This window comes from Rhizobium sp. SG_E_25_P2 (genome assembly GCF_029892285.1).
Lineage (GTDB): Bacteria > Pseudomonadota > Alphaproteobacteria > Rhizobiales > Rhizobiaceae > Rhizobium_E.
On sequence record NZ_JARXVM010000017.1, the window covers coordinates 1 to 56,583 of the forward strand.

Here is a 56,583-nt window from a genome sequence, read left to right on the forward strand (position 1 = left end):
ATCCTGCTCGCCCGTCAGGTCGGCGTTCCCGCCATCGTCGTGTTCCTCAACAAGGTCGACCAGGTCGATGACGCCGAGCTTCTCGAACTCGTCGAACTCGAAGTGCGCGAACTGCTGTCGTCCTACGACTTCCCGGGCGACGATATCCCGATCATCAAGGGTTCGGCTCTGGCCGCTCTTGAAGATTCCGACAAGAAGATCGGCGAAGACGCGATCCGCGAACTGATGGCCGCCGTCGACGCCTATATCCCGACCCCGGAACGTCCGATCGACCAGCCCTTCCTGCTGCCGATCGAAGACGTGTTCTCGATCTCTGGCCGCGGCACCGTGGTGACCGGTCGCGTTGAGCGCGGCATCGTCAAGGTTGGCGAAGAAGTCGAAATCGTCGGCATCCGCCCGACCATCAAGTCGACCTGCACCGGCGTCGAAATGTTCCGCAAGCTGCTCGACCAGGGCCAGGCCGGCGACAACATCGGCGCGCTGCTTCGCGGCGTCACCCGTGACGGCGTCGAGCGCGGCCAGATCCTGTGCAAGCCCGGCTCTGTCAAGCCGCACAAGAAGTTCATGGCTGAAGCCTACATCCTGACCAAGGAAGAAGGCGGCCGTCATACGCCGTTCTTCACCAACTACCGTCCGCAGTTCTACTTCCGCACCACGGACGTGACGGGCATCGTATCGCTGCCGGAAGGCACGGAAATGGTTATGCCTGGCGACAACATCACCGTTGCCGTCGAGCTGATCGTTCCGATCGCGATGGAAGAAAAGCTGCGCTTCGCAATCCGCGAAGGCGGCCGCACCGTCGGCGCCGGCATCGTCGCCTCGATCATCGAGTAATCTCTCGACGAGACTGATTGGGAAGCCCCGCTGGAAACAGCGGGGCTTTTCGTTTTGCGCTTCCCTCCTGCATTGCATTGGTCCCCGCCGTCATGAAACAGATCCTGTCCATCCAGTCCCATGTCGCCTATGGTTATGTCGGCAATCGCGCTGCCGTCTTTCCGCTGCAGCGCCTCGGCCATGAAGTCACCGCGATCAACACGGTGCAGTTCTCCAACCATACCGGCTATGGCGAATGGACCGGCGATGTGTTTTCGGCCGCCCATATCGAAGCGGTCGTCGAAGGGCTGGACAAGCGCGGGGCGCTCGCCAGCGCAGATGCGCTGCTGACCGGTTATCTCGGCGACCCCGCCATCGGCGAGATCATCATTTCCCTGCTCGACCGGCTGCCAAAAGATGCGCTGTGGCTCTGCGATCCGGTGATGGGCGATGTCGGTCGCGGCTTTTTCGTCCGGCCCGGCATTCCCGAATTCTTCCGTGATCGGGCGCTGCCGCGCGCCGGCATCATCACGCCCAACCAGTTCGAACTCGAATTTTTGACCGGGCGGACGATCACGACACTCGACGAGGCGCGGGCCGCCTGCCGTTCGGCGCATGACATGGGGCCTGAAATCGTGCTGTTGACGTCGCTGATCCACGACCGGACCGGCGACGACGAAATCCAGATGCTGGCTTCGCATCGCTCGGGCGAACAGGCGCTGGTGTCGACGCGGCGACTGGCGATCAATCCGGCGCCGAACGGGGCAGGCGACTGCACCTCGGCGCTGTTCCTGGCGCATCGCCTGTCGGGCGCGTCGCTCGCCGATTGCCTGGGACGCACAGCCTCCAGCATTTTCGCGTTGTTCGACAAGACGTTGAAAGCTGGACGGCGCGAACTGCACCTGATCGCCGCGCAGGATGATTTCGCCAATCCCGCCGCGCTCGACGTCACATTGCTCTGAGACGAAAACGCCAAGGGCGAAAGTTGCCGCTTTCGCCCTTTGGACTTGAACGATTTCGGTTTTCGCGCGTATCACTCCTGCCTGATATCACGTCCGCCTGTTGGAGGCGGATCACGGGAGGACTGTTTGTTGAAAAAGCGTATTCTATTCACCGGCGGCGCGGGAAAAGCCGGCCGTCATGTTGTTCCCTGGCTCATCAATGCCGGCTATGAGGTGCATAACCTCGATCTCACGCCGCTCGACAGCCCAGGCGTCACCAATCTTATTGTCGACATCACCGATTCCGGCCAGGTCTATAATGCGCTGACGATGCACCGCGATTTTGCGGATCTCGATCATGGCCGGGGCGTGGAGCCCTATGACGCCGTGGTGCATTTCGCCGCCATTCCCCGCATCCTCATCAAGCCCGACAACGAGACGTTCCGCGTCAACACGATGGGCACTTACAATGTCGTCGAAGCTGCGGTGAAGCTCGGGGTGCGCAAGATCATCGTGGCGTCGTCGGAAACAACCTATGGCGTCTGCTTCGCCGAGGGACATCGCGACTTCCACCAGTTTCCGCTGGACGAAGACTATGACGTCAATCCGATGGACTCCTACGGTCTGTCAAAGGTGCTCAATGAAAAGACCGCGCGCGCCTTCGCCGAACGTTCCGGCGCCGACATCTATGCGCTCCGGATCGGCAATGTGATCGAGCCGCATGAATATGCCGATTTCCCGCGTTATTTCGCCGATCCGGAGATCCGCAAGCGCATCGCCTGGTCCTATATCGATGCGCGCGATCTCGGCCAGATTGTCCATCTCTGCATTGGCAAGGACGGATTGGGCTATCAGGTGTTCAACGCCGCCAATGACACGGTGTCGGCCAACACGCCGAGCCGCGAGCTTGCGGCGCGCTACTATCCGAATGTGCCGTTCACCCGCGAGATCGGCGAATTCGAAGGGCTGCTCTCCAACCGCAAGATCCGCGAAGTGCTCGGTTTCAAGGAAGAGCATGACTGGCGGAACTATGTGACGGTCTGAACATGCGAAAGGGCTCCGCGAGGAGCCCTTTTCAGCATATCAAGCTTGGCGGATCAGGCGTCCTTGCCAACCACCAGTCCATAGACATAGGCAACCGCCATCAGGCCGACGAGGCCGATCATGGCGAAGATCTGCGCGAAAAATCCACGCTTCGGCAAAAGAGCGGCTTCGCCCGCACCAGACGCGCGCACCGTATTGGCCTTGATAATCTCGACCAGCCTCGCATTGACGGCGTCGTTGCTGTTGGCGGCGTCGCCGTCCGCTGCGTCGCTTGCGCTGTTTGCCCGTTCATGCTGCATGACTTCACCCCATGGTTAATGAGTGTGTAATGCTTTTCAGGAATTGAGGCAAGACGCCGCCGCGTCGCGCGGCGCCCTCAGAGTTCCGGGATATTCTCACGAAACACCACCTGCAGGCGCGGCGCGTGATAGTCGAAACGCTTTCCGAGCACCGCATGGCTGAGCATGGCGATGGCCTCGCGCGCCTCGACGCGCGGATTTTGATCGATGACCGCGTCCATCGCTCCCGACAGCAGAAGAAGCTTGGAGGATTCGGTCAGTTCATGGCCGATGAAGATGATGGATTTTGCGCGCCCCGCCTCGGCGATCGCCTGGCCGATGCCGGCATTGCCTGCGCCGATATTGTAGATTCCGACCAGATCCGGATGGCGCGCCAGAAGGGCGACGGCTTCTTCATAGGCGCGTTGCCTGTCGTCGCGGACTTCCCTGAGTTCGACAATATCGAGATGCGAAAACTCTTCCGATAGGATGTGCCGGAAACCCATTTCGCGCTCCTCATGGCCGCGATAGGAGAGGGAGCCTGCGAACAGAGCCACTTTTCGATTCTCGCCTGGCGGCAGGAAACGACCCAATAGATAGCCGGCTAAACGACCGGCGGCGCGATTGTCGATGCCGACATAGCCGGTGCGCGGCACATGCAGGATATCGGACACCAGCGTGACCACGGCAACGCCTGCATCCGCCAGCATGCGCATGGCCTCGCGCACGGCGGGGTGATCGAGCGCGATGAGACCGACGCCCTGGCTTGCGCCGCGCAAACCCATCAGCGTTTCAGCCAGCGTGATGGGGTTGAAACCTTCCACCTCATGGATGCGGCAATCGATGATTTCCTGGGCGGCGCATTGCCGTTCGATCTGCGCTTTCAGCGTTTTGATGAAGGAATTGGTGCCCTGGGGCAGAACAAAATCCAGTTGGATCCGCTCCGACGATGCTTCATTGGCGCCGAAATAGCCGAGCCGCCTGGCCGTCTCCATCACGATCGAGCGGGTACGCTCGCTCACGCCGGAGCGATTGTTGAGCACGCGATCGACAGTGGCGGTGGAGACGCCGGATTCGCGCGCAATATCAAACAGTGTCGACCGCAAGCCCATGATTCCCGTCAGCGTTCATGATGTAAAATGATGTAATCTCTTCTTGCATCCGCGCAAGCGATTTTGCGGCGCATCGAACTTTCTTCGGTTATTCATCACCTCATATTTCTTCATTTATTCAACGCTTTGGGTTGCTGTTGACGCGATTCCGCTGTCTGGCTGATGACAAATGATCCTTCCTGAAAGCTACATGATGTTATTTGATGTTGACATCAAGTCATCATCAAATCAATATCCATCACGCGGTGGATGGGAGGTCCGCTGCAAAGGGAGGAAAATATGTCCACTTCGTTTCGCGTGTCGCGACGCGGTTTCTTGAGCGCGTCCTCACGACTGGCCGGCGTCACCGCCGCCATCGGCATCGCCCCGCAATTCATTCGACCCGGCCGCGCATTTGCGGCCGATGCGCTGGCCCCCGGCATGATCGGCGGCCCGACCGGCTTCGATGGCGCCGAGCGCTATCAATATGGTCCCGATACGCCCGAGGGCAGGGCGATCGAAGCGGCCAAAGCGCTGAAAGGCGCGGGCAAGGCGCCGGCCAAGATCGTTCTCGGCCTGTCCGACGGCTCGATCGGCCAGTTGACGCAGCCGTTCCCCAAGGGCGCGCCGTCGATCAAGGAGCTCTGGGAAAAAGAAACCGGCATCACGCTGGAAATCGTTGGCGTTCCCAATGGCCAGGAATTCACCAAGACGATGCAGGACATCTCCACCAAGGGCGGAGCCTTCGACATCTATGCGGTGGAATGGAACCGTCTGGGCGATCTCGCCGAAACCGGCGGCATCATCGCGCTCGACGACTATGTCGCGGCCCACAAGCCGGAATGGGACGATCCGGAGCGCGGCTATGTCGGCGGCCAAGCCGGCGTTTCGCTGCTCAACCAGTATCGCGGCCAGACCTATGGCGTGTCACTGGATGGCGACTTCCAGACCTGGAACTACCGCACCGACCTGTTCAACGATGAGGCGGAAAAGAAGGCTTTCTCCGACAAGCACGGCTATGTGCTCGCGCCGCCCAAGACCTGGAAGCAACATTCCGACATCGCCGCCTTCTTCCATCGTCCTGATAAGGGCCTGTTCGGCTCGACCGACCTGCGCAATCAGGGCTGGGGCTATACCAACTGGTATCAGCGCTATGTGTCGATGGGCAATCCCAACCAGTATCTGTTCGATGACAGCGGCGCGCCGCTGATCAATTCGGACGCCGGCGTCGCCGCCACGCTCGAATATGTGGAGTCGCTGTCGCATCATTCGCCGGATGCGATTTCCTGGGGCTGGCCGGAGCAGTATGGCAATTTCGCCAATGCCGGCGCGGCCATGACCTGCGCCTTCTCCAACCTGCCGAAATTCCTCGACAATGCCGGCAATACCGGCTCGAAGGTCACCGGCAAGATCGGCTCGATGCTGCCGCCGGGCCGCGAAGTGGACGGCAAACTGATCCAGCGCACCGTGCTCTGGCTCAATCTTTCGGCTTCGGTGTCCTCGCAGAGCAAGAATCCGGAAGCCTGCTATCTGCTGCTGCAATGGCTCGGCTCCAGCCGCATCTATTCCTGGATGACAGCCAATCCGGGCGGCTATTTCGATCCGTTCCAGCTCGCCAACTTCTCCGATCCGCTCGTGCGCGAGACCTATCACGATTACCATATGGACATCGTGAGGGAGAGCGTGGCGCGGACCGTGCCGACCATCAACTATCCCGGCGCCACCGCCTTCCACAATGCGCTGGACGAGAATCTGATGGCGGCGCTGACCAAGGCGAAGAGCCCGGAACAGGCGATGGCCGACACCGAGACGCAGTGGAAACGCATTGCCCGCCGCACCGGCGAGGACAAGCTGATCGAGGCGATCAAGGCCAACAAGGCGGCCTGGCCGACCATCACCGACGCCGCCTGAGCCATCAAACGAGCCGGGGAGAGGCGCTTGACGCGCCTCTCTTCACCGCGCCCGCATTTTTTGTGATAGATCCATGTCCCGTTCCCCCGTTTTCGAGCTGTTCCGCTATGGCGCCATTGTTCTGGCGGTGGCGATCACGCTTGTGCCCATTCTCTGGATGGCCTCGATGGCCTTCAAGCCGATCGCCGAATGGTCGGCCGCCGGCGCCGATCTCACCTGGTGGCCGAAAGAGCCGACGCTCGACAATTTCCGCTTCATCTTCGGCACGTCATCCAGCGACCTGATTGTGGCGCTCGACCGCACGGCTATGAAGCCCATCCTGTCCTCGCTGCTCTCGGCCGTGTTCGGCACGCTGATCGCCATGATCGCCGGCACATCCGCAGCTTACGGCCTGTCGCGCTTCGGCTCGGGGCAGAACCTGCCCTTAGCGCTGATCCAGCTCCGGCTGTTTCCGCCGATGGCGGTGATGATCCCGGTGATGATCATGTGGGCTTTTCTCGGCCTGGTCGACACATGGTGGGGCCTGGCGCTGATCTATGGCATCGTCACGCTGCCCTTCGCCTTCTGGCTGATGAAGACGTTTTTCGACGACATGCCGCGCGAAATCGAAGACGCCGCCCGCGTCGAGGGCTGCTCGCGCTTCCGCGTCTTCACCCGCATCACCCTGCCGATGATGCGCGCGCCGCTCGCGAGCTCCGCTTTGTTCGTCTTCATTCTCAACTGGTCGGACTATCTGATCGGCCTGCTCCTGACCACGCGCGAATGGGTGACGATCCCGGTCTATATGGCGTCGCTGTCGTCGTCGATGACCGGCCAGCTCTATGGCGCGAAAGCAGCCCTCGGCCTGATCGCCGCTGTGCCGCCCGTTATCATGGGCATCGCCATCCAGAAACATCTGGTGCGCGGCCTGACCTTCGGAGCGCTGAAGCAATGACCGACGCGCTCGCTTCCTCGACGGACATCATCGCCATGCAGACCACCGACACCACCCGGAAGGACGTCGAAAGCGGCCGGCTCGGCTTTCGGCTGACGCTGCCCGCGCAGATCCTCGTCCTGTTCATTTCCGTCTTTCCGCTGCTGATGCAGCTCTATATCAGTCTGACCGACTGGTCGCCGCTCGATGGCGTGCCCTGGTGGATGGCGTGGGAAAGCTGGAATACTTTCGCCAATTACACCGATCTCGCCGTCGACACCCGCTTCTGGGATACGATGGGGCGCACGCTTCTGGTCATGGCCGTGTGCGTGCCGGCCGAATTCCTGCTCGGTTTCATCCTGGCTTTGCTGTTCATGGACGACTTCAGGGGCAAGCGGCTGTTCTACTCCATCCTCTTGATGCCGATGATGGTGGTGCCTGCGGTCGCCGGCTACATGTTCTTCATGCTGTTCCAGTCGGGCGGGCCGGTGAACGACATCATCTCCAGCCTGATCGGTCAGCCTTTTTCGCTCGCCTGGCTGTCGAGCCCGCAATGGGCGCTGATCGCGGTGATGATCGCCGATATCTGGCAATGGACGCCGCTGATGTTTTTGATCCTGCTCGCGGGCCTCGCCGGCGTGCCGGATGATCAGTTGAAGGCCGCGACGCTGCTCGGCGCCTCCTGGCCGCAGAAATTCCGCACCATCATCCTGCCGAAGATGAAGACGATCATCATCATCGCGCTGGCGATCCGGGTGATCGAGAATTTCAAGATCTTCGACACGCTCTATATCATGACCGGCGGCGGCCCGGGCGTCGCGACCGAAACCATCTCCGTCTACATCTACAAGGTCACCCAGAACGATCTGATCTGGGGTTATGTCGCAGCCATCGCGCTCGCCATCCTGATCGTCCTGTCGGTGCTGGCCAATTTCGCCATCGCCCGCATGAACCGGGCGCGCAACGCGGGGAGCGCGGCATGACCTCCATTCACCTCAAGCAATTGACCAAGAGTTTCGGCGCATTCCAGGCGCTGAAGACCATGGACCTGAAAATCGAGGATGGCGAGTTCGTGGCGCTCTTGGGTCCCTCAGGCTGCGGCAAGTCGACGACAATGAACATGATCGCCGGCATGGAAGACCCGACCAGCGGCTCCATCCTGTTTGACGATCGCGACATGAATGGCGTGGCGATGGGCCGGCGCGGCGTGGGCTTCGTGTTCCAGAACTATGCCATCTTCACCCATATGAGCGTCTACGACAATCTCGCCTACGGCTTGCGCATGCGCAAGCTGCCGGCGGCGGAGATCGACCGTCGTGTGAAGCAGATGGCGGAGTTCCTGCAACTCGGCCCGCTGCTGCGCCAGCCCTCGGCAAAACTGTCGGTCAACATCCTGCAGCGGCTGGCGATCGGCCGTTCGGCGATAGTCGAGCCGGCGATCTTCCTGCTCGACGAACCCCTGTCGAATGTCGACGCCGCGTTCCGCGCGGTGATGCGCACCGAACTCAAGCATCTCCAACGCCAGTTCAAGCAGACCATGGTCTATGTCACCCATGACCAGCTGGAGGCCATGACCATGGCCGACCGGATCGCGGTGATGGATCACGGCGTGCTGCTGCAGAGTGGGTCGCCCGTCGATGTCTACAACAATCCGAGCAGCACTTTCGTCGCCGGCTTTCTGGGATCGCCGGGTATGAACCTCATCCGCGGCGAACTCGTCGACCGCGCCGATGCGCTGCATGTCGATCTCGGCGTGTTCGGCCTGTCGGAGGCGCTGGAGCCTTCATTGGCTAGAGCGGCGAAAACGGGCAGGACCCGCAGCGTTTATTACGGCTTCCGGCCGGAACAGGCGCAGCTTGAGCCCTCATCCTCTGGGCTGCCGATCTTTTTCGTCGAGCGGATCGGCTCGCGCACCATCGTCCATTTAGGAACCGAGGGCGCAGTCATCAAGCTCGTGCTCGGCAATGACGCGGCTTTCGACGCCGGCCAGATGGCGCGGCTCACGGTCAATCCCGGTTCGGTGCGCCTGTTCGACGGCGAGACCGGCCTTGCGATCAGGGAGGCGTGATCATGGCCAGCATCGCATTTCGCAATGTCACCAAGCGTTTCGGCAGCACACTCGCAGTCGACAATGTCTCCTTCGAGATTGCCGACAATGAGTTCTTCTGCTTCTTCGGACCGCCTCTGTCGGGCAAGTCGACCATCCTGAAACTCATTCTCGGGCTGGAGGCGCCTGACGCTGGTGAAATCCTGATCGGCGGCAAGATCGCCAATGCGCTGTCGCCGGCCGAGCGCAATGTCGCCATGGTGTTCCAGAACCTCGCGCTGTTTCCGCATATGTCGGCGGAAGAGAATGTGCGCTTTCCGCTGGTCGAGCGGCGCGTGCCGGAAGACAAGATCAAGGCGCGCGTGGCGGCAGTGGCGGCCAAGCTGCATATCGGTCATCTGCTGCACAAGCCGCCGGCGCAACTCTCCGGCGGCGAGCGTCAGCGCGTCGCCATCGCCCGAGCTCTGGTGCGCGATCCCGCCGCCTATCTGATGGACGACCCGATTTCGGCGCTCGACGCGCGGCTGCGCGAGGAAACCCGCGTCGAGCTCAAGCGCATCCAGCGCGAGCTCGGCCACACGCTTGTCTATGTCACCCATGACCAGGAAGAGGCGATGTCGATCGCCGATCGCATGGCGATCATGGAGCATGGCGCAATCCGCCAGATGGGCGCGCCCTCGGAGATCTATGACCGGCCGGCCAGCGATTATGTCGCGCGCCTGCTCGGCTCGCCGGCCATGAATATCCTGCCGATCGAGGCGGGCGCTGCGGCCTCCGGCGTGATCGATCTGGGAGGGCTCGCGCCGCCCGCGGCGTCCAGCGTCGGCATCAGGCCCGAAGATCTCAGGCCTGAACCCTGGAGCGCGGATCGGACGGGACGACCGGCCCGCGTGTTCGAGGTCGAGCCGCTCGGCGGCTACACGGTGGTGACCTATGCCGTCGGGGAGGGCCGCTTGCGGGCGCTGTTGCGCGGGCAGCCGCGCATCGAGATCGACAGCGCCGTCGCGCTCAGCTGCGACCCGCGCCGCATTCACTTTTTTGGTCCGGACGGGCGCGCGCTTGCCCCCGCCGGCGCATGATGGGAGGAAAACATGGCTGACGCCAAGGGTTTCAAGCCGGATGTGGAGGTCCGGGTCAACGACTACAGGATCGGCGCGATCGGCGCCGGGATGATCATGGCCGAATGCCATCTGGCCGCCTATAAGGAGGCCGGATTCACGGTCGCGGCCATCGCGTCGCGCACCAAATCCCGCGCCGAGAGCGTCGCCAGCCGTTGGGGCATTCCCAGGGTACACGACACGCCGGAAGCGCTGATCAAGGATACGGATGTCGAGATCCTCGATATCGCCTATCCGCCCGACCAGCAGCCGGCGCTGATCCGCGCGGCGCTGAAAGAACCGCATATCAAGGCGATCCTGGCCCAGAAGCCCTTAGCGCTGTCGCTCGACGAGGCGCGCAAGCTGCGCGACGAGGCCAATGCCGCCGGCAAGATCCTCTCGGTCAACCAGAACATGCGCTACGACCAGTCGATGCGGGTGCTCAAGCAGATCCTCGACAAGGGCGAACTCGGCAAGGTAGTCATCGCGACGATCGACATGCGCGCCATTCCGCATTGGCAGAGTTTTCTCGAAGGGTTGGATCGGCTGACGCTCGCCAATATGAGCGTGCATCATCTCGACGTGCTGCGCTTCCTGTTCGGCGATCCCGAGGAAATCTACACCGCGACGCGATCCGACCCGCGCACGCAATTCGCCCATAAGGACGGCATCACCGTCTCCACCATCAAATTTCCGGACAATGTGCTGGCGGTGTCGATGGAGGATGTCTGGGCCGGGCCGCGCGAAGCGGGCTTCGACAGCGATTTCTACATCAAATGGCGGGTCGAGGGCACCGATGGCGTGGCGCAGGGCACGATCGGCTGGCCCGACGGTTCGGCCTCGACGCTGACCTACGCCTCGAAAACCACCACCGGCGGCCAATGGGTGACCCCGACCTGGGAGACGATGTGGTTCCCCCACGCCTTTATCGGCGTGATGGAGCAGCTGCAATACGCCGTCAAGACCGGGGAAACGCCGGCGCTGAACGTCGCCGACAATGTGAAAACCATGGCGCTGGTCGAAGCCGGCTATCGTTCCATGGATGAAGGCCGGGCCGTCAAGCTCGCCGAAATCGCCATCGATTGACCATCATAAAAGGAGGAACACCATCATGATGCAAACAGGTATTTTCACCGGCTATTTCCCGTACAGCCTCGAGGAAACCGCCAAGAAGATCCGCGACATCGGCTTCAACACCGTGCAGCTCGACATGCATTTCAAGGATATGGACCTGTCGGCAGGCCAGATCACCAAGGACAAATGCGTGACGATCCGCGAGACGTTCCGTGACAACAATCTGCCGATCTGCTGCATTTCCGGCTATACCAACATCATTCATCCCGACAAGGCCGAGCGCGAGCGGCGGGTGGGCTATCTCAAGGAGATCATCGCGCATGCGCAATATCTCGGCACGCCCTATGTGATCTCCGAAACCGGAACCTTCAACACCGACTCCGACTGGGTGCATCATCCCAAGAACAAGACGGAGGAGGGCTTTGAGGAGTGCCGCAAGGTCATCGCCGATCTATCGCAATTCGCTTACGATCACGGCGCGGTCTTCCTGCTGGAAACCTATGTGAACAATGTCGTCGGCTCGGTCGAGGAGACGGTGAAGATGTTCGCCCAGGTCGATCACCCCGGCCTCGGCCTGTTGATGGACCCGACCAACTATTTCGAGACGCACAATATCGATCGCATGGACGAAATCCTCAATCAGGTGTTCGACACGCTGCAGGACAAGATCAAGATCGGCCATGCCAAGGATGTCAAGCGCTCCGGCGACGACAAGTCGGAAAAGCATGCCGATATCGGCGATGCGGACGCGCTGGAAAGCCACACGTTCCGAGGCGTCGGAGAAATCGAACTGCCGGCTCCGGGCCTGGGCTCGCTGAACTACGATCTCTATCTCAAGCTTCTGTCGCGCAAGCACCCGAACATTCCGGTGATCATCGAGCATCTGGAAGAGTCCGACGTGCCGCGCGCCAAGAAATTCCTCGACGGCAAGCTGAGAGCGCAAGGTCTCTGAATAGTGACAAGGCCGGCCGGAGATGATCCGGCCGGTCGCCTTCGACCAGGGCGACAGACAAGAAGGAAATGCAGACATGGTTGAACTTTATGGCGGCCAGCGGTCACGTCGTGACCTCGCGGCGCATGCGGGATCGTTTGGGCAATTTGCCGGCGTGAGGCTGATGACGCTGGGCGACGGCGTCGAGCGCGGCATCCGCATGCTGGAATTTCGAAGCGGCACGGGTCTGCGCTTCACCGTGCTCATCGACCGCGCCTTCGACATCGCCGATTGCGACTATCGCGGCATGGCGGTGGGCTGGCATTCCCCGGCCGGTTTCCGCCATCCGGGTCTGCATGAATATGAAGGCGAGGGCGGGCTCGCCTGGCTACGCTCGTTTTCCGGCCTGATGGTGACCTGCGGACTCGACCATATCCTGTTCATGCATGACGAGCCGGCGGATCACTATGTCTATGGGCCGCGCAAGACGGTCAGCCATTCCATTCATGGCCGCATTGGCACGATTCCGGGTAAGCTCACGGGCTATGGAGAGCGCTGGGACGGCGACGAGATGGTGCTGTGGTGCGAAGGCTCGGTCATCCAGGGCACGGTGTTCGGCGAACATCTCGAACTCATCCGCCGCATCGAGATTACCGCCGGGACCAACGACATCAGGATTTCAGACAGGGTCATCAATCGCGGCTTCTACCGCACGCCGCATATGTATTGCTATCACATCAATGTCGGCCATCCCGTGCTTTCCGAGGGTTCGCGTTACATTGCGCCGATCAGGGACGTGGTCTGGACGGCGCATGCGGGCGACGACTACCGCAAGCAGACTGTCGGCTATCGCACGATGCCCGCGCCGCAGCTCGGTTTTCACGAACAGGTCTGGCAGCATGAACTGGGCGCCGACGCCGCAGGCGAGGTCCCGGTGGCGCTGGTCAATGACGCGCTGGGGCTCGGCTTCGAAGTGACGACGCGCAAGGACCAGTTTCCCTGCCAGTATGAATGGCAGAATCTGCAAGCCGGCCAGTACGCCCTGGGCATCGAACCCTCGACAAACCATGTGCTCGGCAAGAGCTATGCGAAGGAAAAGAGCGAATTGATCTGGCTCGACCATGGCGACGAGCGCGCCTATCAATCGACCTTCCGCATCCTCACTAGTGCCGACGAGATCGCCGGTTCCGAAGGCCGCATCCGCGCCATCGCCGCGCAACCGGATGAGGACTATCCGCAGCCGTCCGGCAAGCATCTGCCGATCGGAGGCCGCGCATGATCGACATGACGGGCAAGACCATTCTCTATACCGGCGGCGCAGGCGGGCTGGGGCTTGAGACAACGATGCATTTTCTCGACGCCGGCGCAAGCGTGGTGGTGATCGATCGCGACGTCGCCAAGATGGCGGCTCTGGAACAGGCGGCCAAGGCGCATCACGCCGAGCGGCTGATTGTGCGCGATTTCGATCTTTCCGATCTCGCAGGCCTGAAGCGGGAACTCGATTTCCTGCAGGAAAAGCATGGCGGCTTCGACGTGGTGATCAACAATGCCGCGATTTATCCCTCCAAGCCCTTCGAAGAGTACACGATCGAGGAGCATCAGCTGGTGCAGCGCGTCAATGTCGATGCGGCCATCGTCTGCGTGCAATCGGCGTTGCCGCATATGAAGGCGCGGCAATGGGGGCGGATCATCAACATCGCCTCGATCACCCTTTATGGCGGCTGGGCGCTGCTGTCGCCTTACGTCCAGTCCAAGGGCGCGCTGGTCGGGCTTGCCCGCGCCTGGGCGCGGGAATTCGGTCCATATGGCGTCACCGTCAACGCCATTTCGCCGGGCGCCTTCCCGACCGACGCGGAAAAGATCCATCCGGATCCGGAAGGCTATACCCGCCATGTGCTGGATCATCAGGCCGTGAAACGGCGCGGTTCGCCCGCCGATATCGCCAATGCGCTGATGTTCCTGGCCTCCGACGGCGCCGGCTTCATCACCGGCCAGACGCTGAATGTCGATGGCGGCTGGGTGATGCATTGATGAAGCGCTATCTTGCCCTGACCTGGGATCATCCCCGGGGTTACAATGCGCTCGCCTCCGCCGCAGACAAGTCGCGCGCCGAGGGATTGGTCGACATCGTCTGGGACAAGCAGCCGCTCGAAGGCTTCGAATCCCATCCGATCGCCGATCTCTGCGCCCGCTATGACCTCGTCGTGCTCGATCATCCGCATGTCGGCGAAGCGGTGGCGGAGATGTGCCTCAGACCGCTGGAGGAAGTTTTCAGCGCTGGCGTTCTCCAGGACATCGGCGCGGCGACCATCGGTCCGTGCCTTGAGAGTTACCATTACGAGGGGGCGACATGGGCGCTGCCGCTCGATGCTGCAACGCAGGTGATGGCGCTCAGGCCCGACCTCGTGGAGGAGCCGCCGCGGACCTGGAAAGAGGTGGTGGACCTCTCCTGGTCCGGCGGCAAGGTGGCGCTGTCGCTGGCGGGCCCACATGCGATCCTCAGTTTCCTGTCGATTGCTGCAGCCTATGGCGAAGAGGCGGGACGGCTTGGTCACCAATTGGTGACGGAAGAGACGGGGCTGATTGTCTATGATCTCATGGGCCTGCTGGCGTCCCGCAGTCCCGCATCCGTGCGCGCGCTCAATCCCATCGGCATTCTCGCCCATATGACGGCGCATGACGATGTCGCGCTCTGCCCGCTGATCTATGGCTATGTCAATTACGCCGCTCCAAGCGCGGGCAGAGCTCTCGGCTTCCATAATGCGCCAGTGACGAGCATCGGCGGACGACCGGGCTCGACGCTGGGCGGCACCGGCATCGCCGTGTCGCGCCGTTGCGACCTGACGCCGGAGCTAATCGAACATCTAACCTGGCTGATGGGTGAGGAGGCGCAGACGCGCTTCATACCCGGCCATGAAGGCCAGCCGTCGCGCCGGTCGGCCTGGAGCGACGAGGCGGTGAATGCGCGCTGGGGGCAGTTCTATCGCAACACGGCGGCGACGCTCGAAGGCGCCTATGTCCGACCGCGCTTCAACGGCTATATCCGCTTCCAGACGGAGGCCTCGGCGCTGTTGCGCGACTGTTTCGCCAACAAAACCAATGGAAAGACCGCCATCGCCGCGCTGAACGCGCTGTTTGCAAAACATGCGCTTGAGAAGGATTACGCGCCATGACCGAAGATATCAGGTTCGAGATCGAGGACGATATCGCCGTCATCACCCTCAACCGCCCGCAGAAGCTGAACGCCGTGACGCCGGAGATGGCCGACGCCATCGTCGCAGCCGTCACCGAATGCAATGACAGCGACACGATCCGCTGCGTCATCGTCACCGGCGTCGGCGAGCGCGCTTTCTGCGCGGGCTCGGATATTCGTGAGCTCGACACCTATGAGACGCCGTGGCAGTTCCGCAACCGGCCGGATTATTGCGACGCGATCCGGGCGCTGCTGAAGCCGTCGATCGCCGCCGTCAACGGCTACGCCTTCGGCGGCGGGCTGGAGACGGCGATGTCCTGCGATATCCGGCTGGCTTCGGACAACGCCCAGTTCGCGGCGCCCGAAATCAAGCTCGGCTGGATCGGCGGCGGCGGCATGGCGGTTCATCTCGCCCATGCGGTCGGTCCGTCGAACGCCGCGCTGATGATCATGACCGGCGATCCGATCAGCGCCGAGCGCGCACTCGGCTGGGGCCTCGTCAGCGAAGTCGTGAGCCAGGCGGAACTGATGACGCGGGCGAGGACGCTGGCGAAAACCATCGCTGCGCGGGCGCCGATCGCGGCGGAAACGGCCAAGCTCAATCTCAAGGCCGCCTTTTCCATGCCGGTCGAAAAGGCTATCGAATATGAGCGCGATTTGCAGACCATCTGCTTCGCCACGGCTGACGCGACCGAGGGTCGCGCCGCCTTCAAGGAAAAGCGGCCACCGGTGTTCCGGCGGCGCTGAGACGTCAGGGAGTGAGGATTGTGAATTTGACTGCGAAACAGTTTGCGAGCGGAACATTTGTCGGCCGGATCTGGCTGGAAGCAGCCGATGGCCCGGCGCTGGTGAGCTTGCGTGACGGCATGCTGCATGACGTGACCTCGAAGGCCGCGCCGACCATGCGCGATCTGCTGGAGATGGACGATCCCGTCGCCTGGCTCGCCGCCAATCCGGGAGCGCCGGTGATGGCGCTGGGGGACGCGGTCAGCCGCGGTCTGCTTCTCGCGCCGAATGATCTCCAGGCGGTCAAAGCCTGCGGCGTGACCTTTGCCCGCTCCATGGTCGAGCGCGTGATCGAGGAGAAGGCGGCGGGCAATCCGGCGCTGGCCGAAAAGATCCGCGAACGCGTCACGTCGATCATCGGCGACAGCCTGCGCAACCTGAAGGCCGGCTCGGACGAGGCGATGAAGGTCAAGGCGGCGCTGATCGAGGAAGGCGTCTGGTCGCAATATCTCGAAGTCGGCATCGGCCCCGACGCCGAAGTGTTCAGCAAGGCGCAGCCCATGGCCTCGGTCGGCTATGGCGCCGAGGTCGGCCTGCATCCGATTTCCAAATGGAACAATCCCGAGCCGGAAGTCGTGCTTGCGGTCAATTCCAAGGGCGTGGTGCAGGGCGCGACGCTTGGCAATGACGTCAATCTGCGCGATGTCGAGGGACGTTCGGCGCTGCTGCTCGGCAAGGCCAAGGACAACAACGCATCCTGCTCGATCGGCCCGTTCATCCGACTGTTCGACGCGACTTACTCGATCGATCATGTCCGCAACGCCGACCTGACGCTTCGCGTCGAAGGCGAAGATGGTTATGTGCTCGACGGCAAGAGCTCGATGAAGGAAATCAGCCGCGATCCGCTGGATCTCGTCAGCCAGACCATCGGTCGGCATCATCAATATCCCGATGGTTTCATGCTGTTCATGGGCACGCTGTTCGCGCCCGTGGAAGATCGCGACCATAAAGGTCAGGGTTTCACCCATAAGCTCGGCGACGTGGTGACCATCGCCAATCCAGAGTTGGGCAGCCTGACAAACACAGTACGGCTATCGACAGAATGCAAGCCCTGGACCTTCGGCGTCCGCGCCCTGATGGCCAATCTCGCCCGGCGTGGATTGCTCTAAATCTCAGCCGTGAACCTTCTCCACCGCCTCGACATTGCGGCGGTGGACCGCCTCATAGGGCTCGAAATAGAGGATGGCGCCGCGGGCGCAATCCTCGGCGACGAAATCGACCAGCGGCGAGGACGCCGCGATCCGGCGATCAAGCGGATCGATCAACCGTTCGAGATAGGCGCGGTTGGCGTCAACAAGGCCCTTCTTGTAGCCGCCCTCGGCAATGCGTCGGGAATCGCCATGATTGGGCAGGATGCGGCGGATCGGCCACAAGGCCATGCGCGACAGTTCTGCGATATGCGTCTCGATATGTTCGGGCTCGGACACATAGGTCACCGTATCTTCCAGCGTGTCGCCGGCCAGTAACAGGCCTTCATCCGGCAGCCACAGCACGCAGCCATCGGCGCTGTGAATGTCGAAGTGATGCAATTCGATGCGCCGACCGCCCAACTTCAGGTCCAGTTGGTTTTCGAACAGGCGTGTCGGCATCACCAGCGGCGAAATCGGCGGCGAGCCGCCTTCCAACTCCTCGCGATGCTCTTCCATGGCCTGCGCCGTCAATCCGAGCGCGATGATCTCGCAGTCTGAAAAGACCTCGTTGCCGGCGACATGGTCGGTGTGCCAGTGGCTCAGCACGAGACGGATCCTCGTGACGCCCGCCTCTTCAAGATACCGCCGCATGAAGCGGGCGTGATCGAGACTGGTGTGGCTGTCATAGACGATGGCCTCGGCCCCGTCGACCAGCGCATAGGCTGCGATACCCAGGCCATAGGCGCCGTCGTCGAGCCAGTTTTCCTCTTGGGAATGCAGTCGCTTGCCGGCGATGCGGCCGTCATAAAATGCAAAAAGCCCCGGATAGGGCTCGAACACGCGCATGGTCTCGGCAAGATCGGGCATCTGGGGCTCCGTGGTGAGGCGGCTCCCCGCGCGGAGCGGGGAGCCCTGGAATGATCAATGTGCGATCATAACATGACGGACCACGGTGTAATCCTCAAGCGCATACATCGACATGTCCTTGCCATAGCCGGATTGCTTGACGCCGCCATGCGGCATTTCGTTGGTCAGCATGAAATGGGTGTTCACCCAGGTGCAGCCATATTGCAGCTTGGCCGACGCCTTCATCGCCTTGGAGACATCCTTGGTCCAGACCGAGGAGGCGAGGCCGTAATCGCTGTCATTGGCCCAGCCGATCACATCGGTGTCGTCATTGAAGCGGGTGACGGAGACAACGGGGCCGAACACTTCGCGACGGACGATTTCGTCATCCTGCAGCGCCCCGGCCACCACGGTGGGCTGATAGTAGAAGCCCTTCTCCGAGCCGAGCTTGCCGCCGGTGACGACATCCATGTGGCCGAGTTCGGCGGCGCGCTCGACAAAGCTCGCGACGCGATCGCGCTGACGCTTGGAGATCAGCGGCCCCATTTCGTTTTCGGCGTCATCGGCCTGGTTGAAGCGGATGCTGGAGACGGCGGCGCCGAAATCGGCGACGAAGCGATCATAGATCTTCTCATGCGCATAAATGCGGCAAGCGGCGGTGCAATCCTGTCCGGCATTGTAGAAGCCGAAGATCTTCAGCGCCTCGACGGCGGCCGGAATATCGGCGTCGTCATAAATGATCACCGGGGCTTTGCCGCCCAGTTCCAGATGCGTGCGCTTGACGGTCTTGGAGGCGGCGACCAGCACCTTCTTGCCGGTGGCGACATCGCCGGTGATCGACACCATCTTGATCTTCGGATGGTTGATCAGGTGATTGCCGGTGGTCTCGCCGCGGCCGAGCACGATGTTGACAACGCCTTCGGGCAGAATGTCGGCCATGAGTTTGGCAAGCTTCAGCGCCGTCAGCGGCGTCTGTTCCGAAGGCTTGAACACCACGGTGTTGCCGCCCGCCAGCGCCGGCGCAAGCTTCCAGGCGCCCATCATCAGCGGATAGTTCCACGGCGCGATCGAACCGATGACGCCGACCGGATCGCGGCGGATCATCGAGGTGAAGCCAGGCAGATATTCGCCGGCCACGGGGCCGTGCTGGGCGCGGATCGCGCCGGCAAAGAAGCGGAAACAATCGACGATCGCGGGGATTTCGTCATTTAGCGCCGCATTGATGGGCTTGCCGCAGTTCAGAGATTCGAGCGTGGCGAAGCCGAGCGCGTCGGCCTCGATGGCGTCGGCGATCTTGAGAAGATAGCCGGCGCGCTGCGCAGGCGTGGTCTCCGACCACTGCACGAAGGCGGCTTCGGCGGCGTCGACGGCGGCGTCGATCTGGGCGGTCGAGGCCTCGGGAATGGCGACGATGGTTTCGCCGGTGCGCGGGTTGAGGATCTGCTCTTCAGTCTCGGTGCCGGCTTCGAACTTTCCGCCGATCAGCAATTCGGTATCCATGATGTTCTCCCTCTTGATTGCCGGGTTATTTGCCGGCGCCGGCGGTTTCGGCGCCGTCGCGGGTCAGGTAATAGGCGCCCAGGATGGGCAGGAATGTCACCAGCACCACGAACATGGCGACGACATTGGTGACCGGCCGCTCGCGCGGACGAATGAGTTCTTCGAGCATCCAGATCGGCAGCGTCTCCTGCTGGCCGGCGGTGAAGGTGGTGACGATCACCTCGTCGAAGGACAGCGCGAAAGCCAGCATTCCGCCCGCCATCAGCGCCGTGCCGATATTCGGCAGGATGACATAGCGGAAGGTCTGGAAGGAATTGGCGCCGAGATCGTAGGACGCCTCGATCAGCGATCCCGACAGCCGCCGGAAGCGCGCCACCGCATTGTTGTAGACCACCACGACGCAGAAGGTGGCGTGGCCCAGCACGATGGTCCAGAAGGAGAAGGGGATCTCCATGATGCCGAAGGCGGAGCGCAGCGCGATGCCGGTGACGATGCCGGGCAGGGCGATCGGCAGGATGACGAGCAGCGAGATCGCCTCCTTGCCGAAGAAATTTGCCCGCGACACGGCTGCGGCGCAGAGCGTGCCGAGCACCAGCGCGATTGCCGTTGCGATGGCGGCCACCTGCACCGACAGCGACAGCGCCGCCCAGACATCCGGCCGGTCCCAGGCCTTGCCGAGCCACTGCAGGGTGAAGCCCGGCGGCGGCCATTTGAAGCTCTTCTCTTCAGTCGTGAAGGCGTAGACGAAGATCAACAGGATCGGAAGCTGCAGGAAGAGCAGGCCGGCGCCGGCGGCTATTTTCAGCCCGGCGGGGGCCGCGTTGAGACGATCAGAGCGCATCGAAGGCTCCCTTCTTCTTGGCGACCCAGAGATAGATCCCCATGATCACGATCGGCACGACAGAGAAGGCGGCGGCGAGCGGAATGTTGCCGGCCGTGCCCTGCTGGGTGTAGACGGCCTGACCGATGAAAAGCCTGGACGAACCAATGATGCCGGGAATGATGTAGTCGCCGAGCGTCAGCGAAAAGGTGAAGATCGAGCCTGCGACAATGCCGGGCAAAGCGAGCGGCAACAGCACATGCCGGAAGGTTTTCCCCGGCGCTGCGCCGAGATCATAGGAGGCCTCGATCAAATTGCCGGGAACGCGCTCGAGCGCCGCCTGGATCGGCAGGATCATATAGGGCAGCCAGATATAGACGAAGACGAGAAACGTGCCGGTAAAGCTGATCGACAGCGACGTGCCGCCGACGATGGGCAGAGCGAGATAGGCGTCGAGCAGAAAGCTCAGACCGATCTTCTCGAACGCCCAACTGATGATGCCTTCCTTGGCGAGGATCATCTTCCAGGCGTAGATTTTGACGAGATAGGACGACCAGAGCGGCAGCATGACGCCGAGATAGAACAGCGCCTTCCATTTGCCCTTGGCGTAGCGGGCGGCAAAATAGGCAATCGGGAAGGCGATGATGGCCGAGGCGATCGTCACCAGCGCCGCCATGGTGACGGTGCGGACGATGATGTCGATATTGGACCGCCGCAACAGTTCGCCATAGGTCGACAGCGTCAGCTCGTATTTCACCTGGCCGGTGAAATCATCGAGCATGAAGAAGCTCTGCAACAACAGCGTAAGAAGCGAACCGATATAGATGACGCCGAGCCAGAGCAGCGGCGGGGCGAGCATCAGCGCGAGCAGCAGTTTCGGACGCCGCCACAGCGTCGCCGAAGCCCGGCCGATCACGCCGTCCTGAGAGGGAGAGACAGCCGCGCTGGTCATGCCGCGTCATCCAGAAGGTGAAGGGCGGATTTCGGGAAGCTGAGCGTCACCGCTTCGCCTTCGCCCGGCACGTGAGCGCCCGGGGCGAGATTGGCGTGCAGCCTGACATCGCCCGTGTCTACCGCGATGCGGGTTACCGAACCGAGGAAGGCGCGATTGGCGAGACGACCGGAAAGGACGGCATTGTCCGAGCCGCCGTCGCCGAGGCCGATCATCTCCGGCCTCAGGCTCGACCAGCGGCGCTGGCCGATCAGTTTCTCGGTGGTCGCCGGCGGCAGCAGGTTGGAAGAGCCGACGAAATCGGCGACGAATTTCACCTTGGGCCGCTGATAAATGTCTTCGGGCGTGCCAGCCTGGACGATGCCGCCATTGTTGAACACGGCGACGCGATCGGCCATCGACAGCGCTTCGCCCTGGTCGTGGGTCACGAAGATGAAGGTGATGCCGAGGCTTTTCTGCAGCGCCTTCAACTCTTCCTGCATGGCTTCACGCAGTTTGAGGTCGAGCGCGCCGAGCGGCTCGTCGAGCAGCAGCACCTTGGGTTTATTCACGAGCGCGCGAGCGAGCGCCACGCGCTGACGTTGGCCGCCAGACAGTTGGCCCGTCTTACGAGCGCCATAACCGCCGAGCTTGACGAGATCCAGCGCCTTTTCGGCTTCGCGCAGCCGCGTCGCCTTGTCGACGCCCTTGACCATCAACCCATAGGCGACATTGTCGAGGATCGTCATATGCGGGAAGAGCGCGTAGTCCTGGAAGACGGTGTTGACCTGGCGCTTCCAGGGCGGGACGCCATTGGCGCTTTCGCCGAAGATGGAGATCTCGCCGCCGGTCGGCTGTTCGAAGCCGGCCACCAGCCGGAGACATGTGGTCTTGCCTGACCCTGAGGGGCCGAGCATGGCGAAGAATTCGCCCTCGGCGATGTCGAGATCGACCCCGTCGACCGCCTTGACGCTGCCGAAATGGCGCGACACGGCGCGGAAGGATACAGCCGCTACCATAGTGAAGTCTCCGTCAAAGAAAGAATTACGGCCTCAAAGGCCATGCCCTGCGCTTGCTCCGCCCCGGCAAGGGGCGGAGGAATGGGGCGATCCGCCGCCAAGGCGGCGGGAGAGGGCGGCTTACTGACCGCCCATCACTTCGATGTAGTCCGAGGTCCAGCGGCTATAGGGCACGCAGGCGTCCTGCGACGCGCATTTGGCGGTCGGCGTCTTCCAGAAGCTGATCTTCTCGAAATTGTCGAAGCCGTTGGTGGCGCAACCTTCGTCGGTCAGTAGCGCATTGCCCTTGCAGGCGGCCGGCACAGACGGCACCGAGCCGAACCAGGCGGCGAGGTCACCCTGGACCTTGGGCGACAGCGAATGCTCCATCCACATATAGGCGCAATTCGGATGAGCCGCCTCAGAATGCAGCATGGTGGTGTCGGCCCAGCCGGTCGCGCCTTCCTCGGGGAAGACGGAGGCGACGGGCTGCTTTTCCGCCGCCAGCAGGTTGACCTGGAACGGCCACGAGCCGGAAGCGACCACGCCTTCATTCTTGAAGTCGTCGATCTGCACCATGGCGTCGTGCCAGTAGCGGCCGATCAGCGAACGCTGGCCCTTGAGAAGGGCGATAGCAGCGGCATATTGCTCTTCATTGAGCTCGTAAGGGTCCTTGATGCCGAGTTCCGGCTTGTGCGCCTTGAGATAGAGCGCGGCGTCGGCAATGTAGATCGGGCCGTCAAAGGCCTGGACGCGACCCTTGTTGGTCTTGCCGTCGGGCAGATTCTGTTCCTCGAACACCACCGACCAGCTCTTCGGCGCCTTATCGCCGAACACCTTGGTGTTGTACATCAGCACATTCGGGCCCCACTGATAGGGCGTGCCGTAATGGGCGCCGTCGACCGTGTGCCAGGGCGCGTCCTTGAGGCGGTCGTCAACGGTCGACCAGCTCTTGATCAGATCGACATTGATCGGCTGCACCTTGCCGCCAGCAATGAGGCGGAGCGAGGCGTCGCCCGAGGCGGTGACGAGGTCGAAGCCACCCTGGTTCATCAGGGTCACCATTTCGTCGGAGGTGGCGGCGGTCTTGACGGAAACCTTGCAGCCGGTTTCCTTTTCGAAAGCGGTCACCCAGTCGTAATTCTTGTCGGTTTCGCCGCGCTCGACATAGCCGGCCCAGGCGACGATCGACAATTCGCCTTCGCCGGGACCGATTTCCTTGAGCATTTCGGCGGCGATCGCCTGGCCAGAGACGGACAGGCCCAGCATGAGAGCGGTCGTGGACTTCAAGAAGGTCTTCATGGTCGTTCTCCCGTTTGTGATTATGTTCCCGGGCGCCATTCAGCCAAACTTTTGCGGCATTCGCAAATTTATTATCAAGAATATCGGTATCGGAAAAACCGAATTCACACATCAGCTGCCGCCCGAAACGAAAACGGGGACGGCCATGCGCCGTCCCCATTCTATTCTCGTCAATTCAGGCCTGCTTAGAGGTCGAAGAAATCGACCTTGAAGTTGACGGCGCTGTCGATGTGGATGGTGAAGTCCGCCTTGCCGTCGCCGTCATTGTCGCCCGCGACATAGCGCTCGCCATTGGCGGCATAGGCGCGAAGTTCACCGGCATGCTTGGAGAAAGCGTCGCTGCCGATGAAGGAGAAGGCCTGGTCGCCATTTTTGTTCTCATTGGCGTCGATGCCGCTGAGATCGATGATGTCGCTCTGCTTACCGTTGAAATCGGTGATCGTGTCGGCTTTGGCAACCGCCGAGGCGCTGTCGCCAAGGTTGAAGACGAATGTGTCTGCGCCAAGATTTCCGCTCAGCGTGTCGACGCCAGCGCCGCCGGTCAGCGTGTCAGCCCCCGCTCCGCCCGTCAGCACGTCATTGGCGGCTCCGCCGTTGAGAACGTCGTTGCCATTACCGCCATTGAGCGTGTCTGCGCCTGCGCCACCACCCAAAGTGTCAGCGCCTGCGCCGCCGGACAGGACGTCATTTCCAGCATCGCCGGCAAGCGTGTCATTGCCATCGCCGCCACGAAGCGTGTCGACGCCTGCGCCGCCGCCCAAAGTGTCATCGCCCGCGCCACCGGACAAGGTGTCGGCGCCGGCCATGCCGTAGATGGAATTCGCGACCGCATTGCCGACGATCGAGTTCGCGCTGTCATTGCCATATCCGAAGACGGCTAGATCGCCGGAAAGCACCAGTGTCTCGACATTGGCGGCAAGTTGATAATGGCTCACGGTGGTGGTGACCGTGTCGGATCCCGCGCTGGCGTCTTCCGTCACCACATCGCTAAGATCGTCCACGACATAGCTGTCATCGCCGAGACCACCGGTCATGGCGTCCGCGCCGGCGCCGCCATCGATCGTGTCGTCGCCTTCACCGCCGAGCAGCGTATCGGCTCCGTCATTGCCTTCGATCTGATCGGCATAGGCGGTGCCGGTATAGCTGTCGACGCCAGCGGAACCGATGAAATGCTGCGCCTGAGCGGCGAGCACGGAATAGATATAATCGACATTTTCCGTGGTGCTGACAGTACCGTCGCCGTTGAGATCCTGGTCGCCGGCGACATTGCCGCGCTGCAGGGCGCGATAGAGAGCGTAGAGCTTGTTGGTGGTGACGTCGGTGCTGGCGGTGTCCTGTGTCAGATCCAGACCAGAGATAACAAGGCCCGCATCGACGCCGGTCAGCGCGCCGCTTTCGTCGGTCGTCGTTTCACTCGTGTAGTTGCCGAGCGTAAAGCCGGTCAGCGAGCCATAAACACCGCGATTGTAGGAGAGATCACCTTCGAGCACCACCTGGGCGCTGGTCTCGTCAGCAGCGTAACGGAACCCGACCTGCGGCGCATTGGTATAGCCCGGATACCAGGTCGACGCGCCTGCGGTGGCTCCGACTGCGGCAAAATATTCGGTGATATATGCGGAATAGTCGAAAGACTCCAGATTGCTGGCGTCAACCGTGATCATGTCTGCCATTTTTCTCTCCTTGCACGTCCAGAACTCGCCCCGACCGCGGACGGCGCGCGGAAGCGGGGCGGCGCGCCGGCGGGGCCGGGCCGCTGAATCTTTTTCTGTGTGGGTGAAGCACGGATCTCAGCGCGTGATCGCGCTCTTGCAAGGCCGCGGGAACAGCCCCTCGGCGGCTCCGGCGGCGGTTCTAATAAACATGATATTTATAGTCAACATCTACGCGCGCGTCGCGGCGTAAAATATGACATTTTCCATCATCTAATCGAAATCAATTGGCTCCGAGGCTGAATCGCTCGAACCGGCCGTAGACTCCGGGATCGATGCGATGCTCAACGCTTTGGAGATTGCGGATCAGGCTCGAGGATTTCGCCGTGCCGATGAGCACGCTCGCCACGCATGAGTCCGCCAGCGGAAACTGAAGCGCCAGAGCGGCCAGATCGTGACCCTGCTGTTCCGCCTCAAGCTTCATGCCCCCGACCCGCGCTTGAATATCGGCAGAGGCCGGCGCGTAGTCGAAGGTCGCTCCGGGCAAGGGGCCGGTGGCGAGAATGCCGGAATTAAAGACGCCGCCGATGACCAGCGAGATTCCACGCTTGCGGCATAGCGGCAGCAGATCGCGCTCCGCCGTCCGGTCGAGCAACGTGTAGCGGCCAGCGAGCAGAATCACGTCCATGTCGAAATCGCCCATCAGATCCATGCAGACGGCGGTCTCATTGACGCCGACGCCCCAGGCGCCGATGACGCCTCGCGCCTTCAGTTCCTCAAGCGCCGCGCCGCCGCTCTGGCGCAGATCCCGGAGATGCCGGGAATTGTCCGGCTCCTTGTGGGTGTAGGGGCCGATGTCGTGGACGAAGACGATGTCGAAGCGGTCGACGCCCATGCGCTTGCTGCTTTCTTCAAGGCTGCGCATGATGCCGTCGCGGCTATAATCATAGCGCATGACGGCGGGATTGGCGTCGACGAAGCCGTAGTCGGGAGCCTCATTACGGGGTACGGGCGTGAAGAGACGGCCGACCTTGGTGGAGATCACCACATCGGAACGCGCCTTGTCTGCCAGGAACTTGCCCAGTCGCTCCTCGGACAGCCCCGCGCCATAATGCGGCGCCGTGTCGAAATAACGGATGCCGGCGTCCCAGGCGGTCTGCAGAACATCGCGCGCCTGCTCTTCGGAGCAAGGCCGATAAAGTCCCGCCAGCGGCGCGCAGCCAAAGCCGATTTCGGAGATTTCGAGCGAGGTCTTTGCGACGCGGCGGGTTTTCATGGGGTGTCCTTTCAATCCAGATGATAGACGCAGGGCAGGAACGACCACCATTCGCCTGGCGCAGACGAGTCGAACGGCGTCTGGCAGGGATCGGTGAGGGCGAGCCATCGCCTGGTGACATCGAGATCTCCCAGCCGCTGCATGTCGGCCTCGAAATCGTCTCCGTCATAAACCCAGACGCCGAACAGAAGGTTCTCCGGCTCCTTGAGAAAAATGGAGTAGTCGCGGATATGGGCCGCTTTCAGGGCCGCGTCCATGTCAGGCCAAGGAGAGGCGTGCAGCGCCTTGTAGGTTTCCACCATGCCAGGCTTCAGCCTGATGGCCATGCCCATCTTGGCCATGTCAGCGGATCCGGGCGCCGTCAGGCGTGAAAAAGCGCATGTTGGCGGGGTCGAAACGCATCTCGATGACATCGCCGACGCGGGCCGCAGTCTTGCGCTTTTCCGCCACGACCACAGCGCCGTCAGGCAGGGCGGCGTGGACATAGGCGGTGGCGCCGAGATGTTCGACAACATCCGCCCGCGCTGAGAATGCGACTCCCTCGGCTTCATCGAGATGTTCCGGCCTGAGGCCGACCAGCAAATTCGACCCGGGAGCGAGCGGCGTCGACAGTGTCGGGCAGGGCAGGGACACGCCTGCAAATTCGAGGCTTTGGCCATCGGCCGCAACAGCCGCTTGCATAAAATTCATCCGCGGCGAGCCGATGAAACCGGCGACGAAGGCGTTGTCTGGATCCTCATAGAGCGCGACCGGCGAGCCGATCTGCTCGACGCGGCCGGCGCGCAGAACGACGATCTTGTCGGCCAGCGTCATCGCCTCGGTCTGGTCATGGGTGACGTAGATGATGGTGTTTTTGAGCGTCTGATGCAGCTTGGCGATCTCGACCCGGGTCTGCACGCGCAGTTCGGCGTCAAGATTCGACAGCGGCTCGTCAAACAGGAAGACATCGGGATTGCGCACGATCGCCCGGCCGATCGCGACGCGCTGGCGCTGGCCGCCGGAGAGTGCTGCGGGCTTGCGGTCGAGCAGCGGCGTGAGCTGCAGGATGGCGGCTGCGCGCGCCACCTTCTCCTCGATCTCGGCCTTTGGCGCTTTCGCCATACGTAAGCCGAAACTCATGTTTTCGGCCACCGTCATATGGGGATAGAGCGCATAGGACTGGAAGACCATGGCGACGCCGCGCTCGGAGGGCTCGGTGTCATTCATCCTGACGCCGCCGATGAACAAATCGCCGTCGGTGATCTCCTCGAGCCCGGCGATCATGCGCAGCAGCGTGGATTTTCCACAGCCGGACGGGCCGACGAAGACAGTGAATTCACCCTGTTCGATCTGCATTGACACGCCGTGAATGACATGAGCCGCGCCATAGGACTTGGTGACTTGGACGAGTTCGATCTGATGCATGGTTCAACCCTTCACGGCGCCGGTGGCGATGCCATTGACGATGCGCCGCTGGAAAACGAGATAGATGAGAACGATGGGCGCCGCGGCAATGACGATTCCGGCCATCAACAGCGGCACATTGGTGGTGTATTCGCCCTTTAGCGCAGCGATGCCGACCATCAGCGTACGGTCTTTCTGCAGCACGAGCAGCGAGATCAGCACGTCGTTCCAGCAATAGAGCGTGTTGAGAATGCCGAGCGTGATCAGCGCGGGACGGCCGAGCGGCAGCATCACATGCCACCAGATCTGCAGGAGTTTCGCGCCGTCCATCCGCGCCGCTTCGACCAGTTCGCGCGGCAGGCCGGAATAGAAGGCGGTCATCAGGTAGACGCAGAAGGGCAGGAAGAAGGCCGTATAGGAAATGATCAGGCCGATGCGCGTGTTGACGAGGTCGAGCGCGACGATGGTGCGATAGAACGGCACCAGAACCACCTGCACCGGGATCATCAGCGAGGCCAGAACCACCATGAACAGCAGTTTCCGATAGGGAAAGCGCAGCATGGCGAAGGCGAAACCGGCCAACGACGACACGAGCAAAAGCAGCGCCACCGCCCCGAATGTGGTGACGACGGAATTGAGGAAGTATTCGGAAAGCTTGGAGCGGTTCCAGGCATTGATGAAATTGACGATGGTCGGGTCGTTGACCAGCGAGAAGCGGTTGAGGATATAGCCCTTGTCGGTCTTCAGCGCATTGTTGACGGCGAAATAGATCGGATAGAGGCAAGTCAGCGCCAACGCCCACATCGGGATCGACGCGAGCCGGAGCAGCGTCTTTTCGCGTTTTCCGGAAATAGCCATGGCGATCCTCAGAGATTGGCGTTCTTGGACATGATCTTGATCTGGATGTAAGCGAGGCCCGCCATCAGCGAAAACAGCAGCATGGAGATCGCCGCCGCGTAACCTGGACGGTTCATCTTGCCCTGTTCCAGCCAGATCAGGAATTCCGGCAGCGCCGTCGATGTGCCCGGGCCGCCTGCGGTCAGCACATAGATGAGACCGAACATCGAGGTCAGCGCGCCGATGGTGGTGACAACGCCGACGAATTCGATGATCGGCTTCAGCGCCGGGATGATGACGTGAATCCAGACCTGCAGCGGCTTGGCGCCGTCGAGCCGCGCAGCTTCAACCAGTTCCTTCGGCACGGTGGAGAGACCCGCCATGAAGATCAGCAGGCTCATGCCGAAGGTCGACCAGAGCTGCACCGCAAACAGGCAGAACAGCGCCGTCCAGCCCGAGCCGAGCCAATCGACCGGGATGAGGCCTATGGCTTTCAACATGGCGTTGAGGCTGCCGTCGTAACGCAGCACCATGTTGAAGATCGAGCCGACGATGACGGAGGAGAGCACGGCGGGCAGGAAATAGACGGCGCGGAAGAAACGGCCGCCCGGCACGCCCTGATGGATGAGAATGGCGAGAACCATCGGCAACGCCACCCAGACCGGGAGGGTGGCGATCAGGATCAGCGTGTTTTCGACGCTGTCGCGAAAGGCGTCGTCAGAGGCGAGGGCGACATAATTGTCGAAGCCGACAAAGGTGAATGTCGACATTCCGTCGGTGTCGAAGAACGACAGGACGAAGCCAGAGATCAACGGAAATATCCTGAACACCGCGACCAGCAGAATTGCCGGCGCGATGAACAGATAAGCGATGCGTTTTTCTGTGGCGCTGCCCACGCGTGTCATCCCTTGCAATGCCGACGCCGGGGTTGTTCCCCGGCGCGAGGTTTCCTGTTTACTTGTGCGCGTCGGCCTGGACGGCGTCCATCTTGGCGGCGGCTTCATCCACCGTCGTCTCGCCGTTGAGCAGCAGCTGGCTCAGGCGATGGATTTCCTCGAGCTCCTTGGCGGTCGCATTGGCATGCGCCATGGGAGCGCCAGAAGAACCCATCATGCCCAGGATGGAGATGCCGGCCGGGCTCTGGATCACCGCAGTGTCCACCTTGGTGTTGGAGGAAATCGCGCCGGCGTCGTTGAAGAAGATCTGCGCGGGTTCGGGCGAGGCCAGAACCTTGGCGAACTCCACGGCGAGATCGACATTGGCGGACGCCTTGTTGACGCCGTAACCGATGCCTCCCGCCAGCGGGAATTTCGGCTCGCCTTCCTTCTTGTCGGAGGCGACATTGGGCGACGGCATGGCGTAGACGCCGTCATTGTCGGCGCCGAGGAATTCGTCGAACTGCTTCCAATGGGCGACGTCGGAAATCAGGCCGATGGTGTTGGCAGCCTCGCCGCGCATGAAGCCTTCATATTCGTCCATGAATTTGGCGGTGGAATTGGCGCCCTGCGGGAACCAGCCGGCCTTGTTGGCGTCCACCCAGGCCTGCAGGATGGATTTCACTGGAGCGCTCGACCATTTCAGCTTGCCCGCCGAAAATTCCGCCTGTTCGTCAGCGGTCCATTGGGTGGCGGCGAGCGCCGAGAACCAGAATTCGATGCCAAAACCTTCCTTGTTGCCCATGGCGAAGCAGGGGACCGCGCCCTTGGTCTTGATGGCCTCGCACATCTTGGAAAGGTCGGCCCAGGTCTTGGGCGGATTGGCCGGATCAAGGCCGGCGTCCTGATAGAGTTTCTTGTTGTAATAGACCACGAAGCCCTGGATGGAGAGAGGGATGGCGTAGGCCCCGCTCTTGTCGGAAAATTCTTCCCAGCCGACCAGGTCGTCCTTTATGTCGTCGACCCTATCATCGAGCTTCACCAATGCGGGGAACCGCGCCTTGGCCTGCGCGCCGCCATTCATCAGGAAGAGGTCGGGGCCGGAATTCGAGGACAGGGCCGTGCCGAGCAGCGTGTAATACTGGTCGTTGGGCTGCATCACGTAGTTGATGGTCACGTCCGGATGCTTGGCCTCGAACAGTTCCTTGGCCTTCTGGTAAAAGCTCGCGGTGGCCGGATCGCCAGATTTCCAATCCCACACCGTCAGTTCGGCCGAGAGCGCCTGGCCGGCGATCACCGCCATCGACGCGCCCATTAGAAGCGCCTGCATTGTCTTCATCATGTCGAGTTCCTCCCAAGGAAAATGCCGCGCCTCCCGCGCCGGCATGCAGTCAATAGAATTAAGTGGGCAGCCTGGTGTTTTTCGGCGCAGCGCCGAGATCTTCGCGTGCGAGCAGATGGGGCCGCGCCCAGTCGCGCCGGGCCGTCTCGGACAAGACGAGGCCATGGCCGGGCCTTTCCGGCGCATAGGCCCAGCCGTCTTTTATGCGAATGGGCTCATCGACCAGATGATCGAAATTCTGGAACGAATATTCGAGCCATTCGACCTCTGGCAGGGCGCAGGCCATATGCACGCCGACCTCCAGGAAGGTGTTGCCGAGACTGACCGGCACCGCCTTTTCGGCCGCGAGCCAACCGATCTTCATCACATCGCCCACCTGGCCATGGACATTGATCATGTCGGCTGCTTCCGCTTCCAGAAGCAGCCGCTTGCCGGTGAGATCAAGATATTCGCCGGTGTTGATCTGGGTGCGCGACGCAGACCTGCGCAGCAGCCTGAGACCATCGAAATCGCTGCGGAGGATTGGGTCCTCGACCCAGAGCAGATCGTGGCCTTCCTTCTGTATCCGCTCGATCTTCATCAAGGCTTCCTTGGCGCTCCAGGCCTCGTTGGCGTCGACCATGATCTCCGATCCGGCCGGAATGACGGCCTTCAGAAGTTTGAGGCGATGGAGGTCACGATCGAAATCGGCGTGGCCGACCTTGATCTTGAAGGCGCGGTAGCCGATCGAAGAAGCGTAAGCGAAGAGCGACTGAAACTGGTCGTCCGCAAGGTGAAAATCCAGCCCGCTGGCATAGGCCTTCACCCGCTCGCGGCGGCCGCCGAGCAGACGATGAAGCGGCAGACCGGCTTCCTTGGCGGCCAGATCCCACAACGCCACCTGAAGCGCTTCGTGGAAGGGCAGGGTGAAGGCGCGCTGATTCCCGCCGCGCGGCCGGCTTTGCCGATGCACCAGCGCAATGGCCGCCTCGCCCTCAATCGCGGGCCAGATTTCTCCGGCGAAGATGCGGAAAATCTCGTCTTCGGCCGGAAGCGCCGTAAAAAGGGTCTGGATAAAGCCGAGACCGACGGCGCCGCTTTTGGAGATCAGTTCCAGGGCTGCTACATTCACATCATCCGCCCGCACCTGGCTATCGCCGATAACGCGGTCGCGGGCGAATTGGAATCGGGTGATGCGAAAGGCTTCGAGCGTCATGAACTAATCTCTGATCGATTAAACCGTTGAACTGATCTATCAGTTGCCGTATCTGATATGGCAAAACAGGATGGCGTGCAAGTGGCCCGAAAGACAAAAACCGCAGACCCGGTCGAAGACAATGGCGGCGCAGTGCGCCTGAGCGATGTTGCCTATAACCGCATTCTGGAGGCTCTGTTCGATCGCAAGGTTCAGGCCGGCGCTTTCGTCTCGCAGGGCGAATTATCCGAACTTGTGGACGTGCCGGTCGCGCCGCTGCGCGATGCGCTCAGGGTGCTGGAGGCCGAGGGCATCCTCACCATCCATCCGCGCTCGGGCATCCAGTTCGTGCGGCCGGGGCTGGAACTGACGCGGTCGACCTATCAATTCCGCTCTATTCTGGAAAAAGCGGCCATCCGGGTGTTCGCCGAACAGGGTGACGAGAGCTTGGTTGGCTCCATGCTGGAACGCCATTTGCGGCTGATGTTGGCCATCGGCGTCGAAGGTCTGGGGCCGGCCGAACTGGTGGAGATGGAAGCGTTGGAGCAGGTTCTGCACAATGCGGTCATCGGCGTGTTCCACAATCCGCTGATCGACAGCAGCTATCGCCGCATGCATAACTATCTCAGACTGCTGCGGCTCGACCGCAAACTCACGGCCCCTGTGGCGCTTCGGACATTGAAGGAGCATGTCGAGATCATCGAGGCCTGCCGGGCGCGCAACGCCGACAAGGCCGAACAGGCGCTGGACGCGCATTTCCAGGCGGCGATGAACCGTAATCTCGGGCTCATCTGACGGGGTGACGACTTGTCCTGCGCGGCGCTCGTCACCACATGGCGGTGAGAAGAAGGCGGAATATGTGCCAGCATTGTGAAAATCTTGGTGAAGACGACGACGAACCGCCGGCCCGGCGCGGTCGCAACTGGCGAGGACCATTTCGCAAGACGCCCGGTCGCCTGTTCGGCATGGGCTTCATCCGCCTTTATCAGCTGACGCTGTCGAGCCTGATCGGCAATTCCTGCCGCCATATGCCAACCTGTTCGGAATTCGGCTATGAGGCGATCGCCCGACATGGCCTTTGGGCGGGCGGTTTCATGACGGTTTTCCGCGTCGCCCGATGCGGTCCAGGCGGCACATGGGGGGTCGATCCCGTGCCGGAAGAACTCAAGACGTCCATGCACTGGTATCTGCCGTGGCGTTACTGGCAAAGAGGGTGACATTCCTGCACGCCATTCGGCAATACCGCCAGGATTGAATATCGGTCACGCGAATATTTGCTCAAAGTCAACCGTTCCGTGATCATCATCGCGGATCGAATCGGTTGGAGTGGGCTGTAGATGACAAAGGGAACCAAGCGGGCGTTCTTGATCGGCGCGGGGACCGCGCTTGCAGGCGTGGGCCTATGGCGCTTTGCAAGCGGATCGACGAATTCAAGAGGTCCGGCCTTCCCGGTCTTTGACAGTTTCGTGTCCGCCAAAGGCAATATCCTCAACGACGCCAGTCAGCTTGAGCCGACGGAGATCAAGAATCTCGTCTTGCTGAACGCCCGCGTCGAGGGCGCGTTTATCCATCAGCTTCGCGGAATGATCCGATCGGCCGGCGAGCAAAATCATCCGTTGATCGCCAGCACAGCGCGTCATTCCATGGGCGGGCAGAGCATTCCGGACAAGGGCGTTGCGGTGTCGCTGGTTCAAAGCTGGATCGAGCCGAATGTGGGCGCGCGCACCTATCGCGTCGGCGCGGGAACACGCTGGCAGACGGTGATTAAGGAACTCGACAAGATCGGCTTCTCCCCGAAGATCATGCAGTCGAACAATGATTTCGGCGTCGCCAGCACCTTCTCCGTCAATGCGCATGGCTGGCCGGTGGCCTATCCTGGATGCGGTTCGTCGGTGCGCTCGATGAAGATGATGTTTCCGGACGGCGTGATCCGGACCTGCTCGAGGACAGAGAACGCCGACGTCTTCCGCCACGCCATGGGCGGATATGGATTGTTCGGCGTCATTCTCGAACTCGAACTGGAGATGGTTTCGAATATGCGGCTCGAGCCGCGTTTCGATCCCGTCGAAGGACGGCAGCTGGGGCAACGCTTCGCTGATACGCTCGCCGCCGACCGCTCGATCGAAATGGCGTATGGACGCCTCGACGTCTCGCTCGACAATTTTTTCAACGACGGCCTGTTGATCACCTTCCGTCCGACCGAAGATCAGGGCGACCTGCCAACCGTGGAGGGATCAGGCCTGGTCAGCATGGTCTCGGCCGACATTTTCCGTATGCAGACAGAGTCGGAATTGTCGAAAGAGTTCCGCTGGTGGACAGAAAAGACGCTCGGGCCATCCTTCACCGGGATCACGACACGCAACAACCTGATGAACGAACCGGTGATCACCCTCGACGACGGTGATCCGACTCGCACCGACATCCTGCACGAATATTTCGTGCCGCCGGATCGCTTCGCCGATTTTGTCGAGGCTTGCCGCGCCGTGATCCCCGCCTCCTATCAGCAACTCCTCAACGTCACGGTCCGCTATGTCGGGGCCGACACCGAAAGCGTGCTGGCTTACGCTCCGGAACCGCGCATCGCCTCCGTCATGCTGTTCTCGCAGGAAATGAGCCTGCGGGGAGAGGAAGACATGCGCCGCATGACGCATGCGCTGATCGAACGCGTGCTGGACATTGGCGGCTCCTATTATCTGCCTTACCGGCCGCATGCCTCACTGGACCAGTTGAAGCGCTCCTATCCTGGCATTGCCGATTTCGTCGCGTTCAAGCGCAAGCTTGATCCGAAACTGATCTTCCGCAATCTGATGTGGGATCGTTACTTCAGCAAATTGTGAGGACGCCATGAACCGCCTGAGACTGACGTCGCTTTGCTATTTCCTCATCCTGCTTGCGGTGGCGCTGCTAAACTATCTGCCGTTCATCCCCACGCCGGACGGTCGGGTGTTCGGGATCTTCGCCCTCGACATCTATGATGACGCGCTGCATCTGGCGTCCGCCTTGTGGGCCGGCGGCGCGGCGCTGGCGGGCGCCCGCGCCTCGAAATTCTTCCTGCGCAGTTTCGGCATACTCTATTTCGCCGATGGCGCGCTCGGCCTTGCCACCGGCTCCGGTTATCTCGATCTCGGCATCCTGCATTATGGCGTCCAGGATCTGCCTCTCACCTTCAAGATCCTCGCCAATCTGCCGCATCTGACGTTGGGCGGCGCGGCGATCGCCACGAGCATCGCCTTTGCAAGGGATGCAAAATGATGCGCAAGGCGCTGAAATGGTTGGCTGGCCTGCTCGGCGCGATAGTTGTCGCCGTGATCCTGCTTCTTGCGCCGGTCGGCTATGTCGAAACCTTTTGCCGGGGAAAAATCGGTGCGGCGCGGTCGGATCCGAAGATGGCCGATCCCGCCTTCTGGCGCGCCGAGGCCAATACATATCTGACCTATCCGGAATGGCACATCGTCTATGCCTATGACGGGCTGGCGGAAACGCTGAAGACGTCAGATGAATATTCATTCGGCTACCTGAAATCGATTGCCGGCTTCTGGTCCTCCACCTGCCAGATGATGCGCCATGCCGACGCCCATGGCGGCGCAGATGGTGAAACGCGGCTGATGGTGCATACGATCGGCGTCAGCTTCACCTTGGAAATGCTGATGAAGGCGGGGTATGAGGAGACAATCGGACGGCTGTTCGCCGCTGTCAGGGGCGAGGACAAGACGCCTCAGGATCTCATTGCCCGCGACATGGCGATCGATTACGCCGCCTTTCTGCGCCAGACGCCCTGGTACAAATATGATTTCGCCGTCTGGCGCTCGACACTCGACGCAGCGCCCGACACCGATACGCTGCGCGGCTTGGAGCGCAGGCTGGCGCTCGGCGGCGAATGGAGCGCCAAGATCGCTTACGCCCAGGCCATCGCCGCCGGCGTGGCTGCGACCGGGGAGGCCAAACTCATCATCCGGTCCCTGGTCAGCGACTTGCCTTCGACGGATCTTGCCGGTCTTGCCGGCGTCAAGCTCGTCGAGGAAACTCCCGCCGGCGCCATCATCGAAACGGACCGTTACGACGCCTTCACGAAAATCATCGCCGCGGTCGCCGCCAAGGGCGGACGCTTTGTCGAGATCGCCGGCAATGACGACATCATGGCAAGCGTGCTTCTGGCGCCAGGCGAGGTCTATGCCGGTCCAGGCTCGGAGATCGCACGCGTCAACCGCGACGGCTTCGAGGGAGACCGCGTGCTGGCGACGCTGAAAACCGCCGATCTCGGGACGCTGTTTTCCGCCTATCCGGCTGCGGCGGGACGTGGGGTGGAGCATGTGTTTGACTACTAGAGTCGGACTTTCGCGCGCTTTCGGCAACGCCGCCTGGCTCGGCGCTATCGGGATGGCCGCGATCGCGGTCCAGCCGCTCACGCTGGTGAGTTTTGCTCCACCACAGACGGTGCGCGTGCTGATCGGCGGACTTCAGCCGACAGATTTGCCCGAGGGCGTCGAGATGCTGGATTGGGACGGCGGGCAGGCGCGGCTGGAAGGCGTCGACGCCCGGGCGGCGCGGCAGCTTTACGCGCGCGGCGCGCTGCTCGTCCTGCCCGAACGCGCTGGCGGCTGCATCGCTTTGTCGTCATGACATGGCTTGATCGCAGAAACGCAGAAGACCGGACGGGCAGGGGACCGTCCGGTCTTCTGGGAATGCAAGCGCGGCGCAGGGGCAACACCGGCTTTGCGGGGGAGGAGGTCAGAAATTCAGGATCAGAAGACCGCGCGGCGGGACAAAGCGGCGCGGGTGGCGTGTTCTTCACGCACCGCATTGATGACCGACGAGACCGCAGTCGCCAGGAACATGATCGCGATTACGGCGGCCATCAACGCCAGTGTCAGGTACATCATCGTCGTCGTCCTTTCGTGTCGGTCTGCGCCTGACATCTCGATCTTGAGAGGCCGGCGCGGCTTCTGTTTCCAGGGAGGGCGCTTGTTATTGGTTTGGCGTCGCTCCGAACTTGAGACGATATAACCATGCGCACCCTGAAATCGGCCTGAATAGGTCGTTCATCCAGCGTTCAGTTTCGTCAATTGGCCGGAAACCGGTTGCGCCACCCGGAGTTCCATGACAAAAGGCGGCCCGTATTCTCCTGGGTGGCGACATGATCACAGCCTTCTATCCCGGCTCTTTCGACCCGATGACAAACGGCCATCTGGACGTTTTGATCCAGGCGCTTTCCATCGCGCCGCGGGTGGTAATCGGTATAGGCGTGCATCCCGGCAAGACGCCGATGTTCTCCTTCGAGGAGCGCGCCGCGTTGATCCGTCAGTCTCTGACGGAGACTCTTCCGGAACGGCTCGACGATATCGACGTTGTCGCTTTCGACAATCTGGTCGTTGACGCTGCCCGGAGCCACGGAACCAAAATGCTGATCCGGGGTTTGCGGGACGGCACCGATCTCGACTATGAAATGCAGATGGCGGGCATGAACAGGCAGATGGCCACCGACATCCAGACGGTATTTCTTCCGGCGGGCGCGACGACCAGACCGATTACCGCCACATTGGTCCGCCAGATCGCGGCGATGGGCGGCGATGTCAGCGCCTTCGTGCCCAAGCCCGTCCTGACGGCGCTACAGGCGCGGCGCGCGTCCTGAGCGATCTGAACACCAGCATGAACAGGGAGACCTCATGAACCTCTTCAAGACCCTCGCCGCCGGCCTCGTGCTCGCCCTCGGCCTCGCCGGCGCAGCCAGCGCCAATCCGAACGAATTGACAATCCAGCTCAAGGACGGCCCCGTGGTCATCCAGCTGATGCCGGACGTTGCGCCGAAGCATGTCGAGCAGATCAAGACGCTGGCGCTGAAGGGCGCTTATGACAATGTCGCCTTCCACCGCGTGATCGAAGGCTTCATGGCCCAGACCGGCGACGTGCAATACGGCAACACGACCAAGAACTTCGATGCGCAGCGCGCCGGCATGGGCGGTTCGGACCTGCCGGATATTCCGGCGGAATTTTCGAATGTTCCGTTCGAGCGCGGCACAGTTGGCATGGCGCGGTCGCAGGACCCCAATTCCGCCAATTCGCAATTCTTCATCATGTTCGCGCCCGGCGACTTCCTGAACGGCCAGTACACCGTGGTCGGCAAGGTGGTCAGCGGCATGGAGAATATCGACAAGATCAAGCGCGGCGACGACGCCAACAATGGCTCGGTCACCGATCCCGACCGGATGATCAAGGTCACCGTCGGTCAGTAAGAATTCAACAAGGAGAAAACCCATGGCCGAGATCAAGGATCCGGAAAACACCATCGTGATGGAAACCACCAAGGGCAAGGTGGTCATCCAGCTTCTGCCGGAAGTGGCCCCGGGCCATGTCGCCCGCATCAAGGAACTGGCCCGCGAAGGCGCCTATGACGGCGTGGTCTTCCACCGCGTCATCACCGATTTCATGGCCCAGACCGGCGACGTGAAGTTCGGCAAAAAGGGCGGCGCGTCCTTCAATCCGGCCCGCGCCGGCATGGGCGGCTCTGAAAAGCCTGACCTGAAGGCCGAATTCTCGGCGATCAGCCATATCCGCGGCACCTGCTCGATGGCGCGTTCGCAGAACCCGAACTCGGCCAATTCGCAGTTCTTCATCTGCTTCACCGACGCTCCCTGGCTCAACAAGCAGTATTCGGTCTGGGGCCAGGTCATCGAGGGTATGGACTTTATCGATCAGATCAAGCGCGGCGAGCCCGTGGTCGATCCCGACGAGATCGTCTCGATGAAGGTCGCGGCCGACATCGCCGCCTGATTCTCGTTTTTGATGGACATATGCCGCCTCCGCGATTATGCGCGGGGGCGGTTTTCGTTTGGAAGAGAGATGCGCGTAGACCTGTTTGATTTCGAGCTCCCTGAAGAGCGGATCGCCCTGCGTCCGGCCGAGCCGCGCGACGCCGCGCGCCTGCTGATCGTTGATCCCTCCGGCGACGGATTTCAGGACCTGATCGTGCGCGATCTCGTCGACCAGCTAGGCCCTGATGACGTGATGGTGTTCAATGACACCAAGGTGATCCCGGCGCAGCTGGAAGGACGCCGCATTCGCGGCGAGAACATCGCCCCGGTCTCGGCCACACTGCATATGCGCGTCAGCCCATCAAGCTGGAAGGCCTTCGCCCGGCCGGGCAAGCGCATCAAGCAAGGCGACAGGATCGAATTCGGCCATAGCGGCGACACCTGCCTGAACGGCAGCCTCGGCGCTGTCGTCTCCGAAAAGGGCGAGGCGGGCGAGGTGACGCTGTCCTTCGACCTTTCGGGCCCGGCGCTGGACGAGGCGATCGCGACAGTCGGCCATATTCCGCTGCCGCCCTATATCGCCTCCAAGCGCCACGAGGACGCACAGGACCGAAAGGACTACCAGACGATTTACGCAAGGGAAGAGGGCGCGGTGGCGGCTCCGACCGCAGGCCTTCACTTCACGCCCGAACTGTTTGACGCGCTTGATAAAAAAGGCGTTGGCCGCGCATTCGTCACCCTTCACGTTGGGGCAGGGACCTTCCTGCCGGTCAAGGCCGACGACACTGCCGAGCACAAGATGCATCACGAGATCGGTCATATCGATCAGACGACCGCCGACCGGCTGAACGCCGCGCGCGCCGCCGGCGGCCGCATCGTTGCCGTCGGCACCACCTCGCTTCGCCTGCTCGAAAGCGCGGCGAAAGACGACGGCTCCATCGCCGCCTGGTCTGGCGCAACCGACATCTTCATCACGCCCGGTTATCGCTTCAAGATCGTCGACCGGCTGATGACCAATTTCCATCTGCCGCGCTCGACGCTGTTCATGCTCGTTTCCGCCTTTTCAGGCCTGGAGACCATGCGTGCGGCCTATGCGCATGCGATCGACAGCGGCTATCGTTTCTATTCCTATGGCGACGCCAGCCTTTTGACACGGAAAGACTGATGCACAGCGAATTCAAGTTCACGCTTCTCAAGACCGACGGCAAGGCGCGGCGCGGCGAAATCACCATGCCGCGCGGCACGATCCGCACCCCCGCCTTCATGCCGGTGGGCACGGTGGGCACGGTCAAGGCCATGTATCTCGACCAGGTGCGCGACACCGGCGCCGATGTCATTCTCGGCAACACCTATCACCTGATGCTGCGGCCCGGCCCGGAACGCGTCGGCCGTCTTGGCGGCCTGCACGAGTTGATCCGCTGGCCGCATCCGATTCTCACCGACTCGGGCGGCTTCCAGGTCATGTCGCTGTCGGGCCTGCGCAAACTCGACGAGAAGGGCGTGACCTTCAAGAGCCATCTCGACGGCGCGCTGCATCACATGTCGCCGGAGCGCTCCATCGAAATCCAGGGCCTGCTCGATTCCGACATCCAGATGCAGCTGGACGAATGCCTGGCGCTGCCGGCCGAGCCCAAGGAAATCGAGCGCGCCATGGAAATGTCGGTGCGTTGGGCGGAACGCTGCAAGGTCGCCTTCGGCAACCAGCCCGGCAAGGCGATGTTCGGCATTGTCCAGGGCGGCGATCAGCCTGCATTGCGCGTGAAAAGCGCCGAAGCCTTGAAAGCGCTCGATCTCAAGGGTTACGCCATCGGCGGCCTGGCAGTCGGCGAACCGCAGCATGTGATGCTGGAGATGATCGACACGGTCAATCCGCATCTGCCGACCGAAAAGCCGCGTTACCTGATGGGCGTCGGCACGCCCGACGATATGCTGAAATCCGTGGCGCGCGGCATCGACATGTTCGATTGCGTGATGCCGACGCGGTCTGGCCGCCATGGCCTCGCGTTTACCCGTCGCGGCAAGGTCAATATCCGCAACGCCCGCCACGCCGAGGACATGCGTCCGCTGGATGAAGAATCGTCTTGCCCGGCGGCGCGCGATTATTCCCGCGCCTATCTGCATCATCTCGTCCGCGCCAATGAGGCGCTCGGCGGCATGCTGCTGACCTGGAACAATCTCAGCTATTATCAGGATCTGATGAGCGGCATCCGCAAATCGATCGAGGAGGGGCGTTTCGCCGATTTCATGGCCGAGACGCAGGAGATGTGGGCCAAGGGCGACATCGACCCGATTTAAGTTAACTAAAATAATCATGAAAAACGGCGCAACCTGATGGATGCGCCGTTTTTCGGCTTTTCAGGGCGTCATTCGCGTGACATAGACACCGAACGCGAGACAACCGGACCAGGCCAGTGACCCCAGAGCATGTATTGAACGCCAACGAGGCGATGCGCGAACTCTTTCCCGCCACGCCCTTGCAGCTCAACGATCATCTGTCGCGCCGTTTCGGCGCTGAGATCTGGCTGAAGCGCGAAGATCTGTCGCCGGTCCGCTCCTACAAGATCCGCGGCGCGTTCAATTTCTTCCGCAAGGTCATCGCGCGCGGCGAGGGGAACACCACCTTCGTTTGCGCTTCGGCCGGCAATCACGCCCAGGGCTTCGCCTTTGTCTGCCGGCATTTCGGCGTCCAGGGCGTTGTCTTCATGCCGGTGACCACGCCGCAGCAGAAAATCGACAAGACCCGGATGTTCGGCGGCGAGTTCATCAAGATCCGGCTGGTGGGCGACTTTTTCGACCAATGCTACGCGGCAGCCCGCACCCATGCCGAAGAGACGAACGGCTATATGGTGCCGCCCTTCGACCATGAGGACATCATCGAGGGGCAGGCGACCGTCGGCGCCGAAATTGTCGAGCAGATGCCGGAGGGCAAGCTTCCCGACCTGGTGATCATGCCGGTGGGCGGAGGAGGGCTGTCTGCGGGGATGACCGGTTTCCTCAGTGACCGCTTGCCGCGCGAAGCCTTTCTGTTTGCCGAACCCTCGGGCGCGCCAAGCCTTAAGCGCAGTCTCGAGGCGCACGCCATCCTGACGCTGCCCAAGGTCGACAATTTCGTCGACGGCGCCGCGGTGGCCCGCATCGGCGACCTCAATTTCGCGGCGCTCGAACGCTTCGATCCGCGCCAGGTGCTGCTGCTGCCGGAAAACGCCATCTGCGCCACGATGATCGAGATGCTGAATGTCGAAGGCGTGGTGCTGGAGCCGGCCGGCGCGCTGTCGATCGCCGCGCTCGAACAGATCGGCGCCGATGCGCTTGCCGGCAAGACCGTTGTCTGCGTCGTCTCCGGCGGCAATTTCGATTTCGAACGGCTGCCCGACGTCAAGGAACGGGCGATGCGCTATTCCGGCGTGAAGAAATACTTCATCCTGCGCCTGCCGCAGCGCCCGGGCGCGCTCAAGGATCTGCTCAATCTGTTCGGCCCCGACGATGACATCGCCCGGTTCGAATATCTCAAGAAATCCGCCCGCAATTTCGGCTCGATCCTGATCGGCATCGAAACCAGCCATCGCGACAATTTCGTCGGCTTGATGCAGCGTTTCGACGCCGCCGGCCTCGGCTTCGAGGACATCACCGACAATGAACTGGTGGCCAATCTGATTATTTGAGCGGGGCGGGGCGTTACGCCCCCGGCGCGGTCAGACCGTTTGGCAAGGATATCCAGATCACCGTCTGCGCCTCTTGCGAATGGTGCGACAGATGGCCTTTGCCATGCGTATCCTCGACCAGCACGAAGCTGCCGGCGGAGACATGGCGGATTTCGCCGTCGCTCGTCTCATAGTCCACCGAACCATCCAGCCTGACCGTCAGCACCGGCTCCGGGACCGTATGCCATTCGACCGGGCGCATGCCTGCGGATATGCGGGCGATGCGCACGCGCTCCGCCGGATAGCTCGCCGTCACATCGAAAGGCGCAGCGTCCGGATGCACCCGCACTTGCGTCACCGGCATGTCCACCTCGTCGAAATGCGATTCACCGTCTTGATCGGCATAGATCCGCAAGCATTTCATGGTCGTTTCACCCTTCTTCGTGAGTCCGTTTTTGGCCTAGATTTCCGCGACCAGTCCCTTGGTCAGTTCCAGCGCTTGGCGCTCGAACAGGCTGCGATAGATGCCGTTTTTCACCCGCACCAGGCTGGCGTGATCGCCTTCCTCGACGATCCGGCCGTGATCGAACACCAACAGCCGATCGAGCGCCCGCACCGTCGATAGCCGGTGGGCGATCACCAGCGTCGTGCGGCCCTGCATCAGCCGCTCCATGGCCTGCTGGATCAGCATTTCGGATTCGGAATCGAGGCTGGAGGTCGCTTCGTCGAGGATCAGGATCGGCGCATTGGCGAGAAAGGCGCGGGCGATGGCCACGCGCTGGCGCTCGCCGCCCGACAGCTTCACGCCGCGTTCGCCGACCAGCGTGCCATAGCCATGCGAGAGCGCCGAGATGAACTCATGGGCGCTGGCGAGCCGCGCCGCGGTCTCGATCTCGGACTGCGTCGCCTCGGGCCTCGCATAGGCGATGTTTTCGGCCAGCGAGCGGTGAAACAGGATCGGCTCCTGCTGGACGATGGCGATCTGCTGGCGGAGCGACGCCTGTGCGAGTTTGGAAATGTCCTGGCCGTCAATGCGGATCTCGCCGCCGGTCACGTCATGCAGCCGCTGGATCAGCTTGACGAACGTGGTCTTGCCGGAACCGGAATGGCCGACCAGACCGACGCGTTCGCCCGGACGGATCGTCACCGAGAAATCGCGATAGAGCGGCGCGGAATGCTTGCCATAGTGAAAGTTCACACGGTCGAACTCGATCCGGCCGGCGCTGACCGCCAGCGGCTTGGCGCCGGCGATATCCACAACGCCAAGCGGCTGGGCGTGAATGGCGACCAACTCCTCCATGTCGTTCACCGAGCGCTGCAGATTGCGGATATGCATGCCGATTTCGCGCAGATAGCCCTGCAGGATGAAGAACGAGGTCAAAACGAAGGTGATGTCGCCGGCATTGGCCTGGCCGCTGGCCCACAGCCACAGCGCCAAACCGAGCACGCCGGCGCGGAGAGCCGCGAGCAGGGCGGCCTGCAGCGTGCCGTTCAGCGTGCCGCGCGTCCAGGTGCGGCCGGTGCGGTCGCGCCATTTGTCGATGACGCCGGCGAGGCGGCGATCTTCGCGCTTTTCCGCGCCATAGGCTTTCACCACCGCATTGCAGGTCACCGCGTCGGCCAGCGAGCCGCCGAGCTTGGTGTCCCAGCGATTGGCGAGGCTCGCCATCGGCGCGACATAGCGCAGCGCCATCAGCGACGTGAAGGTGACGAAGATCACCGATCCCAACCCGACCAGCCCGCCCATCAGCGGCCAGTGCCAGGTCATCATCAGCGTCGTTCCGACCAGCATGACAGCCGAGGGAAACAGCGCCACGAACACCGTGTCGTTCAACAGATCGAGCGCCCACATGCCGCGCGTCACCTTGCGCACGGTGGAGCCGGCGAAACTGTCGGCATGCCAATCGCTGGAAAAACGCTGGATGCGGTGAAAGGATTGGCGGCCGATCTCGCTCATCGACCGCAGCGTGAAGGTGATGATCGCCGTAAACGTCGCATGCCGAAGCAACAGCGCGCCGATCGACAGCGCCATCAGCCAGCCCAAGGCGGCGAGGGCGCTGTTCCACGCGTCGGGATCTTCGGCGCGACCTGAAACCACCGCATCGACCAGACGCCCCGAAAAGAGCGGCGTGAACACATCGGCAAGAGTCGACAGCAACACCGTCGACAGCATGAAGCCGACGCGGCCGGGCTGTTGGCGCCAATGAGTGAAGCAAAAGCTGAAAACACTGCGAAAGGCGCCGTCTCTACGGGCGGTATGACCAAAAGCCATGAGATGATCCGGCCCGCGGCCGGCTCCTGAAAAACGAGGAAAAACAGCAATCCGCGCGAGCGCGAAACAGGATGGTGAAAATCGGAACCGGCTAGGAGGCCGGACAGGCGCGCCAAAGGCGGCCAGGACGCGTCAGGCGGTGACCGCCAGCGTCACTGCGGAACAGGTAAAATGCGTCATTTCGAACCTCCCGCGTCATGTCATATGCCCACAGGATAAGAGACGAATACCGGACGGCCAAGCCCTTGCGTCGCAGTTTACAAACTCAACCGGCGAGTGCGGCAAAGCGGCAACAGGCGCGCAGGAGGCGCAGGCGCGATCGCGTGCTCTCCTGCGGGTCCGGACCTGTTTCCACGGTGACAGCGCCGCATGCGTCGCGCCGGTACATCTTCTCCCACGCTTCGTCCCCGGAACAAGGCATCGGGCGACCGAAGCGGACAAGGCCTCACAGGGAGGCGGACATTCTGGAGAGAGGATCCCTTCATGACCCCACATATCGCCGCCGCGCAATCCCACGACGACGACGTCTTTTGGTTCGGCAACACGCTGATCTCCTTCCGCGTCAGGTCCACCGACTCCGAGGACGGGATCTCGATCATCGATCACTGGATGCCCTATGGCGAAGCGCCGCCGCTGCATATCCATCACAGCCAGGACGAATATTTCCATGTCATCGAAGGCGTGATGCGTTTCGAACTCGACGGCAAGATCATCATGGCGCGCGCTGGCGACACGTTCGTCGCGCCGAAAGGCGCGCCACACCGCTTCCGGGTCGAAAGCGTGCTCGGCGCACGCTGCCTGACCATCACCAGGGGCGGCGATTTCGAATCCATGCTGGATGAAATGAGCCGCCCGGCCGACAGCGCCGACCTGCCGCCGCAGCGCCAGCCAACGCCCGAGATGATCGAAGCGCTCACCACCGCCTGCCGCCGCTCCAACATCGACATCATCGGCCCGCCGCTGGGCTGAGGCAATGAACGCCGCGTTCCTGGGAACAGGGGCGCGGTTTTGCAGCGGCGACTATCGATCTGCAACAGGTTTTGGGCGGGTCATTGCGGTCCGCCGCTCATCGCCTCAACCTGCTTCGCCATATCCCGCAACCTTTTCAGATGGTCTTCCACCGACACGGATCTTTCCGCCCAGGCAAGTGCGCGCTCAGACAGAATCTGCGCTTCGGCCGCCATATCGGCGTCGATGCCGGCGAGACTTTTGAAGGTCTTTTGCAGCCGGATCTGGATTTCAAAATGTCCTGCGCCATCGCGCGAAATCGGATCGAAGGCGTCCTCGAACAGGTCGTGCAAGGTGAGCCTCGGCGCCGTCACATGGTCGAAACGCGGCGTCTCTGCTTCATCCTGCTCCAATGGGCCTCTGAAAAGCCAGAACAATCGGGTGAGCCTGCCGATGACGTCAATCGCCGTGCCGGGATCATTGACGGCGGGCGACAGCTCGCGAGACGCGATCTCGCTCAAGATCGACAAGCCGAAGCGCGGATCCTGCTCGAACGAACGCATGGCGCCGATGGTGAAGGCGGATGCGATCTCAGTCTTGATGTCCGCTACATCGGCGCCATCATTATCAGGCGGCGCAATCCAGGCCAGCGCCCGACCGGGATCGCAAAACCAGCCGGGAATCGCCAGGAGATGCACCCGCGTTTCGAGCTTTTTGCCGATCGCATCGAGCGCGGCGACATCCACATGCTGGAGATAGCCGATCTGAGGGGTATGGATCATGGTCGCATCGTCGGGCGCGAACAGATCATGTGGCGAGGCGGGCAGGGCGCCGAGCGACGGGCGCTTTCGGCGCTCTTGCAGCGCATTTCCGGCAGAGCGTTCGACGCGATCAATCGTGTCCCCGACCCGCCCGAGTCGCGACAGATGATCGACCCAGCGCAATATGGCGCCGACGATGATGGCGATCACCAGCAGCGTCACGACAAACAACACAGCCCGTCCTTCCTCGCCATAGGCGCCGGCGCTGAGCGCAATGATGCCCACGAGGCTGAACAGGAACGACCCGAGAAAAGTCGCCAGCACATTCTGCGTCGTCGGATCTTCCGCCACCAGCGCCGCGGCGCGCGGCGTGCCGTTGTTGGTGGCGGCGCCGAAGGCGGTCACCATGATCGACAGCGAAAACGTGGTCACGGTCAGCATGCTGGAGGCGAGAATGGTCAGAATATTGTCGACCGCATCGGCCCCGATCTTTGCGCTGATGAATGGCGGCAAAGCCGGTGCAAAGAACACGGAAAACAACGCCGTCAACAAACCGGCCAAAGCATAGAGCGAAGCGCGAAACCAGAGCTTTTTTGCCAGTCTCTGTAGCTTCCAGCCAAATTTCGTGTCCATCCGCGCGTCAATCTCCATTGCCTGAGCAAAGAAAGACGCCGAACCTGCCTTCAGTTCCATGATGCGGAGACTTTAGGGAACTCCGCGCTCTGTCACGCGGAAGCGCGAAATCGACGAGCCTTGATCGGCGGCCATATTCGATGTGATCTCGATCCGTAGCAGATCGCGGTCGCTCATCGCTATCAATCCCATCTGCTTGTCTCCCAACCGTCATTCAGATCCGGGGAGTGTGACACTTTAACTTTGCAGGAACAGGACATTCTAACTTTGCGGCTACAGACGCAATACTGATAAGATAGATTATGGAACAATTCTATTGGGCTTCGGCGGCCCGACCAGCGACGATGGCGTGCGCCAAGTCTGCGCGCCGCCATCGAAGTCGATGTTGTGATCATATCGCAATGAGGCCTGCGATGATATCCGTCGCCTTGTGATCCTTATCGACGCCGTCGATCAGGAATACATCGCCGTCGGCTGCTTGTGTCCGCAACGGCGCCAACGCCTGATAATCTGCGGATCGATACCAGTCGCGGGCGGCGGCAAGGTTGGGAAAGGCAAGTACGATCAGGTCGTCGGTGAAACGGCCTTCAAGTTCCTCCTTGGGCCCGCCATGGATGATGAAGCGACCCTCATATGGCGTCAGCGTGGCGTCGATGCCTTTGAGGTAATCGATGACGCCCTGGTTGACGGTGATATTGCGCAAATGCGCGACAGCGTAAGCGGTCATGGTTTCTTGTCCTTTCAGTTTGCAGCGAGCGCCGGTTTTGCCGCGACATATTCGGCTGTCGTCAGCAACGCCACGAAAACGGCCTGAGCGATCAGAAACGCCCAGCCAAGCGGATTGGGCGATATTGCGCCCGTGATCGGCAGCGCCAGACTTGCGAGGATCCAAGCCATGTTGCCGCCGATAACGGCATGGGTCGCCAGGGTCGGGATTGGCCGCATCCGTGCGGTGATCGCCATGAAGGCCGCTATGGGCAGCAACGCGACGCCGGCCCAGAACAGCAGCGGCGCCGGAATTCCGGTCCAGGCGCTGACCGGCGTATGAAACACGCCGAGCGCTGCGCCCATGCCGGCGCAGGTACAGGCGTCCAGCGTGAGCAGATTGGCAAGTGTCCAAAGTGGATGTCGTAGGTGCATGAGAATGGCCTTTCCTGTCGTTGATGACCGGGATGGTCGATCGGTGACAGCCATTCTTGCGCAATTTGTTCTGGCGTCGATTACCTCCGGGGTAATAGGTTCACATGACGGCCATGCGCTATGGTGGGACATGACAAGAGCGGGAACCGGTGCAGGACAGATATTGCGGGAATGGCGGCAGAGGCGGCGCTACAGCCAGCTGGAGCTTGCGCTGGAAGTCGAGATGTCGCAACGGCATCTGAGTTTCCTCGAAGCCGGCCGATCCATGCCCAGCCGCGACATGGTCCTGCGTCTGTCGGAATGCCTCAAACTGCCGTTGCGTGAGCAAAACGCCATGCTGCTGGCCGCTGGCTTTGCGCCTGCTTATGGCGAACGGGCGCTCGCTGCGCCGGAATTTGAGGCGGCAAGGGGCGTGATCGATCGTCTCTTGCTGGGTCATGAGCCCCACCCTGCCCTTGCGGTCGATCGGCGCTGGACGCTGATTTCGGCCAACAGAGCAGTCAACGCGCTGACCCGAGGCGTCTCCAAAGAGCTTCTCACAGGCGATGTCAATGTGCTGCGCCTCAGTCTGCATCCGGAAGGCCTCGCTTCCCGCATCGTCAACTTCAAGCCATGGCGCAGCCATATTCTTGCGCGGCTCGCCCATGACATCGAGATTTCGGCCGATCCGTCCCTAGTCGCGTTGCTCGACGAATTGCGGTCCTATCCCACGCCCATGCATGCGCTGGGAGACCGCGACGGCAGCGCCGGAAAGCTGGCCATCGCCATCCCGCTTGTGCTCGACAGCAGCGCCGGCCGGCTCGAATTTCTGAGCACGACCACGGTTTTCGGCACGGCCGTGGATGTCACGCTTGCCGATATCGTCGTCGAGAGCTTTTTCCCCGCCAATGCAGAGACGGCCGGGGCGATGGCGAAACTTTTTGCAGATGGAGGCTGAAACCAGGCGAAGACGATGTGACGCCGCAGCGACAGCGGCGCGCCGATCAATCAACGGCGCATACCTTGTTCTCAGACTGACGCTCAAAGTTTCAGGAGGATTTCAATTTCCGAGCCATTCGCGCGGCGATTGCCCGTGAGGATAAAACCGTAGCGTTTGTAGAACCCTTCCGGACCATCCGGCCCCGGGATGAAGCTCGATATGATCGCGTCAATCCCCGGTCGCGTTCTTGCATGGGCTGAGACGAGATCGAGGGCGCGCTTGCCGAAGCCTCGCCCTTGGAAGCGGCCGTCGATCATCAATCGCCAGAGGCCGATTTCATTCTCGTTGACGCCATTCTTGCGGATGGCGCCCGGCAGCGTGTGGTCGAACAGCATGACGAAGCCGACCGGCATGTCCAAGCAGGTGATCGCTCTGAACCAGGCGCCTTTTTCGAAATAGGCTTCGGCGACCGATAGCGCATTCGACGCGACATAGTCGCCTTGGCTCTCCGAAACACGCAATGCGGCGATCGCTCGAATGGTCGAGGCATTGATTTCGCTGAGCTGAATGGCGTTTGCATCCTCGGTTCGCGCGGACATTGGCATTCGATATCCGGTTGGGAAACGCTCAGAGACTCGCCGCCAGGGTGCCACCCTGTCAATACGAAAATGGCGGCCGGTTGCCCGGCCGCCATCGACGGTGTCATTTGCATCCCGACGCTTACTCGGCGTCCGACCCCGCATCCGGTTCCGCCGTCACCGCGGATGTCTCGGCAGCGTCAACCGCTTCGTCATCCTCCGGTTCGCTGATGCGCTCGACCGAGACGACCTTTTCGTCGGCTGCGGTGGAGAAGATCGTCACGCCCTTGGTGGCGCGGCTGGCGATGCGGATGCCATTGACTGGCACGCGGATCAGCTGACCGCCATCCGACACCAGCATGATCTGGTCGGCGTCGTCGATCGGGAAGGCGGCGACGAGTTCGCCGATTTCATTGGTCTTGGAGGTGTCGGTGGCGCGGATGCCCTTGCCGCCACGGCCCGAAATGCGGAAGTCATAGGACGACGAGCGCTTGCCATAGCCTTTTTCGGATACGGTCAGCACGAATTGCTCGCGGGCTTTCAGTTCCTGATAGCGTTCTTCGCTGAGATCGCCGACTTCGCCGACTTCCTCGCCCACCAGCGCCACGTCTTCCTCGTCCACGCCCATGGCGCGGCGTTCGGCCGCTGCGCGCTTGAGATAGGCGGCGCGTTCGGCGGCTTCGGCGTCGACATGTCCGAGAATGGTCATGGAGATCAGCCGGTCGCCATCGGCCATGGAAATACCGCGCACGCCGATGGAATTGCGGCCGGCAAACACGCGGACTTCATCGACCGAGAAGCGGATCGCCTGGCCGAGCGCCGTGGTCAGCAGCACGTCGTCGAGTTCGGTGCAGGTTTCCACCGACAGGATCTCGTCGCCGTCTTCCTCCAGCTTCATGGCGATCTTGCCATTGCGATTGACCTGGACGAAGTCGCTCAGCTTGTTGCGACGCACGGTGCCGCGCGTGGTGGCGAACATCACGTCGAGGTTTGCCCAGCTATCCTCGTCCTCCGGCAGCGGCATGATCGTGGTGATGCGTTCACCGGGCTCCAGCGGCAGCATGTTGATCAGCGCCTTGCCGCGCGACGTCGGCGAGCCGATCGGCAGGCGATAGACCTTTTCCTTGTAGACGATGCCGCGCGAGGAGAAGAACAGCACCGGCGTATGGGTGTTGGCGACGAACAGGCGGTTGACGAAATCCTCGTCGCGCGTCGACATGCCGGAACGGCCCTTGCCGCCGCGACGCTGGGCGCGATAGGTGGCCAGCGGCACGCGCTTGACGTAACCGCCATGCGACACGGTCACCACCATGTCTTCGCGGGCAATCAGGTCCTCATCATCGAGATCCAGGCCATAATCGACGATTTCAGTGCGCCGCGGCGTGCCGAATTCGTCGCGCACGGCGGCCAGTTCGTCCTTGACGATGGTCATGATGCGCAGGCGCGAGCTGAGGATATCAAGATAATCCTTGATCTGCGCGCCGATCTTGTTGAGCTCGTCGCCGATTTCGTCGCGGCCGAGCGCGGTCAGGCGCTGCAGGCGCAGGTCGAGAATGGCGCGGGCCTGCTCTTCGGACAGGTTATAGGTGTTGTCGTCATTGATGCGGTGACGCGGATCGTCGATCAGGCGGATCAGCGATTCCACATCATGAGCCGGCCAGCGGCGGGTCATCAACTGGTCGCGCGCGGTCTGCGGGTCCGGCGCGCGGCGGATGAGACTGATGACTTCGTCGATATTGGCCACCGCGATGGCGAGACCGACCAAGACATGGGCGCGGTCGCGCACTTTGCGCAGCAGATATTTGGTGCGCCGGCTCACCACTTCCTCGCGGAAGCTGATGAAGGCCTTGAGCATATCGATCAGCGCCAGCTGTTCCGGCTTGCCGCCGTTCAGCGCCACCATGTTGCAGCCAAACGAGGTTTGCAGCGGCGTGTAACGATAGAGCTGGTTGAGGATCACCTCGGCATTGGCGTCCTTCTTCAGTTCGATGACGACGCGATAGCCTTCACGGTCGGACTCGTCGCGCAGATCGGAAATGCCCTCAACGCGCTTGTCGCGCACCAGTTCGGCCATTTTCTCGATCATCGTGGCCTTGTTCACCTGATAGGGAACCTCGGTGATGATGATCTGCTCGCGATCATTGCGCATCGGCTCGATGCGGGCGCGGCCGCGCATGATCACCGAGCCCCTGCCCGTCTCGTAAGCCTGGCGGATGCCGGCCCGGCCGAGGATCAGCGCGCCAGTGGGGAAATCCGGTCCCGGCATGATGTCCATCAACTGGGTGAGTTCCAGCGCCGGATCATCGACGAGCGCGATACAGGCATTGATGACTTCGGCCAGATTGTGCGGCGGAATATTGGTGGCCATGCCCACCGCGATGCCGCCTGCGCCATTGACCAGCAGATTGGGGAATTTCGCCGGCACCACGACGGGCTCGGACATGGTGCCGTCATAGTTGTCGCGGAAATCGACGGTTTCCTTGTCGAGATCGTCGAGCAGCGAATGCGCGGCCTTCTGCAAACGGCATTCGGTGTAACGCTGGGCTGCCGGCGGATCGCCGTCAATCGAGCCGAAATTGCCCTGACCATCGATAAGCGGCAGACGCAGCGACCAATCCTGGGCCATGCGCGCCAGCGCGTCATAGATCGCGGAGTCGCCATGCGGATGGTATTTACCCATGACATCGCCGGTGACGCGGGCGCATTTGACGTATTTCTTGTTCCAGTCGAGCCCGAGTTCGTTCATGCCGAACAGAATGCGGCGATGCACTGGCTTCAGACCGTCACGCACGTCCGGCAGCGCGCGCGAGACGATGACGCTCATGGCGTAGTCGAGGTAAGAGCGCTGCATTTCCTCGACGATGGAGATCGGCTCGATGCCGCTGGGGCCTTTGCCGCCTGGGGGAACAATCTCGGTCAAACTGGTCTCAATCTCTCAAACGGAATCAATGCCGCCGTTATAGCGGAACGCCCCGTTCAAGGCCAATTTCATGGCGGCTTTATGAACAGTTCTTTGCCGCGAAGCGCTGATATTTTCGGCTTTTTAGCCCTTGCTTGCACGGCTGGCCCCGGCTCGATACAGATGGAGCAAAAGAGGGGAAAAACATGGCCAGTCTGGAAGCGATCATCAATGCGTTCACGACCCTGCTGGTGACCACGGATCCGCCGGGACTCGCGCCGATCTTTCTCGGGCTGACGGCGGGCATGACCCAGGCGCAACGCCGCCACACCGCGTTGCGCGGCACGCTGATCGCGTTTGGCATTCTCACGGTCTTCGCTGTCTTCGGCGCTGGCATCCTGTCGGTGCTCGGCATATCGCTGCCGGCCTTCCGCATCGCCGGCGGCCTGCTGCTGTTTTTCATCGCGTTCGAAATGATCTTCGAGAAGCGGCAGGAGCGGAAGGAAAAGACCACGGAGACGGCGATCACCCGCGACCACATTCACAATCTCAGCGTCTTTCCGCTGGCCATTCCGCTGATTTCTGGCCCAGGCGCGATCTCGGCCACCATCCTGCTCGCCGGAAATTTCCGCGCGCCGCTCGAGCGCGCGCAACTGATCCTGGTGATCGCCGCCGTCTTCCTGGTCATCTACGCGGCGCTGATCATCGCCGACAAGCTCGACCGCTATCTTGGCCAGACGGGCCGGGCGATCCTCACCCGGCTCCTGGGCGTATTGCTGTCGGCGCTCGCGGTGCAATTCGTCATCGACGGCTTGCGCGCAACGCTGACGGTCTATACCGGCCCCTGACGATCAGGGGAGCTTTTCAAGAAAGGCTTCGACCACCTTGGCGGAATTGGCCGAGGCGAGGGCGAAGAAAACACCCATTTCATTTTCGCCCTCCCCGCCGCCGGCAAGATCGGACAGGCTGCGGAAGGCGATGAACGGAACCTTGTTGACATAGGCGACATGCGCGGTGGCGGCGCTTTCCATGTCGAGAACGCGGGCCTTGAAGGTGGTGTAGGTAAATTCGCGGAACGCCTTGTTGTCGACGAAGGCCTGTCCCGACACGCCATTGCCGCCCACGACGATCTTCGGCTCGTGGCTGAGGCACTTGCCCTCGCCCGCACATTTTTCCAAGCTCACGCTCGACGCCACGGCTTTCGCCGTTTCGAGAAGCTGGCCGTCGACTGGAAACCAGAAGCGATCCTCGGGCTTGTCCATGCCGTCGCGCAACACTTCCGTCTCATTGGGATAGATCATCCCGTAATTTGGGAACTGCGTGTCGAGGAAAGGCGGAATGGCGAATTTTCCATCGGTCTCGCGGGCGAAGATGGCTTCGAGATATTGCCCCCACTGATCGCTGACCACCACATCGCCGATCGAAAGTTCGGGATCGACGCCGCCGGCGATGCCGGAAAACACGATCGCCTTGATCGAGAAATGATCAATCGCCTGTTGCGTGGTCATGGCGGCGTTGACCATGCTGACGCCGCTGAGGAACAGCACGACGTCCTGACCCGCCAATTTGCCGGTCACGAAGCGGCGTCCCATAAGCTTATGCTCCTGAGCGCCGTCGATATCCTTGAGAAGCACCTGCCACTCGGGCTCGAAAGCCGACATCACCGCAATGCGCGGCGTCGCGTCGATCAGTTCCGCGGCCGGCGCCGCAAGAGGAAGCGCCGCCGCGCCGAGCGCCAGGACGAGTGAAAATTTCATCGTTAAACTCCTTGGTTTTATTGCGTTATTAAAAACGCAAGAACCATGCCAACGCCCGGCGGAGCCGGCAAGGAGCTGCTTGCCTCCGCCTCAGAACGGGATGTCGTCATCCATGTCGCGCGAGAAGGACGGAGCGCTTTGCGGCGCGCGGCTCGGCTGCGAGGAACGTCCGCCGCGATCATTGTTGCCGCCTCCGAAACCGGCGTCCATGTCGTCATAGCCGCCGCCCTGCGGCGCGCCGCGTCCGCCGCCTTCGCCACGGCCGTCGAGCATTGTCAGCGTCGAATTGAAGCCCTGCAAGACGATTTCGGTCGAATAGCGGTCATTTCCGGTCTGATCCTGCCATTTGCGGGTCTGAAGAGCGCCTTCGATGTAAAGCTTGGCGCCTTTCTTCACATATTGCTCGACCACCTTGCACAGGCCTTCATTGAAGACCACGACGCTATGCCATTCGGTCTTCTCCTTGCGCTCGCCGGAATTGCGGTCGCGCCAGGTTTCCGATGTGGCGATGCGAAGATTGGCGATCGGACGACCGTCCTGCGTACGGCGGATTTCGGGGTCCGCTCCGACATTGCCAATCAGAATGACCTTGTTTACACTACCCGCCATCGCTAAATCCTATCCACAAAACCGGCAAACGCCGTCCATCAACTGAGGGGCGAAGAATAGCCCTTCGGGGGGACCGGCGCGCCCCCGCATGCGTCCAATCCACAGAAAATCCGGGCTTCCCATTGTTCGCATTTTGTTCTAGTCGTTTTTCCTGCGACAGTCAATGGAATCGACCTTGTGGAAAAGCGGGATTTGGCCCGATGGCGGCGACCTGCCTGCCCGGAATGGGCGTATAAGGGCGAAAGAACAGGCGAGACACAGGCATCATGAGCGAACTCAAGACAATTTCCATCCGCGGCGCGCGCGAGCACAATCTCAAGGGCGTCGATCTCGACCTGCCGCGCAATTCGCTGATCGTCATGACAGGCCTGTCTGGATCGGGCAAATCCTCCCTCGCCTTCGACACGATTTATGCCGAAGGGCAGCGTCGCTACGTCGAAAGCCTGTCGGCCTATGCGCGGCAGTTCCTGGAAATGATGCAGAAGCCGGATGTCGATCTCATCGAAGGCCTGTCGCCGGCCATTTCGATCGAGCAGAAGACGACGTCGCGCAATCCGCGCTCGACGGTCGGCACCGTCACCGAGATCTACGACTATATGCGCCTGCTGTTCGCCCGGGTCGGCGTGCCCTATTCGCCGGCCACCGGTCTGCCGATCGAGAGCCAGACGGTCAGCCAGATGGTCGACCGGATCCTCGATTATCCCGAGGGCTCGCGGCTTTATATCCTTGCGCCGCTCGTGCGCGGCCGCAAGGGCGAATACAAGAAGGAACTGGCGGAGCTCATGAAGAAGGGCTTCCAGCGCGTCAAGATCGACGGCCAATTCTATGAGATCGCCGAGGCGCCTGTCCTCGACAAGAAATACAAGCATGACATCGACGTTGTGGTCGACCGCATCGTGGTGCGCCCCGATATCGCTTCGCGACTGGCTGACAGTCTCGAAACCTGCCTCAGGCTCGCAGACGGCCTGGCGATCGCCGAATTCGCCGACAAGCCGCTGCCGAAGGAAGACACCGCCGAAGGCGGCTCGGCCAACAAGTCGCTGAACGAGACGCATGAACGGGTGATGTTTTCGGAAAAATTCGCCTGCCCTGTCTCCGGCTTCACCATTCCCGAAGTTGAGCCGCGGCTGTTTTCCTTCAACAATCCCTTCGGCGCCTGCCCATCCTGCGACGGTCTCGGCACCCAGCAGAAGATCGACCCGGACCTGATCGTGCCTGAGACGGAGCGGACCTTGCGCGACGGCGCGATTGCGCCCTGGGCGAAATCCGCATCACCTTATTATAACCAGACGCTCGAAGGCCTCGGCAAGGCCTATGGCTTCAAGCTCTCGGCCCGCTGGAGCGAATTGTCCACGGAAGCGCAGACCGCCATTCTCAATGGCACCGGTGATCGCGAAGTGGCCTTCAACTATGCCGATGGCGCGCGCAGCTACCAGACCACCAAGACCTTCGAAGGCATCATTCCCAATCTCGAACGGCGCTGGAAGGAAACCGA

General features: G+C 61.7%; 57 protein-coding genes (1 of these 57 only partly in view). 31 read left to right on the forward strand and 26 right to left on the reverse strand.

The features are described 5' to 3' along the window. From M2360_RS20560 to M2360_RS20570, 3 genes are all read left to right on the forward strand, one after another. A partial coding sequence (locus tag M2360_RS20560) for an elongation factor Tu (protein WP_280777218.1) occupies positions 1 to 834 on the forward strand: 834 nt, incomplete at its 5' end. A gap of 92 nt (positions 835 to 926) precedes the next feature. Beyond that, a complete protein-coding gene (gene pdxY / locus M2360_RS20565) occupies positions 927 to 1,775 on the forward strand; it encodes a pyridoxal kinase PdxY (RefSeq protein ID WP_280777219.1) in 849 nt (282 codons plus the stop codon). 129 nt (positions 1,776 to 1,904) lie between these two features. Continuing rightward, complete coding sequence (locus M2360_RS20570; RefSeq protein ID WP_280777221.1) at positions 1,905 to 2,798, forward strand: NAD(P)-dependent oxidoreductase; 894 nt, start codon at positions 1,905 to 1,907, stop codon at positions 2,796 to 2,798. A gap of 53 nt (positions 2,799 to 2,851) precedes the next feature. Here the strand turns inward: M2360_RS20570 and M2360_RS20575 are convergent, their stop codons facing one another. Beyond that, positions 2,852 to 3,097 carry a hypothetical protein gene (locus tag M2360_RS20575; RefSeq protein WP_280777223.1) on the reverse strand — a complete coding sequence of 82 codons (246 nt, stop codon included), beginning with the start codon at positions 3,095 to 3,097 and terminating at the stop codon, positions 2,852 to 2,854. A gap of 77 nt (positions 3,098 to 3,174) precedes the next feature. Next, positions 3,175 to 4,182 (reverse strand): LacI family DNA-binding transcriptional regulator, encoded by a 1,008-nt coding sequence (locus tag M2360_RS20580; protein WP_280777224.1) that lies wholly within the window; start codon positions 4,180 to 4,182, stop codon positions 3,175 to 3,177. A gap of 285 nt (positions 4,183 to 4,467) precedes the next feature. Between M2360_RS20580 and M2360_RS20585 the strand changes: the two genes are divergently transcribed. From M2360_RS20585 to M2360_RS20640, 12 genes are all read left to right on the forward strand, one after another. Continuing rightward, positions 4,468 to 6,078, forward strand: coding sequence for an extracellular solute-binding protein (locus tag M2360_RS20585; RefSeq protein WP_280777226.1), 1,611 nt, complete (start codon positions 4,468 to 4,470; stop codon positions 6,076 to 6,078). Between the two features lie 73 nt (positions 6,079 to 6,151). Continuing rightward, complete coding sequence (locus tag M2360_RS20590) at positions 6,152 to 7,012, forward strand: carbohydrate ABC transporter permease (RefSeq protein ID WP_280777227.1); 861 nt, start codon at positions 6,152 to 6,154, stop codon at positions 7,010 to 7,012. Between the two features lie 35 nt (positions 7,013 to 7,047). Then, complete coding sequence (locus tag M2360_RS20595) at positions 7,048 to 7,974, forward strand: sugar ABC transporter permease (protein ID WP_280777372.1); 927 nt, start codon at positions 7,048 to 7,050, stop codon at positions 7,972 to 7,974. Continuing rightward, the gene (locus M2360_RS20600) at positions 7,971 to 9,059 is read left to right on the forward strand and encodes an ABC transporter ATP-binding protein (protein WP_280777229.1); all 1,089 of its coding nucleotides are present in this window, start codon (positions 7,971 to 7,973) and stop codon (positions 9,057 to 9,059) included. The genes M2360_RS20595 and M2360_RS20600 overlap by 4 nt, the downstream gene beginning before the upstream one ends. Before the next feature lie 2 nt (positions 9,060 to 9,061). Further along, positions 9,062 to 10,117 (forward strand): ABC transporter ATP-binding protein, encoded by a 1,056-nt coding sequence (locus M2360_RS20605; RefSeq protein ID WP_280777230.1) that lies wholly within the window; start codon positions 9,062 to 9,064, stop codon positions 10,115 to 10,117. A 12-nt stretch (positions 10,118 to 10,129) separates the two neighbouring features. Then, positions 10,130 to 11,221, forward strand: coding sequence for a Gfo/Idh/MocA family oxidoreductase (locus M2360_RS20610; protein WP_280777232.1), 1,092 nt, complete (start codon positions 10,130 to 10,132; stop codon positions 11,219 to 11,221). 25 nt (positions 11,222 to 11,246) lie between these two features. Continuing rightward, on the forward strand, positions 11,247 to 12,161 hold the full coding sequence (locus tag M2360_RS20615) for a sugar phosphate isomerase/epimerase (RefSeq protein WP_280777233.1): 915 nt from the start codon (positions 11,247 to 11,249) through the stop codon (positions 12,159 to 12,161). A gap of 76 nt (positions 12,162 to 12,237) precedes the next feature. Continuing rightward, positions 12,238 to 13,419 carry an aldose 1-epimerase family protein gene (locus M2360_RS20620; RefSeq protein ID WP_280777234.1) on the forward strand — a complete coding sequence of 394 codons (1,182 nt, stop codon included), beginning with the start codon at positions 12,238 to 12,240 and terminating at the stop codon, positions 13,417 to 13,419. Next, positions 13,416 to 14,171 (forward strand): SDR family oxidoreductase, encoded by a 756-nt coding sequence (locus M2360_RS20625; RefSeq protein ID WP_280777235.1) that lies wholly within the window; start codon positions 13,416 to 13,418, stop codon positions 14,169 to 14,171. The genes M2360_RS20620 and M2360_RS20625 overlap by 4 nt, the downstream gene beginning before the upstream one ends. After that, entirely contained in the window at positions 14,171 to 15,313 is a 1,143-nt protein-coding gene (locus M2360_RS20630; protein WP_280777237.1) for an extracellular solute-binding protein, read from the forward strand. The genes M2360_RS20625 and M2360_RS20630 overlap by 1 nt, the downstream gene beginning before the upstream one ends. Continuing rightward, complete coding sequence (locus M2360_RS20635) at positions 15,310 to 16,080, forward strand: enoyl-CoA hydratase/isomerase family protein (RefSeq protein ID WP_280777238.1); 771 nt, start codon at positions 15,310 to 15,312, stop codon at positions 16,078 to 16,080. The genes M2360_RS20630 and M2360_RS20635 overlap by 4 nt, the downstream gene beginning before the upstream one ends. 17 nt (positions 16,081 to 16,097) lie before the next feature. Beyond that, positions 16,098 to 17,228 carry a fumarylacetoacetate hydrolase family protein gene (locus tag M2360_RS20640; protein ID WP_280777373.1) on the forward strand — a complete coding sequence of 377 codons (1,131 nt, stop codon included), beginning with the start codon at positions 16,098 to 16,100 and terminating at the stop codon, positions 17,226 to 17,228. Between the two features lie 3 nt (positions 17,229 to 17,231). Here M2360_RS20640 and M2360_RS20645 read toward each other — a convergent pair whose 3' ends face one another. From M2360_RS20645 to M2360_RS20710, 14 genes are all read right to left on the reverse strand, one after another. Next, positions 17,232 to 18,116, reverse strand: a complete 885-nt coding sequence (locus tag M2360_RS20645; RefSeq protein WP_280777239.1) for an MBL fold metallo-hydrolase — start codon at positions 18,114 to 18,116, stop codon at positions 17,232 to 17,234. Between the two features lie 54 nt (positions 18,117 to 18,170). Next, on the reverse strand, positions 18,171 to 19,595 hold the full coding sequence (locus tag M2360_RS20650; RefSeq protein ID WP_280777241.1) for a gamma-aminobutyraldehyde dehydrogenase: 1,425 nt from the start codon (positions 19,593 to 19,595) through the stop codon (positions 18,171 to 18,173). 25 nt (positions 19,596 to 19,620) lie between these two features. After that, positions 19,621 to 20,436, reverse strand: coding sequence for an ABC transporter permease (locus M2360_RS20655; RefSeq protein ID WP_280777242.1), 816 nt, complete (start codon positions 20,434 to 20,436; stop codon positions 19,621 to 19,623). After that, a complete protein-coding gene (locus M2360_RS20660; RefSeq protein WP_280777243.1) occupies positions 20,426 to 21,367 on the reverse strand; it encodes an ABC transporter permease in 942 nt (313 codons plus the stop codon). Before M2360_RS20660 ends, M2360_RS20655 begins: the two co-directional genes overlap by 11 nt. Then, positions 21,364 to 22,365: an ABC transporter ATP-binding protein gene (locus tag M2360_RS20665; RefSeq protein ID WP_280777244.1), complete on the reverse strand. Its 1,002-nt coding sequence runs from the start codon at positions 22,363 to 22,365 to the stop codon at positions 21,364 to 21,366. The genes M2360_RS20660 and M2360_RS20665 overlap by 4 nt, the downstream gene beginning before the upstream one ends. 120 nt (positions 22,366 to 22,485) lie before the next feature. After that, a complete protein-coding gene (locus M2360_RS20670; protein ID WP_280777245.1) occupies positions 22,486 to 23,646 on the reverse strand; it encodes an ABC transporter substrate-binding protein in 1,161 nt (386 codons plus the stop codon). A gap of 185 nt (positions 23,647 to 23,831) precedes the next feature. Further along, complete coding sequence (locus tag M2360_RS20675; RefSeq protein ID WP_280777246.1) at positions 23,832 to 25,316, reverse strand: calcium-binding protein; 1,485 nt, start codon at positions 25,314 to 25,316, stop codon at positions 23,832 to 23,834. 262 nt (positions 25,317 to 25,578) lie between these two features. Then, entirely contained in the window at positions 25,579 to 26,571 is a 993-nt protein-coding gene (locus M2360_RS20680; RefSeq protein WP_280777247.1) for an aldo/keto reductase, read from the reverse strand. A gap of 11 nt (positions 26,572 to 26,582) precedes the next feature. Continuing rightward, the gene (locus tag M2360_RS20685) at positions 26,583 to 26,912 is read right to left on the reverse strand and encodes an L-rhamnose mutarotase (protein WP_280777248.1); all 330 of its coding nucleotides are present in this window, start codon (positions 26,910 to 26,912) and stop codon (positions 26,583 to 26,585) included. 1 nt (position 26,913) lies between these two features. Then, the gene (ugpC, locus tag M2360_RS20690; RefSeq protein WP_280777250.1) at positions 26,914 to 27,975 is read right to left on the reverse strand and encodes a sn-glycerol-3-phosphate ABC transporter ATP-binding protein UgpC; all 1,062 of its coding nucleotides are present in this window, start codon (positions 27,973 to 27,975) and stop codon (positions 26,914 to 26,916) included. Between the two features lie 3 nt (positions 27,976 to 27,978). After that, positions 27,979 to 28,812, reverse strand: coding sequence for a carbohydrate ABC transporter permease (locus M2360_RS20695; protein WP_280777251.1), 834 nt, complete (start codon positions 28,810 to 28,812; stop codon positions 27,979 to 27,981). A gap of 8 nt (positions 28,813 to 28,820) precedes the next feature. Continuing rightward, positions 28,821 to 29,696 carry a sugar ABC transporter permease gene (locus M2360_RS20700; RefSeq protein ID WP_280777252.1) on the reverse strand — a complete coding sequence of 292 codons (876 nt, stop codon included), beginning with the start codon at positions 29,694 to 29,696 and terminating at the stop codon, positions 28,821 to 28,823. A gap of 49 nt (positions 29,697 to 29,745) precedes the next feature. Then, the gene (locus tag M2360_RS20705; protein WP_280777253.1) at positions 29,746 to 31,008 is read right to left on the reverse strand and encodes an extracellular solute-binding protein; all 1,263 of its coding nucleotides are present in this window, start codon (positions 31,006 to 31,008) and stop codon (positions 29,746 to 29,748) included. Between the two features lie 58 nt (positions 31,009 to 31,066). Beyond that, positions 31,067 to 32,203, reverse strand: a complete 1,137-nt coding sequence (locus M2360_RS20710; protein WP_280777254.1) for a mandelate racemase/muconate lactonizing enzyme family protein — start codon at positions 32,201 to 32,203, stop codon at positions 31,067 to 31,069. A gap of 81 nt (positions 32,204 to 32,284) precedes the next feature. On the opposite strand from M2360_RS20710, the gene M2360_RS20715 reads away from it, so the two are divergent. From M2360_RS20715 to M2360_RS20740, 6 genes are all read left to right on the forward strand, one after another. After that, positions 32,285 to 32,977 (forward strand): GntR family transcriptional regulator, encoded by a 693-nt coding sequence (locus tag M2360_RS20715; RefSeq protein ID WP_280777255.1) that lies wholly within the window; start codon positions 32,285 to 32,287, stop codon positions 32,975 to 32,977. A 62-nt stretch (positions 32,978 to 33,039) separates the two neighbouring features. Then, complete coding sequence (gene yidD, locus M2360_RS20720) at positions 33,040 to 33,399, forward strand: membrane protein insertion efficiency factor YidD (RefSeq protein ID WP_280777256.1); 360 nt, start codon at positions 33,040 to 33,042, stop codon at positions 33,397 to 33,399. A gap of 120 nt (positions 33,400 to 33,519) precedes the next feature. Continuing rightward, positions 33,520 to 35,019 (forward strand): FAD-binding oxidoreductase, encoded by a 1,500-nt coding sequence (locus M2360_RS20725; protein ID WP_280777257.1) that lies wholly within the window; start codon positions 33,520 to 33,522, stop codon positions 35,017 to 35,019. Between the two features lie 7 nt (positions 35,020 to 35,026). After that, positions 35,027 to 35,434 carry a hypothetical protein gene (locus M2360_RS20730; RefSeq protein WP_280777258.1) on the forward strand — a complete coding sequence of 136 codons (408 nt, stop codon included), beginning with the start codon at positions 35,027 to 35,029 and terminating at the stop codon, positions 35,432 to 35,434. Beyond that, positions 35,431 to 36,507, forward strand: a complete 1,077-nt coding sequence (locus M2360_RS20735; protein WP_280777260.1) for a hypothetical protein — start codon at positions 35,431 to 35,433, stop codon at positions 36,505 to 36,507. The genes M2360_RS20730 and M2360_RS20735 overlap by 4 nt, the downstream gene beginning before the upstream one ends. Then, complete coding sequence (locus M2360_RS20740) at positions 36,497 to 36,802, forward strand: hypothetical protein (protein WP_280777261.1); 306 nt, start codon at positions 36,497 to 36,499, stop codon at positions 36,800 to 36,802. The genes M2360_RS20735 and M2360_RS20740 overlap by 11 nt, the downstream gene beginning before the upstream one ends. A 122-nt stretch (positions 36,803 to 36,924) precedes the next feature. Here the strand turns inward: M2360_RS20740 and M2360_RS20745 are convergent, their stop codons facing one another. Beyond that, positions 36,925 to 37,062, reverse strand: a complete 138-nt coding sequence (locus tag M2360_RS20745; protein WP_280777262.1) for a hypothetical protein — start codon at positions 37,060 to 37,062, stop codon at positions 36,925 to 36,927. 254 nt (positions 37,063 to 37,316) lie between these two features. On the opposite strand from M2360_RS20745, the gene coaD reads away from it, so the two are divergent. The 6 genes from coaD (at position 37,317) to ilvA (ending at position 42,593) form a co-directional block, all read left to right on the forward strand. Then, positions 37,317 to 37,811, forward strand: coding sequence for a pantetheine-phosphate adenylyltransferase (coaD, locus tag M2360_RS20750; RefSeq protein WP_280777264.1), 495 nt, complete (start codon positions 37,317 to 37,319; stop codon positions 37,809 to 37,811). Positions 37,812 to 37,845: 34 nt separating this feature from the next. Beyond that, on the forward strand, positions 37,846 to 38,412 hold the full coding sequence (locus M2360_RS20755; RefSeq protein WP_280777266.1) for a peptidylprolyl isomerase: 567 nt from the start codon (positions 37,846 to 37,848) through the stop codon (positions 38,410 to 38,412). A gap of 22 nt (positions 38,413 to 38,434) precedes the next feature. Next, the gene (locus M2360_RS20760) at positions 38,435 to 38,950 is read left to right on the forward strand and encodes a peptidylprolyl isomerase (RefSeq protein ID WP_280777267.1); all 516 of its coding nucleotides are present in this window, start codon (positions 38,435 to 38,437) and stop codon (positions 38,948 to 38,950) included. Positions 38,951 to 39,019: 69 nt separating this feature from the next. Beyond that, the gene (gene queA / locus M2360_RS20765) at positions 39,020 to 40,096 is read left to right on the forward strand and encodes a tRNA preQ1(34) S-adenosylmethionine ribosyltransferase-isomerase QueA (RefSeq protein ID WP_280777269.1); all 1,077 of its coding nucleotides are present in this window, start codon (positions 39,020 to 39,022) and stop codon (positions 40,094 to 40,096) included. Next, positions 40,096 to 41,226 (forward strand): tRNA guanosine(34) transglycosylase Tgt, encoded by a 1,131-nt coding sequence (gene tgt / locus M2360_RS20770; RefSeq protein ID WP_280777270.1) that lies wholly within the window; start codon positions 40,096 to 40,098, stop codon positions 41,224 to 41,226. Before queA ends, tgt begins: the two co-directional genes overlap by 1 nt. Before the next feature lie 116 nt (positions 41,227 to 41,342). Next, the gene (ilvA, locus tag M2360_RS20775; protein ID WP_280777271.1) at positions 41,343 to 42,593 is read left to right on the forward strand and encodes a threonine ammonia-lyase; all 1,251 of its coding nucleotides are present in this window, start codon (positions 41,343 to 41,345) and stop codon (positions 42,591 to 42,593) included. Between the two features lie 13 nt (positions 42,594 to 42,606). On the opposite strand, the gene M2360_RS20780 is transcribed toward ilvA, so the two are convergent. Next, positions 42,607 to 42,996, reverse strand: coding sequence for a hypothetical protein (locus tag M2360_RS20780; protein WP_280777273.1), 390 nt, complete (start codon positions 42,994 to 42,996; stop codon positions 42,607 to 42,609). A gap of 36 nt (positions 42,997 to 43,032) precedes the next feature. Beyond that, a complete protein-coding gene (locus M2360_RS20785) occupies positions 43,033 to 44,844 on the reverse strand; it encodes an ABC transporter ATP-binding protein (protein ID WP_280777275.1) in 1,812 nt (603 codons plus the stop codon). Between the two features lie 483 nt (positions 44,845 to 45,327). On the opposite strand from M2360_RS20785, the gene M2360_RS20790 reads away from it, so the two are divergent. Beyond that, complete coding sequence (locus M2360_RS20790; RefSeq protein WP_280777276.1) at positions 45,328 to 45,813, forward strand: cupin domain-containing protein; 486 nt, start codon at positions 45,328 to 45,330, stop codon at positions 45,811 to 45,813. An 80-nt stretch (positions 45,814 to 45,893) separates the two neighbouring features. On the opposite strand, the gene M2360_RS20795 is transcribed toward M2360_RS20790, so the two are convergent. The 3 genes from M2360_RS20795 to M2360_RS20805 form a co-directional block, all read right to left on the reverse strand. After that, complete coding sequence (locus M2360_RS20795; protein ID WP_280777278.1) at positions 45,894 to 47,186, reverse strand: DUF2254 domain-containing protein; 1,293 nt, start codon at positions 47,184 to 47,186, stop codon at positions 45,894 to 45,896. Between the two features lie 391 nt (positions 47,187 to 47,577). Next, positions 47,578 to 47,913 (reverse strand): DUF1330 domain-containing protein, encoded by a 336-nt coding sequence (locus tag M2360_RS20800; RefSeq protein ID WP_280777279.1) that lies wholly within the window; start codon positions 47,911 to 47,913, stop codon positions 47,578 to 47,580. 14 nt (positions 47,914 to 47,927) lie between these two features. Then, the gene (locus M2360_RS20805; protein WP_280777280.1) at positions 47,928 to 48,326 is read right to left on the reverse strand and encodes a hypothetical protein; all 399 of its coding nucleotides are present in this window, start codon (positions 48,324 to 48,326) and stop codon (positions 47,928 to 47,930) included. 130 nt (positions 48,327 to 48,456) lie between these two features. Here M2360_RS20805 and M2360_RS20810 point away from each other — a divergent pair, with 130 nt between their 5' ends. Continuing rightward, positions 48,457 to 49,263 carry a helix-turn-helix transcriptional regulator gene (locus M2360_RS20810; RefSeq protein ID WP_280777374.1) on the forward strand — a complete coding sequence of 269 codons (807 nt, stop codon included), beginning with the start codon at positions 48,457 to 48,459 and terminating at the stop codon, positions 49,261 to 49,263. An 83-nt stretch (positions 49,264 to 49,346) separates the two neighbouring features. Here M2360_RS20810 and M2360_RS20815 read toward each other — a convergent pair whose 3' ends face one another. Both M2360_RS20815 and gyrA read right to left on the reverse strand, forming a co-directional pair. Then, on the reverse strand, positions 49,347 to 49,844 hold the full coding sequence (locus tag M2360_RS20815) for a GNAT family N-acetyltransferase (protein ID WP_280777282.1): 498 nt from the start codon (positions 49,842 to 49,844) through the stop codon (positions 49,347 to 49,349). Between the two features lie 121 nt (positions 49,845 to 49,965). Further along, positions 49,966 to 52,743: a DNA gyrase subunit A gene (gyrA, locus tag M2360_RS20820; RefSeq protein ID WP_280777283.1), complete on the reverse strand. Its 2,778-nt coding sequence runs from the start codon at positions 52,741 to 52,743 to the stop codon at positions 49,966 to 49,968. Between the two features lie 185 nt (positions 52,744 to 52,928). Between gyrA and M2360_RS20825 the strand changes: the two genes are divergently transcribed. After that, a complete protein-coding gene (locus tag M2360_RS20825) occupies positions 52,929 to 53,570 on the forward strand; it encodes a MarC family protein (protein WP_280777284.1) in 642 nt (213 codons plus the stop codon). A gap of 3 nt (positions 53,571 to 53,573) precedes the next feature. On the opposite strand, the gene M2360_RS20830 is transcribed toward M2360_RS20825, so the two are convergent. Then, positions 53,574 to 54,479 carry a 5'-methylthioadenosine/S-adenosylhomocysteine nucleosidase gene (locus M2360_RS20830; RefSeq protein WP_280777285.1) on the reverse strand — a complete coding sequence of 302 codons (906 nt, stop codon included), beginning with the start codon at positions 54,477 to 54,479 and terminating at the stop codon, positions 53,574 to 53,576. Between the two features lie 90 nt (positions 54,480 to 54,569). Next, positions 54,570 to 55,088 (reverse strand): single-stranded DNA-binding protein, encoded by a 519-nt coding sequence (locus M2360_RS20835; protein ID WP_280777286.1) that lies wholly within the window; start codon positions 55,086 to 55,088, stop codon positions 54,570 to 54,572. Between the two features lie 266 nt (positions 55,089 to 55,354). Between M2360_RS20835 and uvrA the strand changes: the two genes are divergently transcribed. Then, on the forward strand, positions 55,355 to 56,583 hold the beginning of the coding sequence (uvrA, locus tag M2360_RS20840) for an excinuclease ABC subunit UvrA (protein WP_280777288.1). It continues 1,693 nt past the right edge of the window; 1,229 of the gene's 2,922 nt are visible here — the first part of the coding sequence; it begins with the start codon at positions 55,355 to 55,357; the stop codon falls past the right edge of the window.

Bases quoted from the DNA above. Each gene is read 5' to 3' on its own strand.
- M2360_RS20605 (WP_280777230.1), top strand. From the start codon at position 9,062: ATGGCCAGCATCGCATTTCGCAATGTCACCAAGCGTTTCGGCAGCACA.
- M2360_RS20660 (WP_280777243.1), bottom strand. From the start codon at position 21,367: ATGACCAGCGCGGCTGTCTCTCCCTCTCAGGACGGCGTGATCGGCCGG.
- pdxY (WP_280777219.1), top strand. From the start codon at position 927: ATGAAACAGATCCTGTCCATCCAGTCCCATGTCGCCTATGGTTATGTC.
- ugpC (WP_280777250.1), bottom strand. From the start codon at position 27,975: ATGCATCAGATCGAACTCGTCCAAGTCACCAAGTCCTATGGCGCGGCT.
- M2360_RS20630 (WP_280777237.1), top strand. From the start codon at position 14,171: ATGAAGCGCTATCTTGCCCTGACCTGGGATCATCCCCGGGGTTACAAT.
- M2360_RS20680 (WP_280777247.1), bottom strand. From the start codon at position 26,571: ATGAAAACCCGCCGCGTCGCAAAGACCTCGCTCGAAATCTCCGAAATC.
- M2360_RS20665 (WP_280777244.1), bottom strand. From the start codon at position 22,365: ATGGTAGCGGCTGTATCCTTCCGCGCCGTGTCGCGCCATTTCGGCAGC.
- M2360_RS20685 (WP_280777248.1), bottom strand. From the start codon at position 26,912: ATGGCCAAGATGGGCATGGCCATCAGGCTGAAGCCTGGCATGGTGGAA.
- M2360_RS20600 (WP_280777229.1), top strand. From the start codon at position 7,971: ATGACCTCCATTCACCTCAAGCAATTGACCAAGAGTTTCGGCGCATTC.
- M2360_RS20755 (WP_280777266.1), top strand. From the start codon at position 37,846: ATGAACCTCTTCAAGACCCTCGCCGCCGGCCTCGTGCTCGCCCTCGGC.
- M2360_RS20610 (WP_280777232.1), top strand. From the start codon at position 10,130: ATGGCTGACGCCAAGGGTTTCAAGCCGGATGTGGAGGTCCGGGTCAAC.
- tgt (WP_280777270.1), top strand. From the start codon at position 40,096: ATGCACAGCGAATTCAAGTTCACGCTTCTCAAGACCGACGGCAAGGCG.
- yidD (WP_280777256.1), top strand. From the start codon at position 33,040: ATGTGCCAGCATTGTGAAAATCTTGGTGAAGACGACGACGAACCGCCG.
- M2360_RS20590 (WP_280777227.1), top strand. From the start codon at position 6,152: ATGTCCCGTTCCCCCGTTTTCGAGCTGTTCCGCTATGGCGCCATTGTT.
- M2360_RS20785 (WP_280777275.1), bottom strand. From the start codon at position 44,844: ATGGCTTTTGGTCATACCGCCCGTAGAGACGGCGCCTTTCGCAGTGTT.
- M2360_RS20585 (WP_280777226.1), top strand. From the start codon at position 4,468: ATGTCCACTTCGTTTCGCGTGTCGCGACGCGGTTTCTTGAGCGCGTCC.
- M2360_RS20615 (WP_280777233.1), top strand. From the start codon at position 11,247: ATGATGCAAACAGGTATTTTCACCGGCTATTTCCCGTACAGCCTCGAG.
- M2360_RS20620 (WP_280777234.1), top strand. From the start codon at position 12,238: ATGGTTGAACTTTATGGCGGCCAGCGGTCACGTCGTGACCTCGCGGCG.
- coaD (WP_280777264.1), top strand. From the start codon at position 37,317: ATGATCACAGCCTTCTATCCCGGCTCTTTCGACCCGATGACAAACGGC.
- M2360_RS20645 (WP_280777239.1), bottom strand. From the start codon at position 18,116: ATGCCCGATCTTGCCGAGACCATGCGCGTGTTCGAGCCCTATCCGGGG.
- M2360_RS20805 (WP_280777280.1), bottom strand. From the start codon at position 48,326: ATGCACCTACGACATCCACTTTGGACACTTGCCAATCTGCTCACGCTG.
- M2360_RS20710 (WP_280777254.1), bottom strand. From the start codon at position 32,203: ATGACGCTCGAAGCCTTTCGCATCACCCGATTCCAATTCGCCCGCGAC.
- M2360_RS20760 (WP_280777267.1), top strand. From the start codon at position 38,435: ATGGCCGAGATCAAGGATCCGGAAAACACCATCGTGATGGAAACCACC.
- M2360_RS20745 (WP_280777262.1), bottom strand. From the start codon at position 37,062: ATGATGTACCTGACACTGGCGTTGATGGCCGCCGTAATCGCGATCATG.
- M2360_RS20835 (WP_280777286.1), bottom strand. From the start codon at position 55,088: ATGGCGGGTAGTGTAAACAAGGTCATTCTGATTGGCAATGTCGGAGCG.
- M2360_RS20815 (WP_280777282.1), bottom strand. From the start codon at position 49,844: ATGTCCGCGCGAACCGAGGATGCAAACGCCATTCAGCTCAGCGAAATC.
- M2360_RS20695 (WP_280777251.1), bottom strand. From the start codon at position 28,812: ATGGCTATTTCCGGAAAACGCGAAAAGACGCTGCTCCGGCTCGCGTCG.
- M2360_RS20825 (WP_280777284.1), top strand. From the start codon at position 52,929: ATGGCCAGTCTGGAAGCGATCATCAATGCGTTCACGACCCTGCTGGTG.
- M2360_RS20730 (WP_280777258.1), top strand. From the start codon at position 35,027: ATGAACCGCCTGAGACTGACGTCGCTTTGCTATTTCCTCATCCTGCTT.
- M2360_RS20705 (WP_280777253.1), bottom strand. From the start codon at position 31,008: ATGATGAAGACAATGCAGGCGCTTCTAATGGGCGCGTCGATGGCGGTG.
- M2360_RS20595 (WP_280777372.1), top strand. From the start codon at position 7,048: ATGCAGACCACCGACACCACCCGGAAGGACGTCGAAAGCGGCCGGCTC.
- M2360_RS20635 (WP_280777238.1), top strand. From the start codon at position 15,310: ATGACCGAAGATATCAGGTTCGAGATCGAGGACGATATCGCCGTCATC.
- M2360_RS20625 (WP_280777235.1), top strand. From the start codon at position 13,416: ATGATCGACATGACGGGCAAGACCATTCTCTATACCGGCGGCGCAGGC.
- M2360_RS20725 (WP_280777257.1), top strand. From the start codon at position 33,520: ATGACAAAGGGAACCAAGCGGGCGTTCTTGATCGGCGCGGGGACCGCG.
- M2360_RS20800 (WP_280777279.1), bottom strand. From the start codon at position 47,913: ATGACCGCTTACGCTGTCGCGCATTTGCGCAATATCACCGTCAACCAG.
- M2360_RS20830 (WP_280777285.1), bottom strand. From the start codon at position 54,479: ATGAAATTTTCACTCGTCCTGGCGCTCGGCGCGGCGGCGCTTCCTCTT.
- M2360_RS20790 (WP_280777276.1), top strand. From the start codon at position 45,328: ATGACCCCACATATCGCCGCCGCGCAATCCCACGACGACGACGTCTTT.
- M2360_RS20675 (WP_280777246.1), bottom strand. From the start codon at position 25,316: ATGGCAGACATGATCACGGTTGACGCCAGCAATCTGGAGTCTTTCGAC.
- M2360_RS20575 (WP_280777223.1), bottom strand. From the start codon at position 3,097: ATGCAGCATGAACGGGCAAACAGCGCAAGCGACGCAGCGGACGGCGAC.
- M2360_RS20780 (WP_280777273.1), bottom strand. From the start codon at position 42,996: ATGAAATGCTTGCGGATCTATGCCGATCAAGACGGTGAATCGCATTTC.
- M2360_RS20810 (WP_280777374.1), top strand. From the start codon at position 48,457: ATGACAAGAGCGGGAACCGGTGCAGGACAGATATTGCGGGAATGGCGG.
- queA (WP_280777269.1), top strand. From the start codon at position 39,020: ATGCGCGTAGACCTGTTTGATTTCGAGCTCCCTGAAGAGCGGATCGCC.
- M2360_RS20795 (WP_280777278.1), bottom strand. From the start codon at position 47,186: ATGGACACGAAATTTGGCTGGAAGCTACAGAGACTGGCAAAAAAGCTC.
- M2360_RS20670 (WP_280777245.1), bottom strand. From the start codon at position 23,646: ATGAAGACCTTCTTGAAGTCCACGACCGCTCTCATGCTGGGCCTGTCC.
- M2360_RS20655 (WP_280777242.1), bottom strand. From the start codon at position 20,436: ATGCGCTCTGATCGTCTCAACGCGGCCCCCGCCGGGCTGAAAATAGCC.
- M2360_RS20735 (WP_280777260.1), top strand. From the start codon at position 35,431: ATGATGCGCAAGGCGCTGAAATGGTTGGCTGGCCTGCTCGGCGCGATA.
- M2360_RS20650 (WP_280777241.1), bottom strand. From the start codon at position 19,595: ATGGATACCGAATTGCTGATCGGCGGAAAGTTCGAAGCCGGCACCGAG.
- M2360_RS20700 (WP_280777252.1), bottom strand. From the start codon at position 29,696: ATGACACGCGTGGGCAGCGCCACAGAAAAACGCATCGCTTATCTGTTC.